Origin of the sequence: Pseudaminobacter soli (ex Li et al. 2025), from assembly GCF_029892515.1 — a bacterium.
Classification (GTDB): Bacteria; Pseudomonadota; Alphaproteobacteria; order Rhizobiales; family Rhizobiaceae; genus Pseudaminobacter; species Pseudaminobacter soli_A.
Genome location: NZ_JARXVF010000002.1, coordinates 57,672 through 114,706 on the forward strand (window position 1 = coordinate 57,672; position 57,035 = coordinate 114,706).

Genomic DNA, 57,035 nt, shown 5'->3' on the forward strand with positions numbered 1-57,035 from the left:
GAAAGACCAAGGAGGCGGTAGGTTGAGCAACCCGATGCCGCATCTCAGCATCCCAGCGGGGATCGTGGTGGAACGGCGCAAGGCCGCGTCGTCCTGGATCGATTTCACGTGGCGGCCAGTGTCGGTGCTCGTGGGCAAGCCGGCCGCCGAGCCCGGCACATGTCTCGGCGACGACGGAGAGTCCGCAACCTTCTATGCCGGCGCCGTATCGCTGGACCTCTATAGGACCGAAACCAGCCGCTACCGCGACAATCTCACGTCACCCCGGCCCTCCGTGTGGGTGGCGATTGTCGCAACTGACGGCGTTTCACTCTGCTCCGTCGTGGCGGCTACGATCGATCCTGCCGAAGGCGAGGCCCTTTCGGAGCCCGGCACCTTGGTGGAGGCTGTTCCTCTGCCGCATGCCATTGCCGACCAGATAGCTGAATTCGTGGCACGCCATCCGGTCGAGGACAGTTTCGTCAAACGCAAGCGAGATCGCGCCAACCCCGAAGCGCTGGCGCGCCGTCTGCCCACCCTCGAGAAGAACGATGACCGAGAATGAAGGCATATTCACGCGCTGGTCGCGCCTGAAGCGGAAGGCCACGGAAGGGTCGGCCGGCGAACCCGAACCGTCCGAAGTTGAGAACACTCCGAACCCGGCCGGGACGACCGCCACCGAGGAGGCTGCTGTCGACCTTTCGCAATTGCCGTCGCTCGATTCCATTGATGCAACCACCGATCTTCGCGGATTTCTCGCGGCTGGCGTTCCAACACACTTGCGCAACGCTGCTCTACGACGCGCTTGGTCTGCCGACCCTGCCATCCGCGATTTTATCGGCCCAAACGAGAATTTTTGGGACCATTCGACCGGAATTGTCCCCGGTTTCACGCAACTCGCATCAGATGCTTCTTCCCGGTTGCTTGCCCAGGTTCTCGACGAGGGGCCCGTCCAGGAATCGGGCAGCGAGCAAGCGACCGCTATCTCGGAAACGTCGACCCCCGCGCTGCCCTCCCGACCGGAACAACCTGACAATGCCGCTGGCGATGGAGCTGAGACGCCGCGCGATACATCCGAAGATGCAGCTACGCGGCGACCGGCCGACAACCGCCCCCGCCATCACGGCGGCGCCGTTCCGCATTTCGATCAGGAATGACTCTGCTATAAGGTCTCGACTTCAATGTCCGCCGCGACCGTCCTTGTCGGCATCGCGCGCCCGCAGGAAATCGTCGGTGGTGAGGATTGGCCGTCGCTGCGGCGCATTCGGATCGAAGCCCTCATGAACCATCGCCGTGGCGCGGCAATTCTCGCACATGCGCACCAGATCGATATGGCCGGCATTTTCGCCGCGGTACATCCAGTGCTTTTCCTCCAGTTTGGCCACGATGCGCTCGATGGTGCTCTTGGTCCCAAAGGGTGCGCCGCAGGAAATGCACAGGAACGGCTCTTCCTCTTTCAGGGTGCGGCGCGGAGCCTGCCAGGCTACGAAATCGAGGCCTGGATTGAGACTGATGGCGTCTTCCGGGCAGGTCGACTCGCAAAGCCCGCATTGTACGCAGGCGATCTCATCAAAGCGCAGCATGGGACGGTCCGGCTCGGCCGAAAGCGCTCCGGTCGGGCAAGCCGTGACGCACGAGTGGCATAGCGTGCAGCGCTCGACATCGAGCGTGACACTGCCGAAAGGCGCGCCATGCGGCAGAACAACTTGCTCAACCGGCGCGGGGGCCACTCGCCGCATTTCACTGAACGCTGTCTCCATGAGGCTACGACGGCCCCCGATTGGCAGGAAGGTGGAAGGCTCAGCAGCTTCGATCCCCGCAGGGATCGCATCAAGGCCGCCGCGCAGCTGTTCGGGATCATCTGTCTGAAGGATGCGGACGGCATCTTCGCCAAAGCCCATGGCGGCAATCGCTGTGCCCGTCCAGTCCACCAGGCGCCGCAGGCCCTCGATGTCATGATGGGGTCGATCGCGCGTCAGGAACACCGCGCCGACCCCGCCGTAGGCGAAGATCGAGGCGATGCTTTCCGGCCCGATCTGCGTAACCTCGTTGACGCGAAATGGAATAACATTGGCGGGCAGACCGTCGTAATAGCGGGCGAGGGCGTCGATCAGCGCTTCGCCGTGATCGCCATCATGGAAAAGAATGATGGCCTGTTTTCCGCCCGCGACGCGATAGGTCGCTAGCATGGTGCGCAGGCGCCCCGTCAAGCGGTCCGGCCCCGGCATCGCGTAGCTCGCAGCGCCTGTGGGGCACACGGCTGCACAAAATCCGCAGCCGCCGCAGATGGCCGGGTCGATAGCCACGACATCGCCACTGGGCGTAATGGCCCCAGTTGGACACAGATCGAGACAACGGTGGCAACCGACGATGCCTGAACGCGAGTGTGCACAGAGCGATGAATCGAAGCGGACGAAGATCGGCTTGTCGAAAGTTCCGACGAGATCGCTCGCCCTGAAGATTGCCCTTTCCACCGCGACAGGGTCGCGCGGATCGGCACGCAGATAGCCTGCACGTAGATCCGGCGCGGAGAAGAGCGGCGTATTGCCTGTCAAATCGAGGATGATGTCGCAGTTGGAAATCGCCCCATCACGCGGCTGACCGAAGCGCAATACGTCGCGCGAAGATGGAACAGGAAAGGCAAAGCCGTCTATCGTCAATTCGAAAGCGCCGAGATGCCCGTGCGCGGTGCGGATGTCGCCTTTGAGCACGGGAAAATCATTGACACGGCGTGGCACGACGTTTTCCGGGTGCGTAAGAAGCACGGTTATGTCGAGCCTGTCTGCAAGCCGACGACCGGCCTCGATCGCCACCTCGTCGCGACCATAGATCATGATGATGCCATCGCTCTCGAAAGTGATGGGGGCGAAGGGCTCTTCCGGCTGCGCACCGGCAAGCAGCGCGGCCGCCTTGGGTCCGGCCAGTTCGGCGGCATCCGACCAGCCGCCATTCTCCCGGATATTGGTGAAGATGAGGTCCGCGAAGGACGCTTCGGCGGCCACCTGGCGAAACAGCGGCGCCTCCTGCGTACAAGCCACCGTAATTGGTTCGCCGCGCGCAATCGCTTCTCTGAACAGCGGCAGGTCGGCGCCGCACAGCTGATCCGCCTTGGAACTACCGCACGAGCCGCACCCTCGTGCAATCGCCTCGCGGTCGAGGGGCATCGAGTTTTCGCAACTGCAGATCAAGAGATGCCTTTTCGCATCGCTCATTTCTGCTCCTCCGCGCTTCAGCGCGTCAACGGCCGTCGCCCGCCACGTTTTCCAGCTTATATTCCTATCCCGTGGCGAAGCTAAGAAAATAATGGCGCCGGCCGATCTGCGGTTATCCCACTTGCGGATGAGCCGGGGCCGTATTTTTCCAGGCGTTCCCCACCAGGTTGTGGCCTGGATTGCCGACGCGCGTACTGGATGTCGCGAAAGCCTGGTAAACTGGCTTCTGGATCGCGCCGAGAGCAAATAAGCCGGCAACAGCGATGATGATCGCGATAACCACTGCAGTGACAAAGGCTTTCATGACGTTGCTCCCACATGCGGTCTATTTCCAACTATGGACCATGCCCGCGACAAATCAAGAATTGCTTCGTGACCAGGGCAGCCCTCGGTAGAGTTGCGAGGTGGGTAGACAAGTGTTCTGACACGTCCGGCAAACGGGCGAGTTTCCCTGCCGGCACGTCCGCTAGCGAACCATTTGACAGCCGCGGCTTTGTTGCCGACAAGATAGCGTCAGGAGATGCCCATGACCGAGGGTCTGAGTGCCTGGCAGCTCATTGCGAGCGGTGACGCCGCACTGCTCGCCATCGTTCGGCTGTCACTTGTCGTCAGCCTGTCGGCCGTCACCTGTGCCGCCTTGCTGGGACTGCCGCTCGGCGCCTCGCTTGCTCTGACGCGCTTTCCCGGCCGGACCCTGCTCATTGTCCTCCTCAACGGATTCATGGGATTGCCGCCGGTCGTCGTCGGTCTTGCCGTGTTTTTGCTGCTTTCGCGCTCGGGGCCACTCGGCACCTTCGGCATCCTGTTTACGCCGCTGGCGATGATCATCGCGCAAGCTTTGCTCGTTCTGCCAATCATTGCCGCGCTGGCGCGGCAGACCATCGAGGATTTGTGGCGTGAATATCGCGACGAACTCACGGCGATGGATGTTGGACCCGTTGGGCGGATTGCAACGTTGCTCTGGGATAGCCGCTTCAGCCTACTGACGGCACTGCTTGCTGGCTTCGGACGCGCCATCGCTGAAGTTGGTGCGGTCATGATCGTCGGCGGCAACATCAATGGCTTCACCCGCACAATGACCACAGCCATTGCCCTGGAGACCTCCAAAGGCGACCTGCCGCTGGCCTTGGGGCTCGGCTATATCCTCATCGTCCTCGTCCTGGTCATCAACGCCGGAGCTTGGGGCTTGCGCGTATGGTCAGAGCAAAGGGCAAATGGCTGATGCGCGCGGCTCTCAGCGACCTTCCGCTGACGCTTGACGACGTTTCATTTCGCGCGGGCGGATCTGCGATCCTCGACCATGTCAGCTTGTCCATCGAGCCTGGTGCCCCGACACTGATCGTTGGCCCGAACGGGGCGGGAAAGAGTTCGCTGTTGCGCATCTGCATGGGGCTGGCCCGCCCCACCAGCGGCATTGTCACGTGGGGTGGCCGCACGGAGTCTCGTCCGCTCCGGCGCGCGTTCCTGTTCCAAAGACCGGTCATGCTCCGGCGCTCGGTCGCCGCCAACGTTGCTTATGGGCTGAGGCAAGCCGGTTATCCATATGGCTTGCGAAGGAATCGCGTCAGGGAACTGCTTGATCGTGTCGGCTTGCTCGATCACGCCGACCGCGCAGCACGTTCGCTCTCGGGCGGTGAGCAGCAAAAGCTCGCACTGGCACGTGCGCTTGCTCGCGACCCGGAACTGCTCTTCCTGGACGAACCCACGGCCAATCTCGACCCGGCCGCCACCCGAAGCGTTGAAGAGATCGTCCTTGGCGCATCCAATTCGGGGATCAAGGTCGTGATGTCCTCGCACGATCTCGGTCAGGTAAAGCGGTTGGCTGGGGAGGTTCTGCTTCTGGTACGCGGTGGCGTGCGAGAACGGGCAGCTGCCCCAGTCTTTTTCGACAGTCCATCAACCCCGGAGGCCGCCGCCTTTGTCCGTGGCGACCTTATTCTCTGACCCGCTGAACTGGAGATTTGCGATGTTGCGCCGAAGCTTCTTTTTCTGCCTATCCGGTCTGCTTATCCTCGCTGGCGCCATGTGGCCATCATTGGCCGAGGATCGCTCGATCATTGTCGCGTCAACCACCTCGACCCAGGATTCGGGCTTGTTCGGACATATCTTGCCGCTGTTCAAACAGAAAACCGGCATCGACGTGAAGGTGATAGCCCAGGGCACCGGTCAGGCGCTCGATACGGCGCGGCGGGGTGATGCGGACGTCGTGTTCGTTCACGCCAGGGCGCAGGAGGAGAAATTCCTCGAAGAGGGTTTTGGCGTGAAACGCTTCGACGTCATGTACAATGATTTCGTCCTGGTCGGCCCCAAGAGCGATCCGGCCGGAGTAGCAGGTTCCAAGGACATCACCGCTGCCTTCAAGGCCATCAAGGACAAACAGGCACCCTTCGTTTCTCGAGGCGACAAGTCCGGCACCCATCTGGCGGAGCTGAAGCTCTGGAAGGAGGCAGGCGTCGATCTCGATAGCGCAAAGGGCCCCTGGTATAGGGAGATCGGCCAAGGCATGGGGGCAGCACTCAACACCGCCGCGGCCATGAACGCCTATGTGCTGTCAGATCGAGGCACCTGGCTATCCTTCAAGAACCGCGGCGATCTCGACATTGTGGTCGAGGGCGACAAGCGGTTGTTCAACCAATACGGCGTGATGCTGGTCAATCCGGCCAAGCATCCCAATGTGAGAGTGGAACTCGGGCAGGCATTCGTTGATTGGCTGATTTCACCGGAGGGGCAAGCCGCAATCGCCGCCTACAAGATCGATGGCCAACAGCTCTTCTTTCCTAACGCCCACGGCTCATGATGAGCCTGATGCGCACGAGCTGATGTATGTTTGTAGGGCGGTTGAGACACCGTTCGGTCTTGACTAAGGCGGATCGCCCAAGTGTCAGTTTTTTTTGAAGTATGGGACATGTCGTACGCCGGCATTGGGCCACGTCACGACGATACTCGTACCGACCTGAAGGTCCGCTATTGAATGTCTGAGGTTTGAAGCTCCCAGTCCGCTAACGGTCCCAAATTTCTTCGCCCAGCGGTGGATAGTCTCGTAGGAAACGGCGCCGCGCTCCAAGGCCATCTCCTCCGCCAGCCGCAAGCTCGTGCCCCTTTCACAACACTGCGCATCCCAAAGCCGCGTTCACCGCCTGAATGCCATGGGCGTGTAAAAGGTCGTGGCCGGTACGCTAGCCTGAATAGAAGCATCCTCCCCAAACCCACGATTGAAGCAATTACCGTGACATCGCCCGATTGTGTGCGGCGGTGATCCCATTGCCGGTGCATGAGTATCGAAAGTCTCTTTTATTTTATAAAATGATATGTAGTGTCGAAAACGAAACGAGTCTGGGAGGAAGTGTCATGACCAAAGTCCGCGAAAACCATCGCGAGGATGTGGCCGGCCGCGCCAATGTCGAGGATACCCCCGAGCTGCTGGCTTATTATGATGAGCTGGAAAAGCATAAGGCCGGCGCTCTGTGGACTGTCGCCAACAAGATCGAGCCGTGGGAGCCGAAGTCGGCTTCGGTGCCGGTTCTCTGGCGCTATGCTGATCTGCGTGACCATGTGCTGCGTTCCGTCGATCTGGTCACGCCAGAAAAGGCCGGCCGTCGTGTGATCTATCTCAACAATCCCGGCCGTCAGGATGTCGCTGCCGCTGTCGGCTGGCTCTATTCGGGCTTGCAGGTGATGCATCCAGGTGAGGCGGCGTCCGCTCACGCGCATTCCGCATCCGCCTTGCGCTTCATCATGGAAGGTTCGGGAGCCTATACGATCGTAGACGGTCACAAGATGACGCTCGGCGCCAACGATTTCGTTCTGACGCCCAACGGTACCTGGCACGAGCACGGCATCTCTGAAGAGGGTACGCCGTGCATCTGGCAGGATGGTCTGGACATTCCGCTGGTCAACGCGCTCGAAGCCAATTTCTATGCCGTTCATGACGACCTGCGCCAGGCCGTCGGCCATCCCGTCAACGATATGACGGCGACTTGGGGCAATCCCGGGCTGCGGCCGGCGGAAGGCAAATGGGGGCATGCCTACTCGCCGCTCTTCAAATATGAATGGGCGCCGACCTATGAAGCGCTGAGCCGCTATGCGCCGGTGACCGACGGCTCGCCGTTCGACGGCGTGTTCATGAATTATGTGAATCCGCTCACCGGTGGGCCGGTGATGCAAACGATCGGCGCAGCCATGCAGATGCTGCGTGCGGGTGAAAAGACCAAGGCGCATCGCCACACCGGCAGCGTCCTCTATCAATGCGCCAAGGGCAGCGGTTATTCGATCATCAATGGCAAGCGCTTCGACTGGAAGGAGCGTGATATTTTCTGCGTGCCGTCCTGGGCGTGGCATGAGCATGCCAACGGCTCGGATCGCGACGACGCGTGCCTGTTCTCCTTCAACGACATGCCGGTCATGCAATCGCTCGGGCTCTATCGCGAGCAGGCCTTCACGGACAACGGCGGCCATCAGCCGATCAACGGCTAAAGAAAGGTATATAATGCGTCTTGTAACCTATCGAAGCGGTGTCGAAGCCGCGGCGCGGCTTGGAGTCATGCACGGCGATCTCGTCGTGGACGTCGCATGGCTGGGGGAATCCCTTGGTGTGGATCTGCCCGACACGATGCTGGGCCTGATCGATCTTGGCCCTGTCGGACTTGAGCGGCTTCGGGAAATATTGAGCGATTGTGAAGGTCGGTTTGCGGCGGGAACGGCCTTCCCGGTGGCAAATGTCAAACTGCTTGCGCCGATACCGCGCCCGCGCAAAAACATCTTCGGCATTGGTCTCAACTATGTGGAGCACGTGGCGGAATCGGCGAAATCTCTCGATACCTCCAAGGAGCTGCCTAAGCAGCCGGTCATCTTCTCCAAGCCGCCGACCACGGTTATCGGCCCCGGCGATGCGATCGAGCACAATGCGCGCATCACCCAGCAGTTGGACTGGGAAGTCGAACTGGCCGTCGTCATCGGTACGACCGCCAAGCGTGTGACCAAGGAAGACGCCCTCAACCACGTTTTCGGCTACAGCGTGATGATCGACGTCAGCGCGCGCGACAACCGCCGCGCCGGTCAGTGGATTTTCTCGAAGGGGCAGGACACCTATGCGCCCTTCGGTCCATGCATCGTGACCGCCGACGAGATTGCCGATCCGCAAGGTCTCGATCTGTGGCTGACGGTCAATGGCGTTGAAAAGCAACGCTCCAACACCCGTTTCATGCTCTTCGACGTCCCGACGCTGATTGCGGATATCAGCTCCGGCATGACGCTGGAGCCGGGCGACATCATCGCCACCGGCACGCCGGAAGGGGTTGGCGCGGGGCGCACGCCGCAGGAATGGATGTGGCCGGGCGATGTTGTCGAAGCAACGGTCCAGGGGATCGGAACGATCCGGCACCCGGTGGTCGCCGTCTGAGACGCGGATAAGAAACGCCGGAATATTTTCCAGTTCAGTTCAACAAGGGGAGATTGTTATGTCGCTGAAACTGACAAGGCGCAGCTTTATGGGAGTTCTTGCTGCGGGCACCGTCATGGCCTCTTTGCCGGCCATGGCACAGGATTCCCAGCCCGTCACCATCGGTCTGATCACCACCCTGTCGACGCCGGCCGGTTACATTGGCGAGGATATCCGCGACGCTTTCAATCTGGCGATCAAGGAAGACGGCGGCAAGCTCGGCGGCGTGCCGGTTACGTTGGCGGTCGAGGACGACGCGCTGAAGCCGGCTAACGGCAAGCAGATTGCCGACAAGATGGTTGCCGACGGCATCAAGCTTTACACGGGCATCAACTTCTCCAACGTCCTGGCGGCGGCGCTGCCGAGCGTCTTGAATGCGAACGCCTTTTACGTCAGCAACAATCCGGGACCGTCGACCTTCGCCGGCGAAAAATGCAACCCGAACTACTTCGTCGCTTCCTACCAGAACGACACGTTCCATGAGGCAGCGGGTCTCGGCGCGAACGAGCTCGGCTTCAAGAAGATGGTCATCCTTGCGCCGAACTATCAGGCCGGACGCGACGCGCTCGAGGGCTTCAAGCGCACATACAAGGGTGAAGTGATCGGCGAGATCTACACCAAGCTCGACCAGACGGACTTCTCCGTCGAGCTCGCCCGCATCAAGTCGTTGGCCCCGGACGCCATTTATCAGTTCCATCCAGGCGGCGCGGGCATCAATTTCGCCAAGCAATATGCCAATTCCGGTATGGCAGGCTCGATTCCGATGGTCATTCCGAGCTTTTCCATGGATGCCCGCATGATCTCGGCGACAGGCAATGCAGCCGAAGGCGTCTACGCCTCTGCGCTATGGACGACGGAAACGGACAATCCGGCTTCCAAGGGCTTCGTCGAAGCCTTCCGCAAGGACTACGGGCGCGATCCGACGATCTACGCGGCGCAGGCCTACGACACCGCGCATCTGATCGGCGCGGGCCTGAAGGCGGTCAATGGCGACCTGTCCAAGGAAGACGATTTCCGCAATGCGCTTCGCAAGGCCGATTTCACGGCGATCCGCGGCAACTTCAAGATGGGCCCCAACCAGCATCCGGTTCAGGACTATTACCTGACGAAGTTTGAAAAGAACGCGGATGGCAAGATCGTCCAGACGATCGTGAAGAAGGTCGCGTCCGACTACAGCGATGCCTACGCATCCAAGTGCGCGATGAAGTGACTGCTCCCTGAGCGTCTTGTTCCATCTGGGCGCTCCTAGTCTTCAACGCACGGCATCGACCCGAAAATCGCTTGCGGTTTTCGGGTCGAGGCCGTGCAGCCTGAACTTTCATGATGAGGACGGCGTATGCTGCTATTCATCGAACAGACGCTCAACGGCCTGCAATACGGAGCCATGCTTTTCATGCTGGCATCCGGCTTGACCCTGATTTTCGGCATCATGGGGGTGATCAACCTTACCCATGGCGCCTTTTACATGGTCGGGGCCTACTGCGCCGCCTTCGCCATATTGGGGACGGGAAGCTTTCTGGTCGGCATGGGCGCGGCCATCGTTGGCGCCGGTCTTTACGCGATGATGACCGAGCTTTCGGTCATTCAATGGCTCTATAAGCGCGACCACCTCTATCAGGTGCTGGCGACGCTTGGCCTGATCCTGTTCACGAACGAAGCGGTCAGCATGGTCTTCGGACGCCAGCCGCCTTTCGTGGACATCCCTTCCGCCTTGCAGGGCGCCGTGACGGTGTTTCCGGGGCTGGAATACCCGGTGATGCGTCTCACTTTCATCGCCGTTGGCGCGCTGGTCGCGGTTGGCCTGTGGTTTCTGGTCAATAGGACCCGCATCGGCATGCTGATCCGCGCAGGCGCGGACGATCGCGAAATGGTAGACGCGCTCGGCGTCAATGTCCGCCGCCTCTATACGGTTCTTTTCGGTCTGGGCGGTGCGCTCTGCGGGCTGGCTGGGGTCATGGCCGCACCGTTGCTGGCCATTGAAATCGGCATGGGCGAGCGGGTTCTCATCACCACCTTCGTTGTCATCGTCATTGGCGGCGTCGGCTCAGTCCGTGGCGCATTGGTGGGCGCTCTTCTGGTCGGCATGGTCGACAGCATGGGCCGCGCCTACCTCCCGCAATTGATGCAACTGCTGTTGCCGCCTGCGGCCGCCGACACGCTGAGTGCCGGGCTCGTCTCGGCCAGCATCTATGTGTTGATGGCCATCGTACTTCTGTTTCGCCCCTTGGGCCTGTTGCCGGCGAGGAGCTGACCGATGCAGCCTACCAGATCTGCAATCATTGTTATCGGCCTGATCGTCTTTGCGCTGGTTCCGCTCCTGTCCGGGTTCACGGGCAACAGCGCGATTGAAGGCCTGGCGACGCGGATCGTGATCTATGCGATCGCCGCGGTGAGCCTCGACCTCATTATCGGTTACGGGGCGCTGGTCAGCTTCGGCCATGCCATGTTCTTCGGCCTGGGCGGCTATGTCGTCGGCATCATCGCTTATCACACCAATATGGGGGAGCCGCTCTTCGGCTGGGACGGATCCAACGCCGCCCTCGTGGTCTGGCCCATTGCCTTGATCGTCTGTGCCGCGCTCGCCGTCGTCGTCAGCTGGCTTGCGCTCAAGACGGCAGGCGTCCAGTTCATCATGATCACGCTCGCCTTCGCCCAGATGGTGTTCTTCATCCTCGTTTCGCTCCAGACCTATGGCGGCGACGACGGTCTGCTGATCGATGAGCGCAACACACTGCCTCTCATCGACATCGGCAACGGGACCACGTTCTATTATCTGTGCCTGCTTTTGCTGGTCCTCTGGACGATGTTTTGCACGATGATCGTAAACTCCCGTTTCGGCCTTGTTTTTCAGGCCTTGCGGCAGAGTGAGCGGCGCGCCGTCAATCTTGGCGTCCGGCCTTTGAACTTCCGGATGGCCGCATTTGTCATCTCCGCCCTTGGTACCGGGCTGGCGGGCATTCTTTGGGCCAATTATGCGCTGTTCGTCACCCCCGATATGGCGGCGTGGTCGAAATCCGGCGAGTTCATGGCGATCGTGGTCCTTGGCGGCCTCGGCACGCTGATCGGGCCGATCGCCGGCGCTGCCGTCTTCATCATCCTCGAGCAAGTCCTTTCCGGCTGGACCGAACACTGGATGATCGTCATGGGACCGATCCTCACTTTGATCGCGCTGTTCGGACAACAGGGCATGCTGGGCCGTCTATTAGGGAACCGCCATGGCTGACCAAAAGAATTCGGTTCTGATCCTCGAGGACCTGCACAAGAAGTTCGGGGCGCTGGTCGCCACCAACGGCGTCAGCCTGGATGTGCGTCAAAGCGAGCTTCACGCGCTTATCGGCCCCAACGGTGCTGGGAAGTCCACCTTGATCGCGCAGATCTGCGGCGAGATTTCCCCCGACTCCGGCCGCATCCTGTTCGATGGACAGGACATCACCCGGCTGCCCGCCTATAAGCGGGCGCGGATGGGCATGGGTCGCTCCTTCCAGCTTACCCAGCTCTGCTCCGACTTCACGGCCATGGAGAACGTGCTTCTGTCGCTGGAGGCGAAAGGCGGCGGCTCGGCGGATATTTTCAGGAATCCGCGCCGCAATGCGGACAACCGGAAGATCGCCAGAACATGGCTGGAACGGGTGGGCCTCGGTGAGCACGAAAACCGTGTCGTTGCCAGCCTTGCGCATGGCCAGAGACGGCAGCTCGAAATCGCGGTCGCTCTCGCCCGCGATCCACGGCTCATCCTGCTTGACGAGCCGATGGCCGGAATGGGCCCCGAAGAATCCGCGTCGCTGACTGCACTTCTACAAAGCCTGAAGCGGGACTATCCGATCCTTCTGATCGAGCATGACATGGATGCGGTTTTTGCCCTGGCCGACCGGATCAGCGTTCTCGTCTACGGCAAGATCATCTTCACCGGAACGGCAAGCGAGATCCGCGCTCACCCGGAAGTCAGGGCCGCATATCTGGGGGAGGAAGCCTGATGCTGACGCTCGACAAACTGCAGGCCGGATACGGTCAGGCGCGCGTGCTGTTCGACATGTCGTTTGAAGCGAAGGCGGGCGAAATCATCTCGCTGATCGGGCGCAACGGCATGGGCAAGTCCACCACCGTCAAATCGATCATGGGTATGATCAAGCCGACAGGCGGAACGGTCAGATTTGGCGATACCGTCATCAATCGCATGCCGCTCAACGCCATAGCGCGGCTTGGCATCGGACTGGTGCCCGAAGGGCGGCGCGTGTTTGGCTCGCTGAGCGTTGAGGAAAATCTGGTGGCGACGGCCCGACCCGGCTCATGGACCCTGCAGCGCGTGGTGCAGCTTTTCCCGCGGCTTGAAGAGCGCAAGCGTCAGCTGGCGCGTACCCTGTCAGGCGGCGAGCAGCAGATGCTGGCAATCGGGCGCGCGCTGCTGACCAATCCCAAGCTGCTCATTCTCGATGAAGCGACGGAAGGGCTTGCGCCGATCATCCGCGCTGAAATCTGGCGCTGCCTGCATGAGCTGAAAAATATCGGCCAGACGATCCTGGTCATCGACAAGAACCTGGCGGAAATGGCCACTTTGGTGGACCGCCACAACATCGTCGATAAGGGCCGCGTGGTCTGGACGGGAAGTCCTGCCGAACTCACCGCCGACAAGGAACTCTCGCACCGCTATTTGGGAATTTGACGATGGGGGATTTCACCTATCAGGGCTACGACAACGCGGCTTTGGATGTTCAGTACAATGCGCGCGCCAGCGTTGCGTCCTTCGACGATGAGTATGCAAGGCTGGTCGAAGTCAGCAAGCGCGTGATGAAGGATTTTGAGCATCAGGCGGGGATTGTCTATGACCCGGCGAGCGGCGAAACGCTCGATTTCTATCCGGCCGGCGAGGGCGCGCCGCTGTTCGTCTGGATACACGGCGGTTACTGGCGCGGGGGCAATGCGGCGGACAATGCATTTTCTGTGCCGGGCCTGCACTCCCACGGATTCTCGGTGGCGGTCATTGACTACACGCTCGCACCGGCCGTCACACTGGACGAGATTGTCCGGCAGATCCGCACCGCCATCTCATTCCTGCATCGCAATCGCGGCCGCTTGAAGATCGGAGCGGATTCCTTTGTTGTCGGAGGCACGTCGGCGGGCGGTCACCTCACTGCGATGCTGTTGGCCGATGGCTGGCAGAATACGTTCGGGGTGCCGCAGGATATCGTCGCCATCGGGCTGGACCTTTCCGGCCTGCACGACCTCGCCCCCTTACTCCACACGCATATCAATGCGTGGATGAATTTCGACGACGCCATGGTGGCGCGCAACAGCCCGCAATTTCTGATTCCGCAAACGTCACCTGCCCATCTGATCGCATCGGTGGGCGGGCTTGAAACGAAGGAATTTTGCCGCCAGACCACCGCCTATGCGGCTGCCTGGCGGCAGGCAGGACATGCGGCTACCGTCGTCGACATGCCGGACCACAATCACTTCGATTTACCTCTGACGCTCCGCGAGCCGGACGGAAAGCTCGTGCGCGCGATTGTGGAAGCCTATGCCATTGATCGAGAAGGAAGTCGTAAATGAGCAAGCCCTGGAAAGCCGCCGTCGCGCAAATCGCCTCCATCCCCGACGACTCGGTTGCCTCGGCATGCAAGGCAGCCGACGCCATTCGTAAGGCGGCGGGCGAGGGAGCCCGGCTCATCGTCTTCCCTGAAGCCTTTCTGGGCGGCTACCCGAAAGGTGCCTCCTTCGGTTGCCCCATCGGCGTGCGCAAGCCAGAAGGGCGCGAGGCCTATCTCCACTATTACAATGCGGCCATCGACCTTGCAGGCGAAGAAGTGGAGATCATCGCCGAAGCCACGGCCGAAACCGATACATTCATCGTCATCGGATGCATCGAACGCGATGGCGGAACCCTCTATTGCACGGCGCTGTTCTTCGACGGCGCGCGCGGCCTCATCGGCAAGCACCGCAAGCTGATGCCGACAGCAGGCGAGCGTCTTATCTGGGGCTTCGGCGACGGTTCGACCATGCCGGTTTTCGACACGCCGATGGGGCGTGTCGGCGCCGTCATCTGCTGGGAGAACTATATGCCGATGCTACGCATGCACATGTATTCGCAGGGCATCAGCATCTATTGCGCGCCGACTGCGGACGACCGCGACACATGGGTTCCTTCCATGCAGCACATTGCGCTCGAAGGTCGCTGCTTCGTGCTGACTGCGTGCCAGCACATTACACGCGGCGCCTATCCCGCCGATCATGAATCGTCGCTCGGCGACGAGCCAGATACGGTCATGATGCGTGGCGGCAGCGCGATCATCAGCCCACTCGGCAAGGTACTCGCTGGTCCAGACTTCAACGGCGAGACGATCCTCTATGCCGAGATTGATCCCGACGACGTGCAGCGCGGCAAGTTCGATTTCGACGTTAGCGGCCACTATGGGCGTCCGGACATCTTCCAGCTCACCGTCGACGACCGACCCAAGAATACGGTCAATCCGCTGTCTCGCACCGGAAAAGAGTAACAGCATGCGTTTCGATATGAACAGGCTCTCCGGTCAGGAGCGCTACAAGATACTGGCGTCGACCATCGTTCCGCGACCGATCGCCTGGATCACCAGCATTTCCGCTGACGGTGTCCGCAATGCCGCGCCGTTCAGCTTTTTCAACATGATGGGCAATACGCCGCCGACGGTCGCAATCGGCCTCATGCCGCAAGATGGCCGCCTGAAGGACACGGCGGCCAATATTCTCGCGACCGGGGAGTTCGTCATCAATCTCGTCGACGAGCAGAATGCCGAGGCGATGAACCTCACCTGCATCGACGCGCCCGCCAATATCGACGAAATCGATCTGGCGCGGCTTCCAGTCCTGCCTTCGGAAACGGTGGCACCGCCCCGCATCGCGTCGGCACCCGTCTCGATGGAATGCCGGATGCTGAGTTCGGTCGTGACCGGCCCGCTTCAGACCATCGTCGTCGGACTGGTGAACATGGTGCACATCCGCGACGAGTTTGTGCTGGATGCGGAGCGTTGCTATATCGACACGCCAAGACTTGGACTGGTTGCCCGCATGCACGGAAGCGGCGGTTATCTGCGCTCGGGAGACTATTTCCAGATCGATAGGCCGACATGGAAAGAGTATACGGAAGGCAAGGCTGACCGACCCAAACCATCGCCTGTCTGATTTTTGAAGGAATACGGACCGTTCCGGTGCTGCGATGACTCTAGCTGAAACTGCCTATTTTAGTCTGCGCAACGACATATTGCATGGACGGCTCATTCCCGGTCAGCCGCTTCGGCTGGAATTTCTGAAAAAGCAGTATGGCCTCAGCTTTTCTCCGTTGCGTGAAGCGCTGAACCGACTTCATGCCGAGAGACTGGTGGTCAACCATCCGCCGCGCGGTTTCACCGTCGCGCCGGTTTCGCCAGCGGAAATGCAGGATGTGATGAGCGTGCGTATCCTCATTGAAAGCGAGGCGCTGCGCCTGTCGATCGAAAAGGGCGGCGACGATTGGGAGACGGATGTAGTCGCGGCCTTTCACAGGCTCGATCTGCAGTCGCGCCGGATGAAGGATGCGGAGGGCGCGGCCGATGACGATGCACTCATGCAGTTTGAAACGCGCCATCATGAATTCCATCGAGCGCTGCTGACGGCCTGCGGTTCGCCGCGCTTGCTCGCCTTGTTCGAACAGCTTTACGCGGAAACGCAACGCTATCGCTTGCCTAGTTTCCGCGGCGAAGGCCATGCATCCTCGGCGCGCGATCTGTCCGTCGAGCACAGCAACATCATGGAAGCCGCGCTGGCACGGCGGGCGGACACTGCGGTCGATCTGCTGCGCGTACATTACAATCGAACGGCAGCCTATATTATCAACGCAAGCTAACAATTTTGCAGCCGGCTTTCGCCATCGCAGTCAATGATCGCCTCCCGATTCGTCTGGCTGCCATCGATGACAATACGATCGGGTCGGCCGCGCCGCCGCAGAGCTTTGCCAAGAAAGCGTTTGGCAGCCAGCAGATCGCGATGTTCGCTGAAGAAGAATTCGACCGTGTTACGGAGGCTATCGATGGCGTGCTATAGGTACATCCATCGACCACGAACCTTCACATAGGTCTCGTCGACATGCCATTTACGCGTGACAGGTCGTTTGCGAAGGTTGAACCGTTCGAGCAACAGCGGTGAGAACCGGATAGTCCATCGGTGGATGGTGGAATGGTCGACGTGAACACCGCGCCCGGCCATCATTTCTTCCAGGCCCCGATGGCTGAGACTGTAAGTCAGATACCAGCGTAGACACAGCAGATCACCGAATGGTCGAATTGGCGGCCTGAAAACGTGAACGTGCTCCTTTGGAGGAACTCTCATGCCGTAGTCGAGGTTGACGATCGGTTTGCGAAAGCCTCATCGGGTCCTTCAGGTCCGGCGCCGCAGTTGCCGACGGCCGGAGCCAAGGTTGCCCTTGCAGCTTGCCCGCCACCATTTTCCCGCTCCCTCACTCACACCGGATTCGAATAACTAACGGCAAAGCGACATTTTCGGCAAAGCTTTCGATCAACGCCTCGGTTGACATTGATTACAAGCGCGAGATTTCACTCTCGAATGACGATCGTTCGGGAGGAAGCGGTCAATGCCCCGCAAAGAAATAATAGACGCCATGAGGAAGTACACGGATCCGTTCCGTGTCACCAAGGGCAAGGACTTTCGCCTGAACGACTTCGATCCCGGCGACACGCTGGGGCTCAAAATGGACAAGCAGGAAGCGGCGCAACTTCTTGAGCGGGGTTCGGAATGGCTCGCGATGGAGCAAGATATTCTCTACGCGCAGGATTCCTGGTCCTTGCTGCTTGTGTTCCAGGCGATGGACGCGGCGGGAAAGGACGGGACGATCAAGCACGTCATGTCACGCGTCAATCCGCAGGGGTGCGACGTCGTCTCGTTCAAGCAGCCCTCGCACAAGGAACTCTCTCACGATTTCCTGTGGCGCTACTCCAAAAAAGTGCCGCAGCGCGGACGGATAGGCATCTTCAATCGCTCATATTACGAGGAAGTGCTGGTGGTGCGCGTGCATCCAGAGTTGCTCGACGCGCAAAATATCCCACCGGAGTTTCTCGGGAAAAACGTGTGGGAGGAGCGCCTCGCCGACATTATCAGCTTTGAGGACTACCTATCGCGCCAGGGCGTGGTCATCCTGAAATTCTACCTGAACCTGTCGTATGGGGAGCAGAAGAAGCGCTTTCTCGCTCGCCTCGACAAGCCTGACAAGAACTGGAAATTCTCCGCATCCGACGTTCGCGAGCGGCGATACTGGAAAGACTACATGCATGCCTATGACGAGGCAATCCGGGCTACCTCATCTCAAGCCGCACCGTGGTTTATCGTTCCTGCCGACAACAAATGGTTCACACGCCTGGTCGTCGCGGCAGCGATTGTCGAGGCAGTCGAGAAGCTCGACCTCGCATATCCCAAGGTCACATCGGCGCAGATGAAGGATCTCTGTGCGGCGCGTGAGGAACTCGAAGCGGAGCGCTAGACAAGACGAGACCCACATGTCGACGTCAATTGCGATTCTCGGCGGGGTTGGGTTTGTCCTGCTCAGAATGACGGTAGTGACCGACGGATTGAAGGCGCTTGGGGGATCTGCCCTGCGCCTTCCCCAGGTGCTCAGCCTCGTGGTCGGCGACAGTTTCGGCGCCGCAACGAGCTCGATTGTGGCAGCCATGCAGACGTTCGGCCGGATCGTACATCACGCCGGGCATTCGGGCACGCTTCTCCACGGTGGCGGCGAGCATGATGACCTGGGCCTGCGACGCCAACCAGGAAGCACCAGGAGGAACGAATATGTGCTCAGCTGAGAGCACGGCTTCGGAAACAGAGCTGTTGCCGTGGCATGCGATGCAGGTGGAACAGGTCGAAAGCCAGCTTCGCGTCGATCCGCGGCGCGGCCTCGATGCCGCAGAGGCGGCCGAGCGGCTGAAGATCTATGGGCCCAACCGCCTGCCCCAAGGCAAGAAGCGCGGGCCGCTGGCGCGGTTTTTCGCCCAGTTCAACAACATACTCATCTACGTCCTGCTCACGGCCGGCTTCATCAAACTCATGCTTAGCCTGTGGCTCGATGCCTCGATCATCTTCGCCGTCGTTGTTCTCAACTCGCTGCTTGGTTTTCTGCAGGAGGGCCGGGCCGGAAAAGCCCTCGATTCGATCCGTAATATGCTGTCTGCGGAGGCGCGCGTGTTGCGCGGCGGGGCGGTGCGCCTGATTGCGGCCGAAGATCTTGTGCCGGGCGACGTCGTGCTCTTGGAATCGGGCGACAAGATCCCGGCGGACATGCGTCTCATCGACGCCAAGAATCTGCGGACGGAGGAGGCGGCGTTGACCGGCGAATCCGTTCCGGCCGAGAAGACCGTCGCTCCGGTATCCGCCAAAGCTACCGTTGGCGACCGTGAGAACATGGCATTCTCCGGCACCGTGGTGGTGTCGGGCCGGGCGACCGGCGTGGTCGTGGCGACCGGGAGCCAGACGGAGCTCGGCCGCATCAGCCAGATGCTTGCCACAGTTAGCCCGCTTGAGACGCCGCTCCTGCGGCAGATCAAGAAGTTCGGCTACGTTATCACGGCCGCCATCGCCATTATCAGCGTGCTGCTCTTCGCCTGGGGGCACTGGCTCGGGCACATGACCTTCGTCGAACTGTTCCAAGCGGTTGTCGGCATCGCGGTGTCGCTGATCCCGGAAGGGCTGCCGGCGCTTATCACGATCACGCTCGCCATTGGTGTGCAGCGCATGGCCCAGCGCAACGCCATCATCCGCCGCCTGCCGGCGGTCGAGACGCTGGGGTCCGTCTCACGCATCTGTTCGGACAAGACCGGCACGCTGACCCTGATGGAGATGATGGCGACCTCCGTCGTCACGGCAGATGCCGTCTATGAGGTCACAGGCGAGGGCTATGCGCCCGACGGCGAGGTCAAGGCGGGTGGCAAACCGGTCGACACCACGCGGGAGGTGCTGATGCTAATGGGCCGCTTGTCCCTCCTGTGCAACGACGCCCAGCTCGTTAAGGAGGAGGGAAAATGGAAGATAGAAGGAGACCCGACCGAGGGCGCGCTCTATCCGTTCGCGAGCAAGCTCGGCATGGACCGCGCCACAGAGTCTGCGGCCGCGCCGCGGATTGATGCGATCCCGTTCGAATCCGAGCACAAGTTCATGGCAACGCTAAACCGGTCGGCGGACGGCGAAATGCTGCTGGTCAAGGGTGCGCCGGAGGTGATCCTGGACCATTGCGACCGGCAACAGACGGCAAATGGACCGGCGCCGCTCGATCGTGACCGCTTCACGCGGGAGGGCGACCGACTTGCCGCACAGGGCGAGCGCGTGCTGGGCCTGGCTTGGCTGCCAGACCCGGGTCTTGAGGCCGGTAGCCTCGGGCCGGAGGACCTGCCGAGAAGCCTGGTGCTGCTCGGCCTCGTCGGCCTCATGGACCCGCCGCGCAAAGAGGCTGTCGACGCCGTACGGGAATGCCACGGCGGCGGTATCCGTGTGACAATGATCACGGGCGATCACAAGATCACCGCCGCGGCAATCGCGAAGATGCTAGACATCGGTGACGGCAAAACGGCCGTGGCAGGCACCGAGATCGAGGCGATGAACGATGCGGCGCTGCAGGAATGCGTGCGCGATGTTGACGTCTTCGCCCGCGCCAGCCCCGAGCACAAGCTCAGGCTCGTCAAGGCGATCCAGGCCAACCGTCAGATCGTCGCTATGACCGGGGACGGTGTCAACGACGCACCGGCGCTCAAGAAGGCTGATATTGGCGTCGCCATGGGTATCAAGGGCACCGAGGTAACCAAGGAGGCGGCGGGGATGGTCCTCGCCGACGACAATTTTGCGTCGATCTCCGCGGCGGTGAAGGAGGGCCGCACGGTCTACAACAACATCGAGAAGGCTATGCTTTTCCTGCTGCCGACAAACGTTGCCCAGGGCGCGGTGATCGCGATCGCCATCCTGTTCGGCTTCACGCTGCCGATAACCGCGCCGCAGGTGCTGTGGGTAAACATGGTCACCTCGGTCGCGCTCGGCCTCACCATCTCGTTCGAGCCGCATGAGGCGGATGTGATGCGGCGGCCGCCGCGCTCGGTCGATCGGCCGATCGTCACTGGCTTCGGAATCTGGCGCATTCTCTTTGTTGGCGCTGCGCTCGTGCTCTACACGCTCGCGGCCTTCTTCTGGATGAAGGCGCATGGCGCTTCGGACCAGTTGGCGCGTACGGCTGCTGTTAACGCCATCACGCTGGGGCAGGTCTATTATCTTCTAAACAGCCGCTACCTGCTCGACTCATCCCTGTCTTTGCGCGCCCACATGGGCAATCCCTTTCTCTGGTATGGCATCGTCGGAGTTGTGGTGTTGCAGTTTCTCTTCACCTATGCGCCGCCGTTCCACGCGATCTTCGACACTGAGGCCCTACCTCTGTCGGTCTGGCTCTGGCTCATCGGCGGGGGGCTCGTCTTCTTCTTTGTAGTGGAGATCGAGAAGCTCATCATCCGCTCCGTGCCAGCGCTGAGAACCGCAGCGACCGGGCAGTAAGGTGAGCAATCGCCACCGACGCGTACACGGCAATTTACTCAACAAAAGAACCTTCCCGCTTCGGTCAACCGAACGCTGTGCTTTCTGAACAGCACGACCTTGCCATGCTGCATTGTGCAGATGCGGTCGCCGATGCGCATCGCCTGGTCGAGCCTTGGCCGACGAAGATCACCGTGCGGCTGATTTTCCGCCGATCTCGACGGAGCCCCAGATCGGCTCGATCAGGTCGACTTGCCGAAACCAGACAGGCCCATGATGACGAAAGTCTCGCCGGCCGTGATGTCGAAGCCTGCGTCGTCGACACCGATGGTACAACCGGTGGACGGCTCGGTTTCGATTTCGAACAGGCAGGGCGGGACAAGCTCCATCCTAAACCAAAGTAGCCGTTCCAGGCACGCTGGCTCGTGTTACGTTGCGTAAGCGGACTGCTTACGCATGGCTACGCGCGTGCTTCGCGTCCGGGGAGAGGCCACTGCAAAGACACGGGTGCCTCAATCGTAGCCAGGCGTTTGCCATAAGGGAGGTTGCGAATGATCAAGTCCTATCTTGCCTCGGCAGTTCTTCTGGCGGCGATGGCCGCGCCCGCTTCCGCCGCCGGCATATCGGACGGGAAGGTCAAGATCGGCATCTTGAACGACCAGTCGGGGGTCTACGCCGACTTTGGCGGCAAGTGGTCGGTCGAGGCCGCCAAGATGGCGGTCGAGGATTTTGGCGGCAAGGTGCAAGGTGCGCCTATCGAGGTGATCGACGCCGACCACCAGAACAAGCCCGACATCGCCGCCAGCATCGCGCGCCAATGGTATGACACCGAGCAGGTGGATGCGATCATGGAACTGACCACGTCGTCCGTGGCGCTGGCGGTGCAGGACATCTCCAAGGAAAAGAAGAAGATCGACATCGTCACGGGCGCGGCGACCACCGATCTTACAGGAAAGCAGTGTTCGCCCTACGGCTTCCACTGGGCCTATGACACGCATTCGCAGGCGGTCGGGACCGGCGGCGCGCTGGTCGAGCAGGGTGGTGACAGCTGGTATTTCATCACGGTCGACTATGCCTTCGGATATTCGCTCGAAGAGCAGACCGCCAAATATGTGAAAGCCCATGGCGGCAAGGTGCTCGGCGAAGTGCGCTATCCGCTCGGTGCAACCGACTACTCGTCCTTCCTGCTGCAGGCTCAATCGTCGGGTGCCAAGATCATCGGCCTTGCCAATGCCGGCCTCGACACCTCCAACTCGATCAAGCAGGCAGCTGAGTTTGGCATTGTCCAGGGCGGGCAGCGTCTGGCGGCGCTGCTGTTCACTTTGTCTGAAGTGCACGGGCTCGGCCTGAAAGCAGCGCAGGGCGTGGTGCTGACGGAAGGCTACTACTGGGACCGCGACGATAAGAGCCGCGAGTTCGCCGAGCGCTTCTTCGAGCGCACCGGCCGGATGCCTAACATGATCCAGGCCGGCACCTATTCCGCCGTGCTCCAATATCTGAAGGCGGTCGACAGGGCCGGCACCGATGATGCCGAGGCGGTGGCCAAGGAACTCCACGAAATGCCGGTCAATGATGTCTTCGCCAGCAACGGCAAGGTGCAGGCCGATGGCTCGATGGTCCACGACATGTACCTCTACCAGGTCAAGAAGCCGGAAGAGAGCAAAAAGGACTGGGATTACTACAGCTATCTGGCGACGATCCCCGGCGACCAGGCATTCCTGAAGGCCGAGGAAAGTGGCTGCCCGCTCGTCTCCAAGTGAGCGCTGGAGCCACCGTGGCCGACGAACCATGCATGGACTCTACCGAGCCTCGGGTGGTGCTTTCCGCCCGCGGGCTGCGGCGTGTATTTGGCGGTTTTGTCGCCGTCGACAATGTCGACCTCGATGTCCATCACGCCCGCATCCATGCCTTGATCGGCCCCAACGGGGCCGGCAAGACAACTGTCTTCAACCTGCTGACCAAATTCCTGGAACCGACCAGCGGCCGCATAGAACTGCTCGGCCACGACATCACCCGCATGCCGCCGGCGGCGGTGGCGCGGATGGGGTTGGTGCGTTCCTTCCAGATCTCGGCGATCTTCCCGCATCTCACGGTGCTCGACAATGTGCGGGTCGCCTTGCAGCGCCCGGCCGGGCTCAGCGCGCAGTTCTGGCGGCCGCTTTCGGCGCTCGACCGGCTGACGCCGCGCGCCGAGGAACTGCTGGACGCCGTCGGCCTTGCCGATGCCCGCAACAAGCTTGCTGCTGACCTTTCCTATGGCCGTAAGCGCGTACTCGAGATCGCCACCACTCTGGCGCTCGACCCCAAGGTGCTGCTGCTGGACGAGCCGATGGCCGGCATGGGGCACGAAGACGTTGGCATGGTCTCTACCCTCATTCGCTCGGTGGCCAGGGACCGCGCGGTGCTGATGGTCGAGCACAACCTCTCGGTAGTGGCCGACCTGTCGGACTGGATCACCGTCATGCAGCGCGGCAAGGTGCTTGCAACCGGCGACTATCCTACCGTCGCCGCCGACGAGCGGGTCAAGGTTGCCTACATGGGCATGGAGGAAGGCTGATGGCGGGCGCAGCACCGTTGCTCAGCGTGCGTGGCCTGAACGCCTGGTACGGCGAGAGCCACGCGCTGCACGGCGTCGATATCGACGTCCATCGCGGTGAGACGGTGACGCTGCTCGGCCGCAACGGCGTCGGCAAGACCACGACGCTGCGCGCCATCATGGGGCTGATCCGCAAGCGTACCGGCGAGATCGCTTTCGATGGGCAGGACCTGATGCGGTTGCCTCTGCACCGCACCGCGCATGCCGGCATCGGCTTCGTGCCGGAGGAACGCGGCATCTTCGCCACGCTCACCGTCGATGAGAACCTCCTCCTGCCACCCGTCGTGGCCAAGGGGGCATGAGCACGGAGGAAATCTTCGCGCTGTTTCCGAACCTCAAGGAACAGCGCAACAGCCAGGGCACGAAACTTTCGGGTGGCGAGCAGCAGATGCTGGCCATCGCGCGCATGCTGCGTACCGGCGTCACAATGCTCCTGCTCGACGAGCCGACGGAAGGGCTGGCGCCGGTCATCGTGCATCAGATCAGCGAGCTTCTGATGACACTGAAGGCACGTGGCATGACCGTCCTGCTGGTCGAACAGAATTTTCGTTTTGCCAGCCGGGTCGCGGACCGCTTCTATTTGATGGAGCACGGCAAGGTGGTGAGCGGCTTCCCGGTCGAGGAATTGTCGGTGCATATGGATGAACTGCACGACGTTCTGGGGGTCTGAGGCGACATGACCACGATCTTCGGCATTCCCATCCAGGCCTTCCTCGGACAATTGCTGATCGGCCTGATCAACGGCTCTTTCTATGCCATGCTGAGTCTTGGCCTGGCCGTCATCTTCGGCATGCTGCGCATCATCAATTTCGCCCATGGTGCGCAATATATGCTGGGCGCTTTTGTCGGTTATCTTCTGCTGGTGAATCTTGGCATCGGCTACTGGCCGGCGCTCATCCTCGTGCCGCTGGCGGTGGGACTATTCGGCATGGCGGTCGAGCGATTGGGGCTGTCCCGACTTTACGGTCTTGATCCGCTCTACGGTTTGCTGTTCACCTTCGGGCTGGCCCAGACCGTGGAGGGCATATTCCGCTACTATTATGGCGTGTCGGGAAACCCGTATTCGGTGCCGCCGCTGCTGGCGGGCAGTACCAATCTCGGCTTCATGTTCCTGCCCAATTACCGGGGCTGGGTGGTGGTGGCATCGTTGATTGTCTGCCTCGGCACCTGGCTGCTGATCGAAAAGACGCGGCTGGGCTCCTATCTGCGGGCGGCGACCGAGAACCCGCACCTGGTGCAGGCTTTCGGCGTGAACGTGCCGCTGCTGGTGACCCTGACCTACGGGCTCGGCTCAGCACTGGCCGGCCTGGCTGGCATCCTGGCCGCACCGATCTATCAGGTAAGCCCGCTTATGGGCTCGGACATCATCATCGTCGTCTTCGCGGTGGTCGTGGTGGGTGGCCTGGGCTCGATCCTGGGCGCCATCGTCACCGGCTACGTGCTGGGCCTTGCCGAAGGGCTGACCAAGGTCTTCTATCCTGAAGCGTCCAACATCGTGATCTTCGTCATCATGGCCATCGTGCTCCTGCTGCGGCCGGCCGGCCTGTTTGGAAGGGATGCCTGACATGGCCGAAACTACGTTGCGCAACACTCGGGCACGGATGTCCTCACGGCTGGAGCAGGGACTGGTCGTGATCGGGATCCTTGTTTTGCTGGCGGCACCCTTTTTCGTATACCCGATCTTGCTGATGAAGATGCTGTGCTTTGCGCTGTTCGCCTGTGCCTTCAATCTTCTGCTCGGCTATACGGGCCTTCTGTCGTTCGGCCATGCCACCTTTTTCGGCGGGGCCGCCTATTTCTGCGCCCATGCGGTGAAGGTGTGGGGCTGGCCGCCCGAAGCAGGCATTTTACTCGGCGTCGCCGGCGCAGCCACGCTCGGCCTGGTGATGGGCTTCTTCGCCATCCGCCGGCAAGGCATCTATTTCGCCATGATCACGCTGGCGCTGGCGCAGATGTTCTACTTTTTCTGCGTGCAGGCGCCCTTCACCCATGGCGAGGATGGCATCCAGGGCGTGCCACGCGGCTTGCTCTTCGGGCTCCTCGATCTCAACCAGCCACTCAACATCTACTATTTCGTGCTGGTCGTGTTCCTGCTGGGCGTGTTCGCTATTTGGCGCATCGTCAATTCGCCCTTCGGCATGGTCTTGCGCTCCATCCGTGAGAATGAGAACCGCGCCGTCTCGCTCGGCTATTCGGTCGCTAACTACAAACTCGCCGCCTTCGTGATGTCGGCGGCGCTGGCTGGGCTTGCGGGAGCGGTCAAGGCGATCGTATTCCAGTTCGCCACGCTGACCGACGTGACATGGCAGATGTCGGGCGAAGTCATCCTGATGACGCTGCTCGGCGGTATCGGCACCATGGTTGGTCCGATCGTCGGGGCTGGATTGGTGGTGGGGCTGGAGAACGCGCTGGCCACTTCCGGTTTCCCGGTGATGATCGCCACCGGCGCCATCTTCATGGCCTGCGTGATGTTGTTCCGGCGAGGCATCGTCGGTGAAATCCAGGCACGCTGGACCGCCCGTCGCGAAAGAGGCTCAGGGAATGAGGTGAATGTCTGACTTCGGCGTCGCTTCCGGGAGTAGGAGACCGTAGCTGTTGTAATCTCTATGAACCAGCATCGCCTTCAGGCTTGATTTCCAATGCGGCTAGCCGGCGACTGACCGTCGATTTGGTGTACGGCTGAAAGGCGCAGGTTGGCTTGTAGCCGCTGCCTATGCTCGAGGGTTCAGGCAGCGACACGATATGACTTCGTTCCCCGAGTTGGTCAGGTCGGCTGATCCTTGCCGCGCTGGGCAACGATGCTGAGAAGCGCCAGAAGGCCCGACCCCATCATTAGGAAGACCGACACCGCATTAAGCACCGGCGTGGAGCCTACCTTCACCATGCGGTCATACATCGTGATGGTCAGGGGTGCGTCGGAGCCAACCAGCATCAGCGTCGTGTTGAAATTCTCGAAGGAGACGAGGAACGCCACGACAAAGGCCGAGAACAGAGCGGGTGCGAGATAGGGCAGCGTGACGGTCGCCAACACCCGCAGACGCGACGCGCCAAGGTTCAGTGCTGCCTCCTCCAGTGCTACGTCGAACTTCCGCAGGCGCGCCGCGATCACCAGCGACGTAATCGTCACCAGGAAAGAAAACTGGCCGAGCACGACGAGGAAGGTGCCCGGGCGCAGAAAATCCCATTCCAGATCGAGCGTGTCTTCCACGCCGTTCGCGATCATGCTCGCAAAGACGAGGATCGATATGCCGAGGATGACGCCGGGGATGACCAGCGGCACGATCATCAGCACATAGAGCAGGCTCTTGCCGGGGAACTGTTTGCGTTCAAACAGGAAGGCATTGCAGGTGCCCACGATCACCGACAGTGCCGACACCGTCAGGCCGATGAACAGCGAGTTCCAAAGGCCTTCCATCAGCCGCCGGTCATTGAACATACCAAGCTTCGGCTCAGTGGAGCCGAAGAACCATTCCAGCGTGAAGCCTTTCCACGGCAATGCCGGGAAGATCGAGTCGTTGAAAGCGAAGATCGCGGCGGCGGTAAGCGGCGCGGCGAGATAGAGGAAGAACGCGAGCATGTAGCCGCCATAGATCCAGCGCAGGAAGGTCGACTGAGGCGCGGCAACGTTCATGGCCTTAATCCTTCGCGACGGTGGAAGCCAGGCTCTGCCCGGTCAAACGCAGTCCGAGCCAGACGATGAAGGACGTGAATGCCAGCAAAAGAACGCCGAACGTCGCCCCAGATTCCCAATTGTAGCGGGTGACGAACTGCTCGTAGATCTGCTCGGTGAACCACATGCTGTTCTTGCCGCCGAGCAGGATAGGCGTCAGATAGCTGCCGGCCGTCAACATGAACACAATGATGCAGCCCGCGACAATGCCCGGCATCGCATAAGGTACGACGATGCGGCGGAACACGGTGAAGCGGCTGCCGCCGAGATTGTAGCCGGCCTCTAGGAGCGAGTTGTCCATGCCATCCAGGGTCGAGACTAGCGGAACGATCATGAACAGGACGACCGTGTAGACCAGGCCGACAACGACCGTGATGTCATTGTATAGCAGTTCCACCGGCCCACCGATGAGGCCGATCTTTTGCAGGAAGCCAGAGATCAGTCCGGTCTCGCGCAGGAGAACGATCCAGCCGAACGCGCGCACCAAATCGCTGACCCAGAGTGGAATGAGGCACATAAGGAACAATGCCGCGCGCGAACGCTGCTTGGCGATCTTGGCGATATAGTAGGCGACGGGAAAGCCAACGATCAGCGCCAGGATCGTCACCAGGATCGACATCCAGGCGGTGCGCAGCAAGGTGTTCCAGTAGACCGGTTCGCCCAGGAAGTCCGCGTAATTGGCGAAGCTGAAAGTGTACTGGCCCGGCCCCAGCTTCTCGCGCAGCGACAGATAGCCGATGCCGATCTGCGGCAGGATGATCAGCAGCACCATCCACAGCACAAATGGCATGAAAAGAAGGATCAGTGAAAGTTTGCCGGTGTCGGAGCGTGGCATCGCGCTCACCCCGCAACGCTGAAGCAGAGGCAATGCTCCCGACGCCAGGAGATGTCCGATTTGTCGCCGGGCTTGACCGACAGCGAACCGTCCATCACCGCATGACTGACTTCGATCAGATTGCCGCCGGTAGTGCGGACCAGAACGCGGCTGTTCGCGCCGTTGAACAGCAGGCTGTCGACAGCACCGGACAGGCGATTGCCATCCTTGCCTTCGCCCAGGGAAATGGTTTCGGGGCGGACAAACACCTCGACCTTCGCGCCTGCGCGGACATTTCCGTCGCTGACCGTAGCGATCACCTCGCCGCCGGCGTCGAGCTCCACCCGTGCTTCGCCACCAGCAATGGTAACCACGCGGCCTGGCCAGCGGTTGTTGTCGCCGACGAAACCAGCGACAAAGCCGGTCCTCGGGTTGTTGTAGAGCTCCTGCGGCGAGCCGATCTGCTCGAAGCGGCCGGCATTCATGACCGCCACATTGTCGGACATGACCAGCGCTTCCGACTGATCGTGCGTGATGTAGAGGAAGGTCGTGTTGAACTGGTTCTGAAGGAGCTTCAGCTCGATTTTCATGCGCTCGCGCAGTTTCAGGTCGAGCGCGCCGAGCGGCTCGTCCAGGAGGAGCACGTCTGGCTCCAGCACCATGCAGCGGGCGATGGCGATGCGCTGCTTCTGTCCACCTGACAGCTGCGAAACCTGCTTTTCCGCGACGCCGGGGAGGCTTATGCGGTCCAGAACGGCAGTCACCTTGCGCGCGATGTCAGCCTTGCTCTCACCGCGGCAACGCAGGCCATAAGCGATGTTCTCGCCGACATTCATCATCGGGAAAAGCGCAAGGTGCTGAAACACCATCTTGACGCTGCGCTTGTTCGGAGGCGTCGAGATGACCGAAGTGCCCTTGATACGGATATCGCCACTGGTAGGCTCTTCGAACCCCGCGATCATGCGCATCAGGGTCGTCTTGCCGCAGCCGGATGGACCGAGGATCGAAAAGAATGAACCGCGCGGCACGTCGAAGGACACGTTGTTGACCGCGATATGCCGGCCGAACTGCTTGGTCAGGCCCTCGCATTGAAGATCGTGCATGATATGCTCGCCAGTTGATGGCTAAAATTCCAGGCCCGCAGGGAGGTTTGCTCCCCGCGGGCCGTATGAATGTCAGGTCGCTTAGTTGGAGGTGGCAGCCTTGATGCGCTCCAAGGCCTTGCCTTCCATGTCCTCGAGACCAGACGGCACGTTGGCAAAGAATTTCAGATTAGCCAATGCCTTGTCGTCGAACGCGACTTTTACGGCTTCCTTCTTGTCTTCCGGAAGGAGCTCGACGCCGCCCTTGACTGCAGAGATCGCGCCGGTCGAATCCGACATCAGCTTGACGATGTCGGGGCGCATCACGAAGTTGATCCACTTATAGGCAGCGTCGTCGGCCTTGCCCTTGCGCGGAATGGTGAAGGTGTCGATCCAGGCCAGCGCGCCGGTTGCCGGCGGAACATAGACGAGGTTCTTGTTCTGGCCGTAGAGTTTGAAGGCCGTCGAATCCCAGGCTTCAGAAGCCACGACTTCGCCCGAGAGCAGCAGGGTCGAAAGATCGTCGCCGCCGTTCCAATAGGTCTTCACGTTGCTCTTGCACGCGATCAGCTTCTCGGTCACCTCGTCGAGCATCTTCTGGTAGGCGGCCTTGTCGGCGTACAGCGCGAACGGGTCCTTGCCGAGCGAGAAGGCCATGCCAAGCAGGATCGTGCGCTTCAGGCGCATCGAGGTGCGGCCCTTGTATTCCGGATCGCACAGATCGCCCCAACCCTTGACGTTCGGCGCCTTGGAAATGTCGACGACGAGGCCGGAAGTGCCCCACTGATGCGGCACGGCATAGACCTTGCCGTCGATGGTGGTGTTGGCCTTGACGCCTTCCAGCAGGTTTTCCTGCATCTCTGACGTGTTGATCTTCGACAGGTCGAGCGGCTTGTAGATGGCGTATTCCTGCTGTGCCCCGTAGATGCGGTCATGGCTGGGCTGGGCAAGGTCGAAGCCCGCACCGCCGGTTGCGCGCAGCTTGGCGATGATCTCCTCGTTGTTGGAAAGCGTCACCTCGACCTTAATGTCGGGGTATTCTTTCTCGAACAGCTGGATCACGTTGTCGGGGGCATAGCCGCCCCAGGTCAGAATGCGAAGCGTTTCCGCATTAGCTCCGCTGGAAATGGCAAGAAACGCGGTGGCCCCCACAAGCGCGGTAATCAGTTTTTTCAAAATCATTCCTCTCTCCCGACTTATTTTCGGACTGAACGATAATTCAGCCTATTCCCAGCTTCCACTATGCGAGACAGTACAACAGCCTATAAGGTCCACTTTCAATGAAAGATGATGCCGCTTGGCGATGTCGCGGTGCTCAAATGCGGATCGTCACCGCCTTGGTCTTGCAGTAGCTCGCCACCGCAAGCAGCCCCTTCTCCCTCCCGATGCCGGAGCGGCGGTTGCCGCCGAACGGCGTCTCGATACCGCCGGCAAAATATTCGTTCACGAAGAACTGTCCGGCATCGACATCACGCGCAATGCGATGTGCCTTAGACAAATCCTTGGTGAAAAGCCCTGCCACCAGCGCGTAGTCCGTGCAGTTGGCGGCTTCGATAGCCTCCTCTAGGCCATCGACGATCTGGACGGCCAGCACCGGGCCGAAGATCTCTTCCTGCACCACGGGATCGTCCCACTTGACGTCATCCAGAATGGTCGGTTCGAAGAACCATCCCTTGCCCGTTGCTGGATCGACCACGGCGTTGCCTCCGGCGGCCACGTTGACGCCTCGGGACTTGGCGCCTTCGACGTAGGATGCAACCTTTACCAGATGCTCGGCTGAATTGATGGCGCCGAAATTCACGCCTTCGCCGAGCCCGTGACCGATGGTTAGGCCCCGGGCTCGCTTGACCAGCCTTTCCATGAATTCAGCATGGATAGACCGTTCGATGACCAGCCGCGAGCCCGCAGAGCAGATCTGGCCCGCGTTTTCGAAGATCGCACCGACGACATTGTCGAGGGCCAATTCGAGGTCGGCGTCGGCCAGGACGATGTTCGGCGACTTGCCGCCGAGCTCGAGTGTCACCGAAGCGATGTTCTGTGCTGCGGCTTTCATCACATTGATGCCGGTAACGGTCGAGCCGGTGAAGGTGACGTGACGGACATCCGGATGCGAAACCAATGGAGCGCCAGCCGCGATGCCGGTTCCGGTCACCACGTTGCACACGCCCTTCGGCAGCCCCGCCTGAACAAGGATCTCCGCCAGCAGCAGTGCCGTCATAGGCGTCTGCTCAGCCGGCTTGACGACAGCGGTGCAACCGGCCGCAAGCGCCGGAGCGATCGATCGGCATGCCGTCGACAGCGGATAGTTCCACGGCACGATATGGGCGGTGACCCCGATTGGCTCCTCGATGGAGTAGGACGTATAGTCCGGTCCTAGGGGATAGGCTTTGCCTTCATGCTTGTCGGCTGCGCCAGCGTAATATTCGAACGCGCGGGCCGATCCGCGCACGTCGCCGCGCGCTTCGGCGAGCGTTTTGCCGCTGTCCAGTACCTCGGCGGTCGCAAGGCGCTCGGCATTCTGGCGGATAAGTTCTGCCGCCCGCATCAGGATGCGCCCACGCTCGGCCGGGGTCGCCTTGCGCCATTCGCCGCTCTCGGCTTGCTTTGCAGCCGCAACCGCTTCGGCTATGTCTTCGGCCGTACCGGCTGCAAACTGGGCGTGCGGCTCGGCACGGCCGGGGTCGAACGTTTCCATCAGATTGCCGGAGAGCGGTCTGCGCCACTCACCATCGATGAAGTGCATCGACGGTAGCTGATTGGAGACTGCAGCGGCGGTTGTCGACCAGTCGGCCATCACTCGACCTCGCTGACCTGGTAGCTGGACTTGGCCAGCCATTCGGAATCGATCTCCACGCCCCAGCCAGGCTCGTCCGACACGGTTACCATGCCGTCTTCGACCGTGTAGGGAGACTTGACGAACAGGCCTTCCTGCCAGGGATAATAGTCCGGCCCCTCGATCGAGAACTCGAGGTATTTCCCCGCGCCTTCTATGGCGCGCAGCAGATGCATCGTGAACAAGGTCACCAGGCCGAGATTGGCGCTGTGAGGTGTGATCGGCAGACCGGCGGCTCTCGCCATGTCGCAAACGCGCAAGGTGCGGCTGATGCCGCCGAGATACAGGATGTCAGGCTGCACGATGTCCACGGCGCGCATCTCGATCATGTGGCGCCAGGTCGGGATCTCGCAGTCCTGTTCACCGCCGGTCACCGCGATGTCCAGCGCGTCGGTGACTTCCTTCGTCTGCTCCAGTTCCCAGTAGAGGCATGGCTCCTCGAAGTGCTCAATGCCGTTATCCTTCAGTAGCTTGCCGACCTCGATGGCGCGCTTCGGTGAAAAGCCGCTATTGGCATCAACCAGAAGTGCGACATCGTCGCCGAGTGCCCGGCGGATGGTCGGGACGATCTCTTCAGTGCGGCCCGGCCATTCATCGACGTCATGGCCATATTCGGCGGCAATGCGGAACTTGAAGGCGTCGAAGCCGAACTGGTCGCGCAGACGCCTGAAGCGTTCCGCTTCGTCAACCGGCGTGATGTCGCGCTTCATGGAAGAGGCATACGCGCGCAGCTTGCCCGGCTTGCCGCCAAGCAGGCTGACGACCGGCAGGCCCGCCGCCTTGCCGCGCAGGTCCCAGATCGCCGTATCGAGGCCACCCAGTGCCCGCTTCATGTAGGACCCTGGAAATTTGTGCTCGCGCTCGATCACCCGGTCGGTAAGGGCATCGATGTCGTCGAAGTCGGTGCCGAGGACGTAGGGCGCGACCTGTCGGTGCAGGACAGTCGAGGTTATGTCGGAATTGTAGGTCGAGACCTGGCCGATACCCTGAGTTCCATCTTCGGCAGTGATGCGGACAAAGCCGACAAACTGGTTGGAGAAAGTCTCTATACGTTTGATCTTCAAGTCCGCACCTCAAGATTTGGCCGATATCGTTTGAGAATGGGCTATGAAATCCGCTGTTGCATCGTAAGGTCCACTTTCGAAAAATCGGGAAGCCGGTTATCCCTCCTCTGGGGAATTCGGGGTGTGATAGATGGTAAAAAGGTCTTCCGGTGAGCTGTTGTTCTCCATCACCGTCGACCGCTCGCTTGGCAAGTCCATAACCACCCAGGTCTATGGAGCGATACGCCAGCTCATTACCTCGGGCGATTTGCCGGCCGGCAAGCGGCTGCCGTCCAGCCGGACGTTGGCGAAGGAACTCGACATTTCTCGCACGACGGCGATGGCCGTGTTCGAACGCCTGACTTCCGAAGGGCTAATAGTTTCCCGCACCGGTTCGGGCTCCTATGTGTCGGACTTCGCCGAAACGAGAAAGCCGGAGAAATCGCTGCAGGTGGAGCCTGCGGGTCCGGTTTCGACCAAGCTGGCCGATATCATTACCGATGCCTCGCCGCGCTTCTTCCAGCGTTTGTCGCATCCCAGCCGGCCCCGCGCCTTTGTTACCGGGCTGCCCGACTACTATGCCTTTCCACTGGCAGTGTGGGCTCGCCTGACGGCCAAGCACTGGCGTGAGGCGCGCGACGAGATCATGGGATACTCCGATGCCAACGGCCACCCGCGACTGCGTTCCGCCATTGCGGAGCATCTGCGTGCCAATCGTGGCCTGTCCTGCGATGTCGAGCAGATCTTCATCGTCAACGGCGCCCAACAGGCATTCGATCTCGTCGGCCGCGTGCTGCTAAACCCTGGTGATCCGGTCTGGTTCGAGAACCCAGGCGCAATCGGCGCCCGCAACAGCCTGATTGCCTGCGGGGCGCGGATGGTGCCTGTTCCGGTGGATACCGAAGGCATATCGGTCGAAAGCGGGTTGCGGCTTGCCCCCGATTTCCGGCTTGCTTTCGTTACTCCTTCGCACCAACACCCGACCGGTGTCGAGATGAGCCTGGCACGGCGCAGCGAATTGCTGGAGGCCGCCAATCGCAACAGCGCCTGGATCATCGAGGACGATTACGACGGCGAGTTTCGTTACGACGGTCGACCGCTGCCGACGCTGAAGAGTGGCGATGCGGGCGAGCGTGTCATCTATGTCGGAACATTCTCCAAGACGATGTTTCCGGCACTTCGGCTGGGCTTCTACATAGCGCCAAAGCCGCTCGTGCCGGTCTTCCAGCGCATCTCCGGCGCGTTCCTGCAAGGTGTGCCGTCCAGCATCCAGGCGGTTCTTGCCGCGTTTATCGAGGAGGGCCATTTCGCCACGCATCTGCGCCGCATGCGCGAAATCTATGCCGAGCGCCACGCCGCTTTCCATGCGTCCGCGGCCCGGCATCTCGACGGGCTCCTGAAACTCAACCGCTCGGTCGCCGGATTCCACGTTTTCGGCAAATTCGCCTCGCCATCGATGGATGAGGACCGAGTCTCGGCCGATGCAACCGACGCAGGCCTTGTCGTTTCTCCCATCGGTCGGTTTTGCATCGACCGTCGCGAGGTCGAGCCCGGCCTGGTGCTTGGCGTCAGCGCCATTGACGAGCGCGCGATCGGCAAGGGCGTCGAAACGCTGGCCCGCGTTTTGGAAAGGCATCACACCTGACGACCGCGGGTGCCGTCGTCAGCGGTTGTCTTCCAGGATCATTGCAGCGCCCTTCTCAGCCACCATCATGGTCGGCGCGTTGGTGTTGCCGGAGGTAACATTCGGGAAGATCGACGTGTCGACGACACGCAAGCCTTGCAAACCATGTACGCGCAGGCGGTAGTCAACCACATTCGTTCCGTCGTCAGGCCCCATGCGGCACGTGCAGGAGGCATGGAACACGCTGCCCGAACGGGCGCGGATGTCGGCGATCAGTCCGTCTTCGTCGGTTACAGCCTTACCGGGTTTCATCTCTTCGACGATCAGGTTGCTGATGGCCGGCTGTTCGGCAAGACGCCGAATGAGGCGAACGCCAGCCAGCATTTCCTCCATGTCCCTGGGCGCGGAAAGATAGTTCGGCTCGATGACCGGCGCTGCCTTGACATCGGGCGATCCGATGTTGATGGAACCCCGGCTGTTCGGCCGGCAGGGCTGGATGCCAATGAAGAAGCCGGGAAAGGGATCCGGCATCGTCAGTCGGCGCACGCCCGGCGTCGGCTTGCTGTAGCTGACGGGCGAGAAATAGAGCTGCATGTCGACCCGATCGAGGCCCGGACGCGATTTGACGAAGCCGCCCGCCTGGTTGACGCTGAGCGACAGCGGCCCGTCCCGGAACAGAACGTAACGCGCGCCAAGCAGTATCCTGCCCCACCAGGGCCGCAGCAGCGAATTGAGCGTGGGCCTGCGCGAGCGGTAGAGATAGTCGATGCCGAGATGGTCCTGCAGGTTCTGTCCGACCGCAGGCATGTCGCTGACAACCTGCTTGCCGAATTTCTGTAGCAGAGCGCCGGGCCCGACGCCCGAATGCTGGAGCAGGGTGGGCGAATGAACCGCCCCTGCGGAAAGTATCACCTCCCGCCTGGCGCGCGCGGTGAGTTTTTGGCCATCAACCTCATAGTCGATGCCCACCGCACGCGCGCCTTCGAATAGGATGCGGGTCGCCAAGGCGCCAGTAACGATGGTCAGATTGGGACGCTTGGCCACCGGATGCAGAAACGCCGTAGCCGACGATGCCCGAATGCCCTTCCTGGCGCTGATCTGATAGACCGACACGCCTTCCTGCTGTTCGCCGTTGTAATCGGGCGTCTGGGAAAAGCCGGCCTGGCGCGCGCCTTGCAGCCAATCCGTACACAGCGGGTGAACGGACGGGGCCATGTCAGTGACGTGGAGCTCGCCCGACCCGCCGCGCCACTCGTCGTCGCCGCGCTCGAAGGTCTCGATGGATTTGAAATGGGGCAACACGTCGTTCCAGCCCCAGCCGGGATTGCCGGCCCTCTCCCAGTCGTCGAAGTCGTGGCACTGGCCGCGCACATAGACCATGGCGTTGATGGAAGACGAGCCGCCGAGCACCTTGCCGCGCGGCCAATAGCTGGTGCGGCCGGCAAGCGCTTCCTGCGGCCCGGTCTCTAATCGCCAGTTCACCTTCGGATTGTAAAAGCTGTGCCCGTAGCCGATCGGCATGCGGATCATGAAGCGCCGGTCGCTGCCGCCGGCTTCCAGCAAGAGCACGCGGAACCTGCCGGACTTGGTAAGGCGATTGGCGAGCAGGCAGCCAGCCGATCCAGCGCCTACAATGATGAAATCGAAATCCGCCACCGCTCGGCCCTCCTCATGCGAGCCAAGCTTCTACATGGGTTGGTCATGACGAAAAGGAGCCATTGCGGCAAGACCATAAAGCCATTGACCGAAAATCTTCGGGATAGTCGGCTAAGTTATGCTGCGTTGGTTTCTGCGAGGCACTGCGAGCATGATTTGGCACGAACTTTCTCGCCCAATAAAGATTGCACTCCTCGCATACTGCCATTCGGTTTGGGCCGGCAGAAGCGACTATCCCTTGACCGCCGAGCTGACGATCGAATCCACGAAGAAGCGCTGCAGGAAGACGAACAGGACGAGCGGAGGTAGGACTGCGAGCGTCGCGCCGGCCATGACAAGTCCGGTATTGATCGCGCCGCGATTGTAGCTGAGCAGCCGACTGAGGCTTATGACGATCGGATAGGCATCCGCATTTCCCTGCAGCACGGTCAGCGGCCACAGATAGCTGTTCCAGTGGTAGACGAAGGCAAACAGCGCCAGCGCCGCGATTGCTGGCGCTACGCTTGGCGCCACGATCTTGAACAGGATCAGCAGTTCCGATGCTCCGTCGACCCGCGCCGCATCGATGAGGTCGTCCGGAACGCCGGCGATGAACTGCCGCATTAGGAATATGCCGAAGGCGTTGGCCAGGTTGGGCAGGATCACGCCCGCCAGGCTGGCGTTGAGCCCAATGGAGCCGATGACCCGATAAAGCGGGATGAGCGTCACGATGGGCGGCAGGAACATGGTGGCGATCAGCACCGAAAACAGAAGCGTTCGACCGCGAAAGCGGTATTTGGCGAATGCGTAGCCGGCCATCATGCTGGTCGCGAGGATGCCGGCCGTGGTGATCGAGGCGATCAGCAACGAGTTCCACATCGAGCGGCCGACATTGATCACGCCGGAGACCTTTTCGTAGGCCTCGAGACTGGGGGTGCGAGGTATCCATACCGGCGGCACCTGCATGCTTTCGGCCGGCGTCTTGAGACTGGAAAGCACCATCCAGACCAGCGGAAAGGCGGACGCCACGGCGACAAGCAGCATCAGCGTGCCGACCAGCGCCTTGTGTCCCGTCAAGCCACTACGCGTAAGTCGGCCGTTCATTCGCTGTCCCTACGGTTCACGAAGGCGAACAGCGCGCACACGACCACGACCAGCGCCAGCATCAACATCACCGCCATCGCCGACCCCAACCCGCCCTGTGCCCGCTCGATGCCGACGCGACGGATGTGGTAGGTCAGCACATTGGTGGAGCCCACCGGTCCGCCCTGGGTGATGAGCGCAACAGGCTCGAACACCTGCACGGCGTTGATGATGGCGATGACGGCGCTGAAGAGCAGCGTCCGCCGCAGCAAGGGCAGGGTAATGAAGCGGAACTGCTCGGCGCGGCTGGCACCGTCCAGCGTTGCCGCTTCATAGAGGCTACCTGGGATTTGGGTTAGCCCGGCGATCGCAAGCACGGTGAAATAGCCAACCTGCTGCCACACGTTGAGAAAGACGATTGAAGTCAGCGCCGAGCTCGGCGAGGACAGCCAGGGCTGGGGGCCGGCGCCGATCAAGCCAAGCATCTGGTTGATGGGCCCTTCCGTGGGCGCGTAGAGTTTCGACCACACCAGGGCGACCGCAATCATCGGCACCATATAGGTTGAAAACAGCACGGTTCTCAGTGCCGTGCCGCCGGCGATATCGCGTTGGTAGACGAGCAATCCGAACAGCACAGAAAGCGGCAGGATGAGGACTACCGACAGTGCGGTGTAGATCGCGGTGTTGGTGAGCGCGCCCTTGAAATCTCGACCGATGGAAGTAGGCCCGAAGATTTCGCGGAAATTGTCGATGCCGACGAAGCGCACGCTGGAAAAGGGCGTCTGGGTCGACCAGTCCTGGAATGAGAGCCAGACGGTCAGCAGCATCGGGATCACAATGAAGACGCCGATCAGCGTCACGGCGGGCGCAAGCATGATGCCCGCCGAAGCGCGATAGCTGCTGGTCATCGATCAGGTTCCAACGGCGCCTCTAAGCAACCGGCGGCCCGCCTATTTGGCGGCCCGCTCCAGGATGGAGGTCGCATCGGTCTGCGCATTCGCCTGCGCATCCTTGGCCGAGACCTGCCCATATTGCAGGGCTTCCACCGTCTGCTGCAGAGACTCGCTGAACTCCTGGCCGCCCAGTACCACCGGGAACGGCTTGGCGTCGGCCAGCACGCTGACATAGCCGGAGAGGAAGTCGGAGCCGAGCTTGTCCTTGTGGGCATCGATGTCGGAGGTGCGCGATGGCAGGATGCCCATCGACATCAGTATGTCCGACATCGCCGAGGCGCCGTTCTTGCCCGACTGCGGACTGTTCAGCCAAGCCAGGAAGTCCCATGCCGCCTTCTGCTCGCCGTCGCCGGCCTTGGCATTGACTACCGTCATCCAGGAATAGGAGATCGAGTGAGGCTTGTCGCCGCTCGGCCCAACGGGGATAGGAGCGGTGGCGATATTGGAGAATTTGTCTCCCATGCCGCTCTTCAGCGCGCTCTCCCACCAATTGGCCATGATGATCATGCCGGTCTTGCCGGAGACGAAGTTGTCGAGGAAGGGACCGGTGGTGTTGGCGTCCGCCGTTGCCATGGACGGTTCGCTTGCGCCGTCCTTGATCAGTTCCTCATAGAGCTGAAAAGTCTCGCCGGCCTGCTTGCTGTCCAGTGCCGGCTTGCCGTCCTTCACCAGGTCGCCGCCATTGGAAACCAGCAACGAGGCGAAGGGATGCACCACGCCGGCCGCCCAGGAATTGATCATGCCGAAGCCCTGCTGACCGGCATCCTTCTTGGTGAGCTTCTTTGCCGCTTCCCTGAGCTCGTCCCATGTCTTGGGCGCGGCTTCGATGCCGGCTTCCTTGAACAGGTCCTTGTTGTAGTTCAGCGCATAGACATCGATCTCGTTGGGGATGCCATAGAGCGTGCCGCCAACCGAGGCGGCGCTGACCACGCCGGCCGGCCAGGCCTGCTTGACGTCCGAGGCTACCGCCTCCGGCGCCGGGGCCACCAGTTTGTCGCGGGCCAGTTCGGGTAGCCACAGGTCATAGATGCCGCCGATGGTAGGGCCGTCGGAGCCGCCGCCCTGTGAGCGCAGCGTGGTGAGCAGATCGCCGAAGGGAACGGCGCGCACTGTCACCGCCACATAGGGATGGTCTTTCGAATAATCCTTCGCCGCCGCCTCCAAAAGAGCAACCGTCTCCGGCGACCAGTGCGTCAGGTAGGAAATATTGGTTGTCTCGGCCCAGGCCGAGGCGGGCAAGATCGCAAGCCCGGTAGCAAGCGCGATTTTCGAAGTCCACGCCAAAGTCATCCCATCCTCCCGTCGGATATACTGTGGTCGGCATAACGTTATGATGACTTTGAGTGGGGTTGCAAGCGATAACTTCGCGAGGCCGGAGCGATGCTGGCGCCTGAAGTATACCGGTTCCGCGACTTTCGGAGGCGAAAACAGCGGCGTGAGGGACGCGGGTTGCCCTGCGGTAGGCGTCGCCTGCGCAAATCCGCTTGCAGACGCGAGAAAGTCGTTATAATGACTTGAGGATGCAAACGGTTTCGACCATCAAGGTCCACGCTGGATCCAGATGCCCTTTATGACAAGACAAGCTGCATGCCGCGCAACCGGAGGGTCGATCCAGGCAATCATGTCGTCGTCGCCTGCGCAATCCTCGCGGTGCGCGGCCTTGGGCTTTGACCAGCCATGTCGATGATCCGCACGCTCGCCATCGACCTCGGCGGCACAAACATGCGGGCAGCCCTTCTCGATGGTGACGTTTCACGGCTTGAGCCCACCGCGCGCGAGACAGCGCCCGCAAGTCTCGAAGAATTTGTGACCCGTCTCCGCGGGCTCTGCGCCGAAATTGGTGGTGCTGAGGCGCTGGGCATCGCAGTTCCCGGTCTCGTGGAAGGCACACGCTGCCGCTGGGTGCCTAATTTGCCCTATCTGGATGGGCAGGATCTGCAGGTGCTGTTTCCTAATATGCGTGTCGCCGTCGGCAATGATGCGCAGATCGCCATGTTGGCGGAGGCCTGCGAGGGCGCCGCGAGCGGGCTTTCCGACGCTCTTCTTCTGGCGATCGGCACGGGAATAGGCTCGGCGGTTCTGGCTGGCGGGCGTATCGTCTCAGGAGGCCAGGGTGGCGCCTGCTCGTTCGGATGGGCCTGCGCGGACCTAGAAGACGCCGGCGAAGATCGCAGCGGCTGGCTTGAGCGCATTGCATCGGGCCGCGCACTGGACGGGATCGCTCGTGACCTCGGATTGGCCGACGGTCGCGCTCTGGTGAACGCGGCTCGGGCGGGCAAGGGGGACGCGGTCGCCGCGCTCGACATGCCGATGCGTCGGCTCGGCACTGCGCTGGCCGGCGCGGTGGGCCTGCTCGATCCGCAGGTGGTCCTCATTTCCGGCGGCATCGCCGACGCGCTGGATGTGGTCGGCCCGACCCTGCTCGCTGCGCTGAGAAGACAATTGCCGCCGCATCTGCGCGGCATCGAAATCAGGCCTGGCGCTTTCGGCTCGCGAGCTGGGTTGATCGGAGCCGCACTGGCCGGAGCCGCCGGACCAGACTGGAGGCACATAAGATGACGGACGCGAGCTTTCAGCAGCCGGATCGACGGCGCCCGGAACCGCTCTGGTTCCAGGTCGAAGAAGCGATCCGCGCCATCATCAAGAGCGGCGAATGGAGCACCGGCGACCAGATACCGGCGGAGGACCGGTTGTGCGCGCTGTTCGGCGTCAGTCGCATCACGCTGCGCCATGCGCTGCGCAACCTGGAAGAGCACGGCCTGCTGCGGCGTGAACACGGGCGGGGCACCTTCGTGCGCTCGACCACGCTTGTCGCTGGCACGCGCGAATTGACGAGCTTCACACAGGAAATGCGCAATATCGGCGTCTCGGTGGGATCGCGCATTCTCGACTGCAGCCTGACCAAAGCCGATGCTGCCACCGCGGCGGCCCTGCAAATCGAGGAAGGCGATCCGGTCGTGCGCATCCGGCGCTTGCGGCTCGGCAATGACGAACCCATCGGTATCCAGACCGCGCAGCTTTCCGGCGCGCGGGTGCCGGGCTTTCTCGACTCCGGCCTTCTTCAAGGTTCGCTCTACGAGGCGCTGGAGCGCCTTTACGGGATCGTCCCGCTCGAGGCCCAGGAAAGCTATCGCGTCGGCACCGTGCCCGAAGCTGACGCGGAGTTGCTCGACCTGGCCGTAGGCACCCCGGCCTTCATCGTCGAGCGCATCACGACCGACGAGCGCGGTCCCTTCGAATACACGGTCTCAACCATGCGCGGCGATCGCTACGAGATCCGCTCGACATTGCGCGCAGGCCGCGTTCCATCCAACCCCAGAAGCTGACAGCAAGCCAGGAGCATTTGCCGTGTCCGATTTCTACATACCTCGCCTCGTTGCCCTCATCGAGAAGGCATCGAAAGCCAATGCAGAAGCCTTCGAGCAGGTGGCCAGCCGCTTTGCCGATACGCTGCAGAATGGCGGCCTGATCCATCTCTTCGGCTCCGGGCATTCGGTCCTGCCATGCCAGGAAGTGTTCCCTCGCTATGGCTCCTATGTCGGCTTCAACCCGCTGACCGATCCGCGGGTCATGTGGCACAATGTGCTCGGTGCCGGCGGCGTGCGTGAGTTGCTGTGGCTGGAGCGTACCGAGAAATACGCGGATAAATTCCTCGACCACCAGCCGCTCAACGAGGGCGACTCGATCATCATCTTCGGTCACAGCGGCCGCAACGCCTCGGGCATCGACACGGCTCTTTACGCCAAGAAGCGTGGGCTCTTCGTGGTCGCGGTGACCAGTACGAACAATCTCGACAAGCCGGCCACGCATTCTTCGGGCATGCGGCTCGCCGATGCGGCCGATCTGGTCATCGACACATGCTCGCCGATCGAGGACGCGATCGTACCCATCGAGGGCTGGAGCCGTCCGGTTTCGGGCTCTTCGACGGTCCTGGCCATGATCATGGCGCATGAGCTGATCGCCCGGACCGCGGACGCCCTGTCAAAGCGTGGCGTTGAGCTTCCGGTCTTCGCTTCGCCGACCATTGCCGGCGTGACGCTGCACGACACCGACATGATCTACGGCGCCTACCGCGAACGTATGCTCGAAGCGCAGAAGAAGCACCTTCCGGCGTTTCAGGCGGCCATGCGCGGCGAGTGACGATCTGGGCCGGTGCTGCAGGTGTGGCGCCGGCCCGTTTCACTCCAATTCATAGGAAAATCAGCTTAATTTATATAATTATGTGAAATTGCCTTATAGATAAGGCTAGTGTTGTCTGTCGCTCACGCCGGGGGTGATGTCGCCGCCCCGGACCACGCCAGCGAGGGACAGATGACGCAATACCCGGATATTCAGCTCTACATCGGCGGAGCATGGAGGAAGACGGCCGAAAGCCTGCCGGTCATCAACCCAGCTGATGAGACTGTTGTCGGCCACACGCCGATTGCCACGCGTGCCGACCTGGACGACGCGCTGGCGGCTGCCGAACGGGGGTTCAAGGTATGGAGCGCCACCTCGCCGGCCGAACGGGCGGCGATCATAATGCGCGCCGCTGCCATCATGCGGGAGCGGCAGGACGAGATCGCCCGCGCAATCACGCTCGAGCACGGTAAGCCGTTCGAGCAGGCTCGCCTGGAAGTCATACGCGGTTGCGAATTCTTCGAGTGGGACGCAGGCGAGGGCCTGCGCACCTATGGCCGCGTGATCCCGAGCAAGCCGGGCATCCGCTATGTCGTCGTTCATCAGCCGATCGGGACGGTTGCGGCCTTCTCCCCCTGGAACTTCCCGCTGAGCCAGCCATGCCGCAAAGTTGCCGGCGCCCTGGCCGCCGGCTGCTCGATCATCCTGAAGGCGGCCGAGGAGACCCCGGCAGGCGCCATGCACATTGCCCGCGCGCTTCATGATGCCGGTTTGCCGGCGGGCGTCATGAATCTCGTCTTCGGCATCCCTTCGGAGATTTCAGAATATCTCATTCCGCATCAGCAGACGCGGCTGGTCGCCTTCACGGGCTCGACCGCCGTGGGCAAACATCTCACGGAAATCGCCGCGCGGCACATGAAGCCTGTGTTGATGGAACTCGGCGGGCACGCGCCGGTGATTGTCTGCGACGATGCCGACCCGGTTGTCTCCGGCAAGCTTTCGGCCGTGCGCAAGGCGCGCAATGCTGGGCAGGTCTGCACCTCGCCAACACGCTTCTTTGTCCATGAGTCCATCTACAAGCCCTTCACGGATGCCTTCGTCGAAAGGGCCAAGGCCGTTACCGTCGGCAATGGCTTCGACCCAGCCACGGAGATGGGGCCGTTGGCCAATCATCGCCGCATAGAAGCACTTGAAACGCTCGTCGCTGATGCGCGGGAGAAGGGCGCGCGCGTGCTTGCCGGCGGCGAGCGCATCCAAAATCGGGGCTACTTCTATCCCGTTACGGTTCTGGCCGACGTACCCGACGAGGCCCGCGCAATGCGCGAGGAACCGTTCGGTCCGCTCGCGCTCATCAATCCGGTCTCGTCGCTTGACGAGGCGATCGAGAAGGCAAACTCGCTGCCCTTCGGCCTGGCCGCTTATGCCTTCACCGACTCAGCCTTCAACGTCGACCAACTCGTTCAGCGTGTCGAAGCCGGCAATCTTTCAATCAACACGCTGGAAGCCTCGGTTCCCGAAACGCCCTTCGGCGGCGTGAAGGAAAGCGGCTATGGGCGCGAAGGCGGCACTGAAGGCCTGTCGCATTACACGGTGGTCAAGAACGTATCGCACCAGATGCGCTATGGCTAAGGCTTGAAGGTGATAGCGCGGGCTCTCCGCCCGCAAGTGTGTCCCGACGACTTCTCACTAGCCCGCCTCGGTCTCCGGGGCGGGCTTTGTGCGTTGAGATAGATGATTTGAAGCTCTTCTCGCACTGCACAATAAAAACGTTTTTATTTTTGTTGAAAACGTTTTTATTCGCAGGCACATTGCTAGTTGTGGAGGAGAAAGGGCTGCAATGGCCGAAGAGAATTCCACTGGTGGCCGGCTTGCCCCAACGATTAAGACGTTGGCGGCGTATACCGGCTATTCGATAGGCACTATCTCGAAGGCACTACGCGGCTCACCGGTCGTTACCCCGTCGACCCGAGAGGCGATCTTCGCCGCCGCACGGGAGCTCGGTTATCAAGCGAATGCCCGGGGCATGGCGCTGCGAACTGGTAAGACCTACCAGGCGGCAGTGCTGATGCCTATCACCTCTGCTGCCGGCTACGAATGGGACGGCGTCGAGTATACTCAGATCCTAAGCGGCATCAGCCAGGCACTGGAAGGCAGCGACTACCAGCTTGCGGTTCATGGCTACCGCAATTTCGATGACGCCTGTGCCATCGCCCGCCGCATCATCGACCAAAGGCTTGCCGATGGGCTGATTTTTTCCGGCGTTCTGGCCGATGATGCTCGCATCAGGATGCTGGTGGAGGCGGATTTTCCTTTCGTCTCGCTCGGCCGCTGTCGTAAGCCCTTCGTCTACGCTCATGTTGATATCGATAACGAGTGGGCGGCATATGCAGCCACAGCGCGGCTCATAGCGGGTGGTCATCGGCGCATCGCGCTGATCAATGCCGATCCACGCTTTTCCTATGCGTTGGACAGGATCGACGGCTTCTCACGTGCATTCCGCGAAGCCGGGTTCACCCCGTCGCTCGATCTGATTACGGGTGGTGACCTGTCAACGCGTTTCGGCCGCGAAAGCACGCTGGCTCTTGTCAACCAGCCGTCTCCGCCGACTGCACTTGTATGTGTGAACGAATCCACGACGCTGGGCGCAATGTCCGCGCTGGTCAATCTTGGCCTCGCCGTCGGCGCGGACATGGACGTTATTGCCTATGATGACATCAATGTCAGCGCTTATTTTAGCCCGCCTGTCACCACCTTCTACCAGCCCATCGAGGCGCTCGGCCGCAGATTGGGCGAGTTCCTGCTCCGGCGCATGGCGGGAGAACAACCCACACAGCTTGTCGAAATTTTCCGTCCGGAGTTGATCGGACGACAGCCGGACAATCTCGGCGGTCGCCTCGTCGGTCCTGATTAGCCACTGATCTAGAAAGGGAGGAAAGAGCATGAAGAAGATCATAGTCAGCATAGCGCTGGCGCTGCTTGCGGCGAGTACCGCACACGCTGCCGACCTTGGCGGGAAACTGCTGAAGGTGGGGTCCGACACAACATCGCCACCTATGGAGAGCGTGGATACGGCGACCGGCCAAATCGTCGGTTTTGACATCGATGTGGTCAACGCCATCTGCGCAAAGATCAATTGCAAGGCCGAGTTTGTCACCACGGGGTGGGACGGAATTTTCGCCGCACTGAACCAAGGCAATTTCGATCTCGTCGCCTCCGGTGTCTCGATCACAGACGAGCGCAAGAAGGCGATGGATTTCTCCGAGCCTTACATCATCAATAGCCAAGCCATCCTGACGCGTGTCGAGGATGAGGGACTGGCCCTCGACGACTTCAAGTCCAAGGGGAAAAAGCTCTCTGCGCAAGCCAACACCACTGACGCGAACGTCGCCGAAAGCATCGTCGGCAAGGACAATGTCGTCGCCTATGACAGCTTCAGCGCTTCCGTCATCGCGCTCAAGAACAAAGACGTCGACGGCGTTGTCATCAACGGCGCGAACGCCGCCTCCTATGAGAAGGAGTTCGCCGGCGAGCTGGTAGTGCCGATCCGTGACCTGCAGTCCGATCCGCTCGGTCTCGTCTTTCGCACGGGCGACGAGAATGTCGCCGCCTTCGACGAAGGCCTCAAGGCGATCAAGGCAGACGGCACGCTCGATACCCTCATCAACAAGTACTGGAGTGTCAAGTAAGCCAGGCTGGTCGATGGTCCCGGCGCACCGCAGCGCCGGGACTGTTCAAGGGAGAAGCGGAAACCCATGCAGTTCCTGATGCGCCTGCGGCCCAGCAATCTCATCATTGCCGCCGCCTTGCCGTTTATTGTCTATCTCTTTGCCTTTTCAGCTGACTACAGGCTCTCGCTGCGTGCAATCCTCGGCGTGGAGCACGGATCCTCGGCCGCTTTCCTCGGTTTCCTGGTGCTGGCTGTTGCCTTCGCCACAGGTCTTGGAACGGTGCTGTTCTCGCGCGCTTCATCACGTCGGCGGCGTCTGGCGACTGCCTGCGTGGTGCTCAACCTGGTCGCTGCGGTGCTTGTTGCAACGACCGATCTGGTCCAGCCTTATGCATCGTCGATCGTTGCAAATGCAGTCGATCCCTTCACCTCAAAGCTGATCGTCCAGGGGGTGACGCCGCGGCAATTGACGGGCGATGCCGAGGCCTTGGTGCATGGCTACACTTCAGCGTTTGTGTGGACGTATCTGGCGCTGACGATCATTGCGCTCGCACTGTTCTTCTTGGGCGGTCTTCATGGCAAGGCCCGTTACACCAGCCGGATGACGTTGAGCGTGATCAACGGCCTAGGCCTCGTCATCATTCTCTTCATCGCCCCAATGGTCTTCGCTGCAGGGGTGGCCACGACCATCCGCGCAGCGGTAGCGGCCTATATTCTGGCGGCGCTGTTGGGCCTCATCTGGGTCGGGCTGCTCAAGCTCCAGTACAGTGTCCGAGCCGAGCTCGCTTTTGTCGTGCTGACCGCGCTGCTGGCCTGCGCAGCGGCATGGTTCCTGTTCCAACCGCGCGAAGGCTACACGTTGGTGGGGGCCTTCACTGGCAAGGTTGCGGTGGTCTCTGGCACGCCGTCAGGCATGATCGGAGCGGTACGCTTCGGCCAGTTTCCCGGTGCTCCAGAAGACGAGTTGCCCCTCCGCACCTTCAAGGGACCAGCCGAGGCGATCCAGGCGCTGGTAACGAAGGCCGACGTCAGTGCGGCACTTCTGCCAGCGACGGCAGTGCCGGCTGACTTGCCTGTGCAATGGCGCACCGAGGCCCTCAACGACCGCGACAAGGCGGCCGGTATCACGCTGGCGGTACTGGCTATCGTGCTCGGTCTGCTGACCTTCGGCGGCCATATCCATCACAGGCACCCGCTTTCCATCGGCTCGGAGTTCATCATCGACACGATCCGTGGCATTCCAATGCTGGTCATCGTGCTATATGTCGGCCTGCCGCTTGCCGGCGCGATGAAGGATGCCACCCAAGGCATTTTCGATCCGCCGAACCTGGCGCGCGGGATCGCCGCTATGGCACTCGCCTATTCCGCATATCTGGCCGAAATTTTCCGCTCCGGCATCAACGTCATTCCGCGCGGACAGATCGAAGCGGCGCGCAGCCTTGGCCTGAACGGTTGGAAGACGGCCCGCTTCGTCGTGCTGCCGCAGGCCTTCCGCATCATCATTCCGCCGCTCGGCAATGAACTGATCGCCATCCTCAAGGACACATCGCTCCTGTCAATTCTGTCGATCCGCGATGTCACCCAGCGAATGCGGGAGTTTCAATCGGCAAGCTTCCTGCCTTTTGCGCCCTACAACTCCGCTGCCATCTTCTACATCCTGCTCACGCTGGCCGCAGCCAGCCTCGTCAATAGCTTCGAGAGAAAATATGACTTCAAACATAGATAGCAGACTGATCCTCGAAGCACGCGCTGCCTCGCTCGTCTTTCCGCACAGCTTCGTGTTTGGTGCTGCGACTGCGGCCTACCAGATCGAAGGCGCGCCGGACGCTGATGGCAAAGGCGAGAGTATCTGGGACCGCTTCTGCAAGCGGTCGGGCGTTATCGTTGACAGCTCAAGCGGCGACATTGCCTGCGACAGCTATCATCGCTGGAAGGATGATATCTCAGTGCTCAAGGCGCTCGGGCTCGGCGCCTACCGCTTCTCCTTCGCCTGGACGCGACTTTTGCCGACAGGCCGCGGTGCTGCCAACGCCAAAGGTATCGCCTTCTATGACCGGCTGATCGATGATCTGCTGGAGGCAGGCATTGAGCCCTATGCCACGCTCTATCACTGGGACCTCCCGCAGACACTGCAGGATGCCGGCGGTTGGTATAACCGTGACACGGCGGATGCGCTCGCCGACTATGCTGCTCGGGCTGCTCGCAGCTTCGGCGATCGCGTCAAAAGATGGACGACGCTCAACGAGCCCTGGACCTTTTGCTGGTCGGGCCACGCCTCGGGCGAGGATGCGCCGGGCTTCTGCGACGGCGCGAGGGGTGGCGTCGTAGCCAGCCACCACGCATTGCTTGGTCACGGCAAGGCGGTGCCAGCCATCCGCGCCGAGGTGACCGACGCTTCCGTCGGTATCGTCCTCGACCTCAACGTGGCTGAGCCGGCCAGTGGTGACCCGCAGGACGTTGCCGCTGCGCAGCGCTTCGACGGCGCGCAGAACCGATGGTACCTCGATGCCGTCTTCAAGGGCGCCTATCCGCAGGATATGCTGGAACTCTATGGCGACCTGTTGCCGGCGATCCACGCCGAAGACAACGAGTTGATCGCAGCCCCGATCGACTATCTCGGAGTCAATATCTACCGCCGTTCCGTGATCGCGGCAGGCGACGAACTTTCGCCTCTCAACTACCGCCGGATACAGCCAGCGGGGAGCTACTCTGCCGTCGGCTATGAAATCTGGCCACGCTGCATGTACGACATATTGCGCTATGTGAATGACCGCTACGCGCCGAAGGAGATCCATATCTCCGAGAACGGCGTCGCCACGCAGCCGGAACAAGTCAGCGCCGATGGCCATGTCTGGGACGAGCTCCGCGCGGCCTACTACGTCGACCATCTTGAGCAGGTCGCGAAAGCAGCGGCCGAAGGTGTGCCGGTGCGCGGCTACTTTGCCTGGACGCTAATGGACAATTTCGAGTGGGCCTACGGCTACACAACGCCGTTCGGCATTACCCATGTCGACTTCAACACCCAGCGGCGCACAATCAAATATTCGGGAGAGGTATACGCCTTGATTGCCCGCCAGGAGAACATGGCGACTTCGGGAAGCGCCGCGCGTGGCTAGTGACGGGAGGGGCGCCGGGACAGTGCTGATCACTGGCGCGGGTCGCGGCCTTGGCCGCGAGTTGGCGAGACAATACGCGCAGCAGGGCTGGCATGTGATCGCCTGCAGTCGAACGCCACCGGCGGATGGCTATGAGGACGGTACGGAATTTCAGCCGCTCGACGTCGCCGACCCGGCCTCGATCTCCAACTTGGCGGCTCGGCTTGCCGGCCGGCCTCTGGACATTCTCATCAACAATGCCGGCGTCCGAAGCAGTATTGCCGGGCTAGATCATTTCGAACCCGACGAATTCCTCGAAGTGATGGCGACTAACACCCTTGGTCCTGTGCTCATGATCCGGGCAGTGCGCGCCAATCTTCGCCTAGGTCGTACCCGAGTGGTCGCCAACATCGGAAGCCGTGCCGGCTCGATGGCGGAGGGGCTGCTGGACGACGACGATGATGACTACGCTTACCGCTGCTCCAAGGCCGCGCTGAACATGGCTACGGTCCAGCTTGCCCACGACTTGGAAGCGGACGGCATCACGGTGCTGTCGCTCCACCCGGGCTGGGTAAGGACCGACATGGGCGGCGAAGAGGCCGTGCTGCCGGTCGCTGACAGTGCCTGCGCTTTGCGGGCGATCATCGCGGCTGCAAAACCGGAATGCAACGGCTCGTTCCGTGCGTTCGATGGTCGCCGGGTCGGATGGTAAGGACTTTGGCAGGGTATGGGGGGCCTGCGCGGGATACGTTCTGCCGGCAGCCCCCTGAAACCCTATTCGGCCGCGAGCGCCGTCACCTCGCGCCGGAACGGCAAGGTGTCGCCGATATCGGGCTCGTCGAGCTCGCGGGCGAAGCGGTGGCCGGCATAGGTCGCCCAGGCGATGGGGCCTGGGGCTTCGGCATCGCCGATCACCTTGATCGAACGGATGCCATTGTCAGCCCATTCGTCACGGCGCGCCTTGAGGTCCTGCCAGATGCTGTCGTTCTGCTGCCGCGAGGCCACCAGCACCACGGCGTCAGCGGCGATGTCGCGCTCGGCGCCGGTATAGACACAAGCGGTGGCAACGCCGCCTGCCGCGATGCGCGTGACAGCGCGGTTCAGCACGATCTCGACGCCGAGTTCGGCCAGCCGGCGGTGGATGGCGCCTTGTTCCAGCGTGTTGCGGGTCCAGTCCGACACATAAGCCGAGGGCGTCACCAGAGTGACCTTTGCGCCTTGCCTCGCCATCAGTTCGGCCAGCACACCACCCATATAGTAGTGGTCGTCGTCGAATAGCACGACGTTGCCGACTGGAACGTTGCCGTCCATCAGGTCGTCAGGCGTGTAGACGGGCGTCGCGGCGTCCATCGGCATCGGCACGACATGCGCGCGCGCGACGCCGTCGCGACGCCAGGTCGAGCCCGTGGTGATCGCCACATTCTGGAAGCCGAAGGCCAGGATATCGTCGGCCGAAAGCCGGCTATCGAAATAGATCTCGACGTTCGGCATCTGGCCAAGCTGGTATTGGCGGTAGTCGCGCACGCGCCCCCAGGCCGAAAGGCCCGGAAGACGGCATTCGCGCGCTACGCGCCCGCCAAGCTCGGTGCCGGCTTCCGCCAACGCTACCTGGTAACCGCGAAGTCCCAGCGCGCGTGCAGCCTCCAGGCCGGCAGGGCCTGCGCCGACGATCAGCACGCTCTCGCTCTCGCCCTTCGGCTGCATCCGCTCCGGGTGCCAGCCCTTGCGCCATTCCTCCATGAAGGTCGGGTTCTGGGTGCAGCGCGAGATCGACATGGTCATGTCGCCGGTAATGCAGATGTTGCAGCCGATGCACTCGCGGATGTCCTCGATGCGGCCTTCTTCGACCTTCTTGGGCAGGAAGGGGTCGGCGATGGAGGGGCGGGCGCAGCCGATGAAATCGAGCGTGCCCGACTTGATCATCCTCACCATCACGTCGGGAGAGGTGAAGCGGCCTACGCCGACCACCGGCTTGGAGGTGAGCTTCCTGATGCCGGCGACGAGGCTTTCCTGCGCCGCCTCGTCCTTGAAGCGCGAGGGGCCGGAACAGTCCTCCCAGGCGCCGTGGGCGAGATCCCACAGGTCCGGCAGATCGGCATGCATCTCGATCATGTCGCGCACTTCGGAATTGGCGAAGCCCAACTCGCCGATCATCTCGTCAAGCGAGATGCGCAGCGTCAGCCCGCAAGTGTCGCCGATGGCGTCGCGCCCTTCCTCAATCAGTTCGCGCATCAGACGCGAGCGGTTCTCCAGCGAGCCGCCATATTCGTCGGTGCGCTGATTGGTGGCGGTGGACAGGAAATGCTGGATGATGCCGAAGCCATGCGCCCCGTAGAGGCAGACCAGGTCGAAGCCCGCCAGCTTGGCGCGCTTGAACGCGTTGCGGTGCCAGCGGCGCAGATCGCGTATGTCCTGCTTATCCATGGCGCGCGCCTGCACCGGGTCGTTGGTGAAGGTGCGGATCGGCAGCGCCGTCGGTCCGCGCGGTACTTCGCGCGTGTAAAGGTTGGGTCCGTTGATGCCCGAATAGGCGAGCTGGATCCCCGCCAGCGCGCCGTGCGAGCGCATGGCACCGGCCATCTTCGCAAGCGCGGGGATGTCCTGATCTTCCCACAGGCGCAACTCGATGAAGGGCGTGATCTCCGAGGTGTGGTGCATCTCGGTCTGTTCGGTGAAGATGACCCCCCAGCCGCCTTCCGACTTCATGCGTCGCATCTCTGCAGCTGCCGACGGATCGCGATAGCCGCCGCCATTGCAATGCGGAACCTGGTAGAAGCGGTTCTTGGCCGTGACTGGACCGATCTTCATCGGTTCGAACAGAACATCGTAGCGTGGATCGCGCATCGAACTCCCCTTGCTGCGGGCCGGCGGTTGACACGCCGGCGGGCCGCATCGCCTCTAGGCAATACTCCTTGCGGTACTCATAAGAGGACGGCGGCTTCGGAAAACTAGAGTTTTCTTCTGCATCGCTTAGGAACCGCCTAATCGGGTGATCGGCAGGGGCTTCGGTCCAGCCGAAGCAGGGCTGAAACAAATGCGTCTTCAAGCCGGCCTTGCATTGGTGCTAGAGCCTGGGAAACCAACAGGCAGCCATTGTCATGGACAGCATTCGCATTCTCGAAAAGCTGATCGCATTTCCGACCGTCAGCCGGGATTCCAATCTCGATCTCATCGGCTATGTGGCGGAGTTGCTGGAAGCGAAGGGCATTTCCAGCCAGCTCATCCACAGCCCGGACGGCCACAAGGCCAATCTTTTCGCCACCATTGGTCCCACCAGCCAGCCCGGTGTCATGCTGTCTGGCCACACAGATGTGGTGCCGGTCGACGGCCAGGCTTGGACCGTGCCGCCCTTCGAGATGACCGACCGCGACGGCAAGCTTTTTGGGCGCGGCGCCGCCGATATGAAGGGCTTCGTGGCCTCGGCCGTAACCGCCTGCCTGAGAGCCGCCGACATGCGCCTTAAGACGCCGCTGCATCTGGCGCTCTCCTATGACGAGGAGGTTGGTTGCCTGGGCGTACGCAGCCTCGTGGAGATGCTGTTCGCCGCCCCGAAGAGGCCGCTCCTGTGCATCGTCGGCGAACCAACTTCCATGCAAGTCGCCACCGGGCACAAGGGCAAGGTCGCCGCACGGGCCGTCTGCCGCGGCCGCGAAGGCCATTCGGCGCTGGCGCCGCTGGCACTGAACGCGCTGCATCTCGGTTGCGATTTCGTCGGCGCGCTCCGGCACGAGCAGGCTCGCCTCGCTCGCGAGGGCGCACGCGACGGCGACTACGACATTCCCTACACCACCGTTCACGCGGGGAAGATGAATGGCGGCGTTGCGCTCAACATCGTTCCCAACCTCTGCCATGTGGATTTCGAGATCCGCAATGTAGCGGCCGACGATCCCGAGGCCATCCTCGGCCGGCTGCGCCACGGCGCGGCTCGCATCGTCGCGGAGGCCGCCACCATCGCGCCCGAGGCCGCCATCGACATCGAAGTGACCAACACCTATCCCGGTCTCGACACGCCCGCCAGTTCCGAGGCGGTCGCCTTCGTGAAGTCGTTGACCGGCGCAAACGGCACCATGAAGGTGGCATACGGAACCGAGGGCGGATTGTTCAGCCGCGACCTCCAAACGCCCACTGTTGTGTGCGGTCCCGGCTCCATGGCACAGGGGCACAAGCCGGACGAGTTCGTCAGCGTCGAGCAGATGCGTCGCTGCGATGCGATGCTTGACAAGCTGCTGGGGCGGCTGGCGACGGAACGCTTGCAGCCGGCCGGCTGATTACACCTATTCCACCACGCGTTCGGTGCCGAACACGCCTTGTTCGCCGACGAAACGTCGGCAATGGGTGATGAAGGCCTGCACGGTCTGGGTGCGGTGCTCGGCATTTGGCATTGCCACACCCATGGTGAGTGGCCTCAGTTCGCCGTCCATCGGTACGAAGACCAGGGGCTTGCCGTCCGGAGCGAGCGTGTTGAGGGGGCGCATGTTGGCGATGCCATAGCCGAAGCCGTTCGCCACCATCGAGCGCATGACCGCGATGTCGCCCGTGCGCTCGGCTATGTTGGGGCGCAGCCCCTTCTGCTGGAAGGCCGACAGGAAATATTCGCGGCTGAACGGCAGGTCGAGCAGCACCATTGGCTGGTCGACCAACTCCTCTGGGGAAATCGACGACCTTGTGGCGAGCGCATGTCCCGCCGGCAGCATGACATAGGCCGGAAGCTGCATTAGCGGTTCGAAGGCCATGTCCTGCGAGAGTTCAAGATCGTAGGTCAGCGCCACGTCGATCTCACCGCGCTGGAGAAGTTCCAGCAACTGGCCCTGGTTGCGCTCGAACTGGCGCATGCGGACCTCGGGATAGGTATCCTCGAACTTGCGGCGCAGCGCCGGCAACATGATCTGGGCGAAGGTCAGCAGGCAACCGACGGCCAGCGGGCCGCGAACCTTCTCGGCGATGTCGCCGGCAATGTCATGCAGCGCGTCGGCATCGGCAAGCAGGCGCGCGGCTTCCTTCAGAAACACGCGGCCGCCGGCGGTCAGCGACAGGCCGTGCGAATGCTTGCGCACGAAAAGCTGCACGCCGAATTCCGCTTCGAGCTGGGCGATGGAGGCCGAGATCGACGGCGGCGAGACGTTCACCTGCTCCGCTGCCTTTGCAATCGAGCCGGCTTCGCCGACGGCGACGAAATATTCCAGTTGTCTGAGCGTGAAACGAAGTGGCATGGGCGGCTATGTTGCGGGTTTCTACGCCCCGATCAAGGCGCTGTCGCCGCCGATCAGTACTTGATCCACGTGGTTTTGAGCGCGGTGTATTTGTCCAGCGCATGCAGCGAGAGGTCGCGGCCGAACCCTGATTGCTTGAAGCCGCCGAATGGTGTCATCGGGCTCAACGCATCCACCGTGTTTACCGAGACCGTGCCGGCGTGGAGCCGCTCGGCGATGCGGTGCGCGCGCGACAGGCTGTCCGTCCACAGCGATGCGGCCAGGCCGTAGACGCTGTCGTTGGCGATGCGGATGGCCTCCTCCTCGTCGTCGAAAGCGATGACCGAGAGGACCGGTCCGAAGATCTCGTCGCGGGCGATGATGTCGGTCGGCGAGACATCATCGAAGATCGTCGGTTGCACGAAGCTGCCATGGCCGTTGACGGTGACCTGCTCACCGCCGGCTACGAGCCGTGCCGTCTTCTTGCCGGCCTCCACGAAGCGCATGACGTTTGCGGTGTGCCGGGCATCCACCATGGCGCCCATCTTGGAGGCCGGGTCGAGCGGATCGCCCGGCTGGGTGGCGGCGGCGCGTTGGATGAGCTTCTCCACCAACGCATCCTTGACGCTGCGCTGCACAAGCAGGCGCGAATTGGCAGAGCAAACCTCGCCTTGGTTGAAGAAGATGCCGAAGGCCGCCATGTCGGCAGCCGCGTCGAGATCACCGCAATCGGCAAAGACGAGGTTGGGGCTCTTGCCGCCGGTTTCCAGCCACACCTGCTTCATGTTGGACTGGCCAGAATATTGAAGGAACAGCTTGCCGACCGCCGTCGAGCCGGTGAAGGCGAGGCAATCGACATCCATGTGGCGGCCGAGCGCCTGGCCGGCGGTTTCGCCAAGGCCAGGCACGACATTGAGCACGCCAGCGGGCAGGCCCGCCTCCATTGCCAGTTCGGCGAGCCGCAGCGCCGAGAATGGCGACTGCTCGGCCGGCTTCAGCACGACGGAATTTCCGGCCGCAAGGGCTGGCGCGCATTTCCACGTTGCCATGTCGAGCGGGAAGTTCCACGGCACCACAGCGCCGACCACTCCGAGCGGCTCGCGCCGCACCATGACCAGGTCACCTGCGCCGGTGGGTGCCACCTCGTCATAGACCTTGTCGATAGCTTCGGCATACCACTGGAAAATGCTGGCCGAGCCCGGCACATCGACGGTGGCGGCGTCGTTGACCAGCTTGCCCATGTCTAGCGATTCCAGCAGCGCCAGCTCGTGCAGGTTCTCGCGCAACAGCTGCGCGAGGCGCAGCAGCACCTCCTTGCGATGTGCCGGCGTGGCGCGCGACCAAGCGCCGGATTGGAAGGCGCGCCGTGCCGACGCGACGGCAAGGTCGATATCTTCCTCGCCGCAGGACGCGACTTCCGCCAGCGTTTCGCCGGTGGCGGGATTGACGCTTGCGAAGGTGCGGCCGGACCGCGCGCCGACGAACTTGCCGTCGATGAAGGCCTTGTCGCGGAAGCGGATGGCGGATGCTTTGCCGATCCAGTCCTTGTGGCTGAGTTCGCTCATTGAGGCCTCCTGCTTCTGTCGGCTGTCTATTCGTCGCCTGGCACGCCGTAGCTCGGCGCCTCGGAAGGGTTGATGGCTCGGGTCACATATGCGTCGAGCTGGGGCTTGTAGATGTCCCAAAGCTTCGCCAGTTCTTCGATCGGGCAGGCGTCGGTCCAGTCGCAGCGCAGGTCCGCTACCGGCCAACTCACCTCGCGCACAAGTTTCATGCCGGAGGAATGGACCGGCCCAGCCTCGCCACCCACCTTCAGCGCAGCGCGCATAGTGGCGATGATGCGGTCACCGAGATGACCCTCCGAAGTCAGGAAGGCGTCCACCATTGCTTGCGGCACGCCGTCATTGGCGAGCAGGTTGCCGCCGCAGGCGACGTCTTGCGCCCGTGCCTCGGCCCAAAAGCCCAGCGCCTTCGGCCCGGAATGAATGGCGCTGATGCCTGCGGAATCCACCGCCAGAACCTGCCTGTACTCGCTGTAGGCGCCAGTGCGCTTTAGGATGGCGACGGCCTCCGCAGCGGAGGCGCCACGCGCCATCAGTTCCAGTCCGCGCGGCCCAAGGGTCGGATCGGTGATGTTCTGGCTGGCGACCGCGCCGACGCCTGCCTGCGCATAGGCGCAACGCGCGGCCACGGCCGGTGAGGACGAGGACACTGCCACACCGAACATGCCGGTGCGGCTGCAGCGCGCGACGATGGAGAAGGTCATGGCGTGCCCGTCCTTCGGCTCAGTCCGGGATCACGGCAGTACCGTCGATCTCGACCAGCCAGTCGGGGCGGGCCAGTGCCGTCACGACCAGACCGGTCGAAACCGGGTGCACGCCTTTGATGTATTCTCCCATGGTCCGATAGACCGCTTCGCGGTGGCGCACGTCGGTGATGTAGACCACCACCTTCACCAGGTGCTCCATCGTGCCGCCGCACT

51 protein-coding genes and 3 pseudogenes (1 of these 54 only partly in view) are annotated in these 57,035 nt (G+C 61.7%); 35 read left to right on the plus strand and 19 right to left on the minus strand.

All coding sequences use genetic code 11. The features are described from left to right. Positions 1 to 22: 22 nt before the first annotated feature. Both M2281_RS11055 and M2281_RS11060 read left to right on the plus strand, forming a co-directional pair. On the plus strand, positions 23 to 544 hold the full coding sequence (locus M2281_RS11055) for a DUF3305 domain-containing protein (RefSeq protein ID WP_280821230.1): 522 nt from the start codon (positions 23 to 25) through the stop codon (positions 542 to 544). Beyond that, positions 531 to 1,136: a DUF3306 domain-containing protein gene (locus M2281_RS11060; protein ID WP_280821231.1), complete on the plus strand. Its 606-nt coding sequence runs from the start codon at positions 531 to 533 to the stop codon at positions 1,134 to 1,136. The genes M2281_RS11055 and M2281_RS11060 overlap by 14 nt, the downstream gene beginning before the upstream one ends. 21 nt (positions 1,137 to 1,157) lie before the next feature. On the opposite strand, the gene M2281_RS11065 is transcribed toward M2281_RS11060, so the two are convergent. Continuing rightward, a complete protein-coding gene (locus M2281_RS11065) occupies positions 1,158 to 3,191 on the minus strand; it encodes a 4Fe-4S binding protein (protein ID WP_280821834.1) in 2,034 nt (677 codons plus the stop codon). A gap of 526 nt (positions 3,192 to 3,717) precedes the next feature. Between M2281_RS11065 and M2281_RS11070 the strand changes: the two genes are divergently transcribed. From M2281_RS11070 to M2281_RS11080, 3 genes are all read left to right on the plus strand, one after another. After that, positions 3,718 to 4,413, plus strand: coding sequence for an ABC transporter permease (locus M2281_RS11070; protein ID WP_280821232.1), 696 nt, complete (start codon positions 3,718 to 3,720; stop codon positions 4,411 to 4,413). Beyond that, complete coding sequence (locus M2281_RS11075) at positions 4,413 to 5,135, plus strand: energy-coupling factor ABC transporter ATP-binding protein (protein WP_280821233.1); 723 nt, start codon at positions 4,413 to 4,415, stop codon at positions 5,133 to 5,135. The genes M2281_RS11070 and M2281_RS11075 overlap by 1 nt, the downstream gene beginning before the upstream one ends. 79 nt (positions 5,136 to 5,214) lie before the next feature. Continuing rightward, positions 5,215 to 5,988 (plus strand): extracellular solute-binding protein, encoded by a 774-nt coding sequence (locus M2281_RS11080; protein ID WP_280821835.1) that lies wholly within the window; start codon positions 5,215 to 5,217, stop codon positions 5,986 to 5,988. Between the two features lie 210 nt (positions 5,989 to 6,198). Here the strand turns inward: M2281_RS11080 and M2281_RS11085 are convergent. Beyond that, positions 6,199 to 6,282, minus strand: a pseudogene (locus M2281_RS11085) (IS6 family transposase); the annotation flags it as partial. Positions 6,283 to 6,539: 257 nt separating this feature from the next. Here M2281_RS11085 and M2281_RS11090 point away from each other — a divergent pair. From M2281_RS11090 to M2281_RS11140, 11 genes are all read left to right on the plus strand, one after another. Next, positions 6,540 to 7,664 (plus strand): cupin domain-containing protein, encoded by a 1,125-nt coding sequence (locus M2281_RS11090; protein ID WP_280821234.1) that lies wholly within the window; start codon positions 6,540 to 6,542, stop codon positions 7,662 to 7,664. 13 nt (positions 7,665 to 7,677) lie between these two features. Then, positions 7,678 to 8,589, plus strand: coding sequence for a fumarylacetoacetate hydrolase family protein (locus M2281_RS11095; protein ID WP_280821235.1), 912 nt, complete (start codon positions 7,678 to 7,680; stop codon positions 8,587 to 8,589). Between the two features lie 58 nt (positions 8,590 to 8,647). Beyond that, entirely contained in the window at positions 8,648 to 9,838 is a 1,191-nt protein-coding gene (locus tag M2281_RS11100) for an ABC transporter substrate-binding protein (RefSeq protein WP_280821236.1), read from the plus strand. Between the two features lie 126 nt (positions 9,839 to 9,964). Next, positions 9,965 to 10,879 carry a branched-chain amino acid ABC transporter permease gene (locus M2281_RS11105; RefSeq protein ID WP_280821237.1) on the plus strand — a complete coding sequence of 305 codons (915 nt, stop codon included), beginning with the start codon at positions 9,965 to 9,967 and terminating at the stop codon, positions 10,877 to 10,879. A 3-nt stretch (positions 10,880 to 10,882) separates the two neighbouring features. Beyond that, positions 10,883 to 11,851 carry a branched-chain amino acid ABC transporter permease gene (locus M2281_RS11110; RefSeq protein ID WP_280821238.1) on the plus strand — a complete coding sequence of 323 codons (969 nt, stop codon included), beginning with the start codon at positions 10,883 to 10,885 and terminating at the stop codon, positions 11,849 to 11,851. Then, positions 11,844 to 12,602 (plus strand): ABC transporter ATP-binding protein, encoded by a 759-nt coding sequence (locus tag M2281_RS11115; protein ID WP_280821239.1) that lies wholly within the window; start codon positions 11,844 to 11,846, stop codon positions 12,600 to 12,602. Before M2281_RS11110 ends, M2281_RS11115 begins: the two co-directional genes overlap by 8 nt. Next, on the plus strand, positions 12,602 to 13,288 hold the full coding sequence (locus M2281_RS11120) for an ABC transporter ATP-binding protein (protein ID WP_280821240.1): 687 nt from the start codon (positions 12,602 to 12,604) through the stop codon (positions 13,286 to 13,288). The genes M2281_RS11115 and M2281_RS11120 overlap by 1 nt, the downstream gene beginning before the upstream one ends. 2 nt (positions 13,289 to 13,290) lie before the next feature. After that, positions 13,291 to 14,175, plus strand: coding sequence for an alpha/beta hydrolase (locus tag M2281_RS11125; protein WP_280821241.1), 885 nt, complete (start codon positions 13,291 to 13,293; stop codon positions 14,173 to 14,175). Further along, positions 14,172 to 15,119 (plus strand): carbon-nitrogen hydrolase family protein, encoded by a 948-nt coding sequence (locus M2281_RS11130; RefSeq protein ID WP_280821242.1) that lies wholly within the window; start codon positions 14,172 to 14,174, stop codon positions 15,117 to 15,119. Before M2281_RS11125 ends, M2281_RS11130 begins: the two co-directional genes overlap by 4 nt. A 4-nt stretch (positions 15,120 to 15,123) precedes the next feature. Beyond that, positions 15,124 to 15,780, plus strand: a complete 657-nt coding sequence (locus tag M2281_RS11135; RefSeq protein ID WP_280821243.1) for a flavin reductase family protein — start codon at positions 15,124 to 15,126, stop codon at positions 15,778 to 15,780. Between the two features lie 34 nt (positions 15,781 to 15,814). After that, the gene (locus tag M2281_RS11140) at positions 15,815 to 16,480 is read left to right on the plus strand and encodes a GntR family transcriptional regulator (RefSeq protein ID WP_280821244.1); all 666 of its coding nucleotides are present in this window, start codon (positions 15,815 to 15,817) and stop codon (positions 16,478 to 16,480) included. Positions 16,481 to 16,482: 2 nt separating this feature from the next. On the opposite strand, the pseudogene M2281_RS11145 reads toward M2281_RS11140, so the two are convergent. Then, positions 16,483 to 16,904, minus strand: a pseudogene (locus M2281_RS11145) (IS6 family transposase); the annotation flags it as partial. A gap of 347 nt (positions 16,905 to 17,251) precedes the next feature. Between M2281_RS11145 and M2281_RS11150 the strand changes: the two are divergent. Genes M2281_RS11150 through M2281_RS11160 form a run of 3 tightly spaced genes read left to right on the plus strand, consistent with a single transcriptional unit; the run spans position 17,252 to position 21,171 of the window. After that, the gene (locus tag M2281_RS11150) at positions 17,252 to 18,127 is read left to right on the plus strand and encodes a polyphosphate kinase 2 family protein (protein ID WP_280821836.1); all 876 of its coding nucleotides are present in this window, start codon (positions 17,252 to 17,254) and stop codon (positions 18,125 to 18,127) included. Positions 18,128 to 18,143: 16 nt separating this feature from the next. Beyond that, positions 18,144 to 18,449: a hypothetical protein gene (locus M2281_RS11155; protein WP_280821880.1), complete on the plus strand. Its 306-nt coding sequence runs from the start codon at positions 18,144 to 18,146 to the stop codon at positions 18,447 to 18,449. After that, positions 18,436 to 21,171, plus strand: a complete 2,736-nt coding sequence (locus M2281_RS11160; RefSeq protein ID WP_280821245.1) for a cation-transporting P-type ATPase — start codon at positions 18,436 to 18,438, stop codon at positions 21,169 to 21,171. Before M2281_RS11155 ends, M2281_RS11160 begins: the two co-directional genes overlap by 14 nt. A gap of 221 nt (positions 21,172 to 21,392) precedes the next feature. Here the strand turns inward: M2281_RS11160 and M2281_RS29195 are convergent, their stop codons facing one another. Further along, complete coding sequence (locus M2281_RS29195; RefSeq protein WP_425537733.1) at positions 21,393 to 21,539, minus strand: hypothetical protein; 147 nt, start codon at positions 21,537 to 21,539, stop codon at positions 21,393 to 21,395. A gap of 162 nt (positions 21,540 to 21,701) precedes the next feature. Here M2281_RS29195 and M2281_RS11170 point away from each other — a divergent pair, with 162 nt between their 5' ends. From M2281_RS11170 to M2281_RS11190, 5 genes and pseudogenes are all read left to right on the plus strand, one after another. Beyond that, positions 21,702 to 22,910 (plus strand): ABC transporter substrate-binding protein, encoded by a 1,209-nt coding sequence (locus tag M2281_RS11170; RefSeq protein ID WP_280821246.1) that lies wholly within the window; start codon positions 21,702 to 21,704, stop codon positions 22,908 to 22,910. A gap of 32 nt (positions 22,911 to 22,942) precedes the next feature. Further along, positions 22,943 to 23,707 (plus strand): ABC transporter ATP-binding protein, encoded by a 765-nt coding sequence (locus M2281_RS11175; protein WP_280821247.1) that lies wholly within the window; start codon positions 22,943 to 22,945, stop codon positions 23,705 to 23,707. Further along, positions 23,707 to 24,416, plus strand: a pseudogene (locus tag M2281_RS11180) (ABC transporter ATP-binding protein). Before M2281_RS11175 ends, M2281_RS11180 begins: the two are co-directional and overlap by 1 nt. A 6-nt stretch (positions 24,417 to 24,422) precedes the next feature. Next, a complete protein-coding gene (locus M2281_RS11185) occupies positions 24,423 to 25,310 on the plus strand; it encodes a branched-chain amino acid ABC transporter permease (RefSeq protein ID WP_280821248.1) in 888 nt (295 codons plus the stop codon). Positions 25,311 to 25,347: 37 nt separating this feature from the next. After that, complete coding sequence (locus M2281_RS11190; RefSeq protein WP_425537726.1) at positions 25,348 to 26,304, plus strand: branched-chain amino acid ABC transporter permease; 957 nt, start codon at positions 25,348 to 25,350, stop codon at positions 26,302 to 26,304. A gap of 206 nt (positions 26,305 to 26,510) precedes the next feature. On the opposite strand, the gene M2281_RS11195 is transcribed toward M2281_RS11190, so the two are convergent. The 6 genes from M2281_RS11195 to M2281_RS11220 form a co-directional block, all read right to left on the minus strand. Beyond that, the gene (locus tag M2281_RS11195) at positions 26,511 to 27,377 is read right to left on the minus strand and encodes an ABC transporter permease (protein WP_280821250.1); all 867 of its coding nucleotides are present in this window, start codon (positions 27,375 to 27,377) and stop codon (positions 26,511 to 26,513) included. A 4-nt stretch (positions 27,378 to 27,381) separates the two neighbouring features. Beyond that, positions 27,382 to 28,251, minus strand: a complete 870-nt coding sequence (locus M2281_RS11200) for an ABC transporter permease (RefSeq protein WP_280821251.1) — start codon at positions 28,249 to 28,251, stop codon at positions 27,382 to 27,384. A 5-nt stretch (positions 28,252 to 28,256) separates the two neighbouring features. Continuing rightward, positions 28,257 to 29,333, minus strand: a complete 1,077-nt coding sequence (locus tag M2281_RS11205; RefSeq protein ID WP_280821252.1) for an ABC transporter ATP-binding protein — start codon at positions 29,331 to 29,333, stop codon at positions 28,257 to 28,259. 81 nt (positions 29,334 to 29,414) lie between these two features. After that, positions 29,415 to 30,494 (minus strand): extracellular solute-binding protein, encoded by a 1,080-nt coding sequence (locus M2281_RS11210; protein WP_280821253.1) that lies wholly within the window; start codon positions 30,492 to 30,494, stop codon positions 29,415 to 29,417. Between the two features lie 133 nt (positions 30,495 to 30,627). Next, a complete protein-coding gene (locus tag M2281_RS11215; RefSeq protein ID WP_280821254.1) occupies positions 30,628 to 32,106 on the minus strand; it encodes an aldehyde dehydrogenase family protein in 1,479 nt (492 codons plus the stop codon). Then, positions 32,106 to 33,209: a mandelate racemase/muconate lactonizing enzyme family protein gene (locus tag M2281_RS11220; RefSeq protein ID WP_280821255.1), complete on the minus strand. Its 1,104-nt coding sequence runs from the start codon at positions 33,207 to 33,209 to the stop codon at positions 32,106 to 32,108. The genes M2281_RS11215 and M2281_RS11220 overlap by 1 nt, the downstream gene beginning before the upstream one ends. A 130-nt stretch (positions 33,210 to 33,339) precedes the next feature. Between M2281_RS11220 and M2281_RS11225 the strand changes: the two genes are divergently transcribed. After that, positions 33,340 to 34,833: a PLP-dependent aminotransferase family protein gene (locus M2281_RS11225; RefSeq protein WP_280821256.1), complete on the plus strand. Its 1,494-nt coding sequence runs from the start codon at positions 33,340 to 33,342 to the stop codon at positions 34,831 to 34,833. A gap of 18 nt (positions 34,834 to 34,851) precedes the next feature. On the opposite strand, the gene M2281_RS11230 is transcribed toward M2281_RS11225, so the two are convergent. The 4 genes from M2281_RS11230 to M2281_RS11245 form a co-directional block, all read right to left on the minus strand. Then, positions 34,852 to 36,468: a GMC family oxidoreductase gene (locus tag M2281_RS11230; protein WP_280821257.1), complete on the minus strand. Its 1,617-nt coding sequence runs from the start codon at positions 36,466 to 36,468 to the stop codon at positions 34,852 to 34,854. A gap of 231 nt (positions 36,469 to 36,699) precedes the next feature. After that, positions 36,700 to 37,551, minus strand: a complete 852-nt coding sequence (locus M2281_RS11235; RefSeq protein WP_280821258.1) for a carbohydrate ABC transporter permease — start codon at positions 37,549 to 37,551, stop codon at positions 36,700 to 36,702. Continuing rightward, entirely contained in the window at positions 37,548 to 38,438 is an 891-nt protein-coding gene (locus tag M2281_RS11240) for a carbohydrate ABC transporter permease (RefSeq protein ID WP_280821259.1), read from the minus strand. Before M2281_RS11240 ends, M2281_RS11235 begins: the two co-directional genes overlap by 4 nt. Positions 38,439 to 38,480: 42 nt before the next feature. Further along, positions 38,481 to 39,773, minus strand: coding sequence for an ABC transporter substrate-binding protein (locus M2281_RS11245; protein ID WP_280821260.1), 1,293 nt, complete (start codon positions 39,771 to 39,773; stop codon positions 38,481 to 38,483). A gap of 387 nt (positions 39,774 to 40,160) precedes the next feature. Between M2281_RS11245 and M2281_RS11250 the strand changes: the two genes are divergently transcribed. The 9 genes from M2281_RS11250 to M2281_RS11290 all read left to right on the plus strand — a co-directional run bounded on the left by M2281_RS11250 (position 40,161) and on the right by M2281_RS11290 (position 50,076). Continuing rightward, entirely contained in the window at positions 40,161 to 41,042 is an 882-nt protein-coding gene (locus tag M2281_RS11250; RefSeq protein WP_280821261.1) for an ROK family protein, read from the plus strand. Next, positions 41,039 to 41,809: a GntR family transcriptional regulator gene (locus M2281_RS11255; protein WP_280821262.1), complete on the plus strand. Its 771-nt coding sequence runs from the start codon at positions 41,039 to 41,041 to the stop codon at positions 41,807 to 41,809. The genes M2281_RS11250 and M2281_RS11255 overlap by 4 nt, the downstream gene beginning before the upstream one ends. 22 nt (positions 41,810 to 41,831) lie before the next feature. After that, positions 41,832 to 42,623, plus strand: a complete 792-nt coding sequence (locus M2281_RS11260; RefSeq protein WP_280821263.1) for an SIS domain-containing protein — start codon at positions 41,832 to 41,834, stop codon at positions 42,621 to 42,623. A 171-nt stretch (positions 42,624 to 42,794) separates the two neighbouring features. After that, the gene (locus M2281_RS11265) at positions 42,795 to 44,231 is read left to right on the plus strand and encodes an NAD-dependent succinate-semialdehyde dehydrogenase (RefSeq protein ID WP_280821264.1); all 1,437 of its coding nucleotides are present in this window, start codon (positions 42,795 to 42,797) and stop codon (positions 44,229 to 44,231) included. A gap of 208 nt (positions 44,232 to 44,439) precedes the next feature. Next, a complete protein-coding gene (locus tag M2281_RS11270) occupies positions 44,440 to 45,513 on the plus strand; it encodes a LacI family DNA-binding transcriptional regulator (protein WP_280821265.1) in 1,074 nt (357 codons plus the stop codon). 28 nt (positions 45,514 to 45,541) lie between these two features. After that, entirely contained in the window at positions 45,542 to 46,288 is a 747-nt protein-coding gene (locus tag M2281_RS11275) for a transporter substrate-binding domain-containing protein (protein ID WP_280821266.1), read from the plus strand. A gap of 66 nt (positions 46,289 to 46,354) precedes the next feature. Continuing rightward, complete coding sequence (locus M2281_RS11280; RefSeq protein ID WP_280821267.1) at positions 46,355 to 47,995, plus strand: amino acid ABC transporter permease; 1,641 nt, start codon at positions 46,355 to 46,357, stop codon at positions 47,993 to 47,995. Then, a complete protein-coding gene (locus tag M2281_RS11285) occupies positions 47,976 to 49,385 on the plus strand; it encodes a GH1 family beta-glucosidase (RefSeq protein ID WP_280821268.1) in 1,410 nt (469 codons plus the stop codon). Before M2281_RS11280 ends, M2281_RS11285 begins: the two co-directional genes overlap by 20 nt. A gap of 22 nt (positions 49,386 to 49,407) precedes the next feature. Next, positions 49,408 to 50,076 carry an SDR family oxidoreductase gene (locus M2281_RS11290; protein WP_342394260.1) on the plus strand — a complete coding sequence of 223 codons (669 nt, stop codon included), beginning with the start codon at positions 49,408 to 49,410 and terminating at the stop codon, positions 50,074 to 50,076. Positions 50,077 to 50,138: 62 nt separating this feature from the next. On the opposite strand, the gene M2281_RS11295 is transcribed toward M2281_RS11290, so the two are convergent. Further along, positions 50,139 to 52,208: an NAD(P)-binding protein gene (locus M2281_RS11295; RefSeq protein WP_280821270.1), complete on the minus strand. Its 2,070-nt coding sequence runs from the start codon at positions 52,206 to 52,208 to the stop codon at positions 50,139 to 50,141. Positions 52,209 to 52,462: 254 nt separating this feature from the next. Between M2281_RS11295 and argE the strand changes: the two genes are divergently transcribed. Further along, positions 52,463 to 53,632 carry an acetylornithine deacetylase gene (gene argE / locus M2281_RS11300; RefSeq protein ID WP_280821271.1) on the plus strand — a complete coding sequence of 390 codons (1,170 nt, stop codon included), beginning with the start codon at positions 52,463 to 52,465 and terminating at the stop codon, positions 53,630 to 53,632. A gap of 6 nt (positions 53,633 to 53,638) precedes the next feature. Here the strand turns inward: argE and M2281_RS11305 are convergent, their stop codons facing one another. The 4 genes in view from M2281_RS11305 to M2281_RS11320 are tightly spaced (at most 53 nt apart) and all read right to left on the minus strand, a layout consistent with a single transcriptional unit that may run on beyond the window. After that, entirely contained in the window at positions 53,639 to 54,574 is a 936-nt protein-coding gene (locus tag M2281_RS11305; protein WP_280821272.1) for a LysR family transcriptional regulator, read from the minus strand. Between the two features lie 53 nt (positions 54,575 to 54,627). After that, positions 54,628 to 56,118, minus strand: coding sequence for an aldehyde dehydrogenase (locus M2281_RS11310; protein WP_280821273.1), 1,491 nt, complete (start codon positions 56,116 to 56,118; stop codon positions 54,628 to 54,630). 26 nt (positions 56,119 to 56,144) lie between these two features. Further along, positions 56,145 to 56,819 (minus strand): DUF1028 domain-containing protein, encoded by a 675-nt coding sequence (locus M2281_RS11315; protein ID WP_280821274.1) that lies wholly within the window; start codon positions 56,817 to 56,819, stop codon positions 56,145 to 56,147. A gap of 19 nt (positions 56,820 to 56,838) precedes the next feature. After that, on the minus strand, positions 56,839 to 57,035 hold the 3' portion of the coding sequence (locus tag M2281_RS11320) for a RidA family protein (RefSeq protein ID WP_280821837.1). It continues 217 nt past the right edge of the window; the window shows 197 of its 414 coding nt (coding positions 218-414); the start codon falls outside the window, past its right edge; it ends in the stop codon at positions 56,839 to 56,841.

Coding starts and splice junctions, on each gene's coding strand:
- M2281_RS11105 (WP_280821237.1), top strand. CDS start 9,965: ATGCTGCTATTCATCGAACAGACGCTCAACGGCCTGCAATACGGAGCC.
- M2281_RS11130 (WP_280821242.1), top strand. CDS start 14,172: ATGAGCAAGCCCTGGAAAGCCGCCGTCGCGCAAATCGCCTCCATCCCC.
- M2281_RS11080 (WP_280821835.1), top strand. CDS start 5,215: ATGTGGCCATCATTGGCCGAGGATCGCTCGATCATTGTCGCGTCAACC.
- M2281_RS11235 (WP_280821258.1), bottom strand. CDS start 37,551: ATGAACGGCCGACTTACGCGTAGTGGCTTGACGGGACACAAGGCGCTG.
- M2281_RS11155 (WP_280821880.1), top strand. CDS start 18,144: ATGTCGACGTCAATTGCGATTCTCGGCGGGGTTGGGTTTGTCCTGCTC.
- M2281_RS11215 (WP_280821254.1), bottom strand. CDS start 32,106: ATGGCCGACTGGTCGACAACCGCCGCTGCAGTCTCCAATCAGCTACCG.
- M2281_RS11135 (WP_280821243.1), top strand. CDS start 15,124: ATGCGTTTCGATATGAACAGGCTCTCCGGTCAGGAGCGCTACAAGATA.
- M2281_RS11115 (WP_280821239.1), top strand. CDS start 11,844: ATGGCTGACCAAAAGAATTCGGTTCTGATCCTCGAGGACCTGCACAAG.
- M2281_RS11175 (WP_280821247.1), top strand. CDS start 22,943: ATGGACTCTACCGAGCCTCGGGTGGTGCTTTCCGCCCGCGGGCTGCGG.
- M2281_RS11305 (WP_280821272.1), bottom strand. CDS start 54,574: ATGCCACTTCGTTTCACGCTCAGACAACTGGAATATTTCGTCGCCGTC.
- M2281_RS11125 (WP_280821241.1), top strand. CDS start 13,291: ATGGGGGATTTCACCTATCAGGGCTACGACAACGCGGCTTTGGATGTT.
- M2281_RS11250 (WP_280821261.1), top strand. CDS start 40,161: ATGTCGATGATCCGCACGCTCGCCATCGACCTCGGCGGCACAAACATG.
- argE (WP_280821271.1), top strand. CDS start 52,463: ATGGACAGCATTCGCATTCTCGAAAAGCTGATCGCATTTCCGACCGTC.
- M2281_RS11065 (WP_280821834.1), bottom strand. CDS start 3,191: ATGAGCGATGCGAAAAGGCATCTCTTGATCTGCAGTTGCGAAAACTCG.
- M2281_RS11090 (WP_280821234.1), top strand. CDS start 6,540: ATGACCAAAGTCCGCGAAAACCATCGCGAGGATGTGGCCGGCCGCGCC.
- M2281_RS11295 (WP_280821270.1), bottom strand. CDS start 52,208: ATGCGCGATCCACGCTACGATGTTCTGTTCGAACCGATGAAGATCGGT.
- M2281_RS11100 (WP_280821236.1), top strand. CDS start 8,648: ATGTCGCTGAAACTGACAAGGCGCAGCTTTATGGGAGTTCTTGCTGCG.
- M2281_RS11075 (WP_280821233.1), top strand. CDS start 4,413: ATGCGCGCGGCTCTCAGCGACCTTCCGCTGACGCTTGACGACGTTTCA.
- M2281_RS11255 (WP_280821262.1), top strand. CDS start 41,039: ATGACGGACGCGAGCTTTCAGCAGCCGGATCGACGGCGCCCGGAACCG.
- M2281_RS11315 (WP_280821274.1), bottom strand. CDS start 56,819: ATGACCTTCTCCATCGTCGCGCGCTGCAGCCGCACCGGCATGTTCGGT.
- M2281_RS11160 (WP_280821245.1), top strand. CDS start 18,436: ATGTGCTCAGCTGAGAGCACGGCTTCGGAAACAGAGCTGTTGCCGTGG.
- M2281_RS11150 (WP_280821836.1), top strand. CDS start 17,252: ATGAGGAAGTACACGGATCCGTTCCGTGTCACCAAGGGCAAGGACTTT.
- M2281_RS11140 (WP_280821244.1), top strand. CDS start 15,815: ATGACTCTAGCTGAAACTGCCTATTTTAGTCTGCGCAACGACATATTG.
- M2281_RS11275 (WP_280821266.1), top strand. CDS start 45,542: ATGAAGAAGATCATAGTCAGCATAGCGCTGGCGCTGCTTGCGGCGAGT.
- M2281_RS11280 (WP_280821267.1), top strand. CDS start 46,355: ATGCAGTTCCTGATGCGCCTGCGGCCCAGCAATCTCATCATTGCCGCC.
- M2281_RS11225 (WP_280821256.1), top strand. CDS start 33,340: ATGGTAAAAAGGTCTTCCGGTGAGCTGTTGTTCTCCATCACCGTCGAC.
- M2281_RS11095 (WP_280821235.1), top strand. CDS start 7,678: ATGCGTCTTGTAACCTATCGAAGCGGTGTCGAAGCCGCGGCGCGGCTT.
- M2281_RS11210 (WP_280821253.1), bottom strand. CDS start 30,494: ATGATTTTGAAAAAACTGATTACCGCGCTTGTGGGGGCCACCGCGTTT.
- M2281_RS11245 (WP_280821260.1), bottom strand. CDS start 39,773: ATGACTTTGGCGTGGACTTCGAAAATCGCGCTTGCTACCGGGCTTGCG.
- M2281_RS11270 (WP_280821265.1), top strand. CDS start 44,440: ATGGCCGAAGAGAATTCCACTGGTGGCCGGCTTGCCCCAACGATTAAG.
- M2281_RS11265 (WP_280821264.1), top strand. CDS start 42,795: ATGACGCAATACCCGGATATTCAGCTCTACATCGGCGGAGCATGGAGG.
- M2281_RS11285 (WP_280821268.1), top strand. CDS start 47,976: ATGACTTCAAACATAGATAGCAGACTGATCCTCGAAGCACGCGCTGCC.
- M2281_RS29195 (WP_425537733.1), bottom strand. CDS start 21,539: ATGGAGCTTGTCCCGCCCTGCCTGTTCGAAATCGAAACCGAGCCGTCC.
- M2281_RS11120 (WP_280821240.1), top strand. CDS start 12,602: ATGCTGACGCTCGACAAACTGCAGGCCGGATACGGTCAGGCGCGCGTG.
- M2281_RS11070 (WP_280821232.1), top strand. CDS start 3,718: ATGACCGAGGGTCTGAGTGCCTGGCAGCTCATTGCGAGCGGTGACGCC.
- M2281_RS11170 (WP_280821246.1), top strand. CDS start 21,702: ATGATCAAGTCCTATCTTGCCTCGGCAGTTCTTCTGGCGGCGATGGCC.
- M2281_RS11060 (WP_280821231.1), top strand. CDS start 531: ATGACCGAGAATGAAGGCATATTCACGCGCTGGTCGCGCCTGAAGCGG.
- M2281_RS11240 (WP_280821259.1), bottom strand. CDS start 38,438: ATGACCAGCAGCTATCGCGCTTCGGCGGGCATCATGCTTGCGCCCGCC.
- M2281_RS11190 (WP_425537726.1), top strand. CDS start 25,348: ATGTCCTCACGGCTGGAGCAGGGACTGGTCGTGATCGGGATCCTTGTT.
- M2281_RS11195 (WP_280821250.1), bottom strand. CDS start 27,377: ATGAACGTTGCCGCGCCTCAGTCGACCTTCCTGCGCTGGATCTATGGC.
- M2281_RS11185 (WP_280821248.1), top strand. CDS start 24,423: ATGACCACGATCTTCGGCATTCCCATCCAGGCCTTCCTCGGACAATTG.
- M2281_RS11200 (WP_280821251.1), bottom strand. CDS start 28,251: ATGCCACGCTCCGACACCGGCAAACTTTCACTGATCCTTCTTTTCATG.
- M2281_RS11110 (WP_280821238.1), top strand. CDS start 10,883: ATGCAGCCTACCAGATCTGCAATCATTGTTATCGGCCTGATCGTCTTT.
- M2281_RS11310 (WP_280821273.1), bottom strand. CDS start 56,118: ATGAGCGAACTCAGCCACAAGGACTGGATCGGCAAAGCATCCGCCATC.
- M2281_RS11205 (WP_280821252.1), bottom strand. CDS start 29,333: ATGCACGATCTTCAATGCGAGGGCCTGACCAAGCAGTTCGGCCGGCAT.